Origin of the sequence: Sneathiella sp. (genome assembly GCF_002694385.1) — a bacterium.
In the GTDB taxonomy this organism is placed as follows: domain Bacteria; phylum Pseudomonadota; class Alphaproteobacteria; order Sneathiellales; family Sneathiellaceae; genus Sneathiella.
In genome coordinates this window covers 170000-220673 of sequence record NZ_NZMB01000018.1, presented here as the reverse complement: position 1 = coordinate 220673, position 50674 = coordinate 170000, and the positions used below count along the sequence as shown (strand labels likewise).

Below are 50674 nucleotides of genomic sequence, written 5' to 3'. Positions count from 1 at the left end.
TGGAAATGTATCTCAATGACGTGTTCACCGTGCCGGCCAGCCTTGCGGGCCTGCCCGGCCTGTCGCTGCCGGCGGGGCTGTCCGCTGAGGGGCTGCCGCTNGGCNTGCAAATNCTCGGCCGNCCGTTTGATGAGGAAACCGTGTTTCGTGTCAGCGGCGTNCTGGAAGANGCNGCCGCCTTTACCGCCACACCGTCCGACTGGTGGAGGGGATAANAATGGGTATGATTATNGAGGGCGCCACCGGNGANTGGGAGGTCNTNATCGGCCTTGAGGTNCATGCGCAGGTNACNACAAAATCGAAGCTGTTTTCNGGNTCNGCCGCNNCNTANGGCGCCGCGCCCAACAGCCAGGTNTCCTTCGTCGATGCGGCGATGCCGGGCATGCTGCCCGTGATCAACGNACATGGCGGTGGANCAGGCCGTGCGCACCGGNCTTGGCCTNAANGCNNAGATCAACAAATTCTCGGTCTTTGACCGCAAGAATTATTTCTANGCCGANCTGCCGCAGGGCTATCAGATCAGCCAGTTCCAGCAGCCCNTNGTCGGCNAGGGNNNGATCACCATNGACCTCAANGACGGNGAGAGTCGCGTGAGATNGGNATCACCCGCCTGCATCTGGAGCAGGATGCGGGCAAAAGCCTGCATGACCAGCANCCGAGCCAGACGTTNGTNGATCTCAANCGCTCCGGCGTGCCGCTGATGGAAATTGTCTCNGANCCCGACATGCGCTCNCCGGAGGAGGCGGCCGCCTATGTCAAGAAGCTGCGCAGCATCGTCCGCTATCTNGGNACNTGNGANGGCAATATGGAGGAAGGCTCCATGCGCGCCGATGTNAANGTCTCCGTCCGCCGNCCNGGCGANGNNTANGGCACGCGCTGCGAGATGAAGAATATCAACTCCATCCGCTTCATGCAGCAGGCGATCATNTATGAGGCCAACCGCCAGGTNGATATTCTGGANNCNGGCGGCACGGTCGATCAGGAAACNCGGCTCTATGATCCGGACAAGGGGGAGACNCGCTCCATGCGCTCGAAGGAAGAGGCGCATGACTATCGCTATTTCCCNGATCCGGACCTGTTGCCGCTGGAATTTGACGATGCGTTCATTGAGCGNATCCGGGCNGATCTGCCGGAACTGCCGGATGATAAAAAAGCCCGGTTTATCAATGATCTGGGACTTTCNGCCTATGATGCGGGCATTCTGGTNGGGGAAAAGGAAGTCGCCGATTATTTCGAGGCGGTGGCGGCNGGGCGCGACGCCAAGCTCGCCGCCAACTGGGTGATCGGGGAGCTGTTCGGCCAGCTCAANCGCACGGGCAAGTCGCTNGCCGACANTCCTGTCGATGCGAATGCCCTCGGTGAGTTGATCGACCTGATCAAGGATGGCAAGATCAATAACCGGATTGCAAAAGAAGTCTTTGAGGAGATGTTCGACACCGGTGAGAAGGCTGCCGATATTGTCGATAAAAAAGGCCTCACGCAGGTCTCCGATACCGGCGCGATTGAAGCGGCCATTGACGCCGTGATCGCCGCCAACCCGGACAAGGTTGCCGAATACCGCAGCGGCAAGGACAAGCTGTTCGGCTTCTTCATGGGTCAGGTGATGAAAGCGACGCAAGGCAAGGCCAACCCCGCCGTCGTCACCGAAATCCTCAAACCCAAGCTGGATGGCTGAGGTTTAATATTTTGCGATTAAGAACGCGGTGCGGCAGGGAATGTCGCATCGCGTTTTTTATGCACCGGATCGAAGGGCCATCCGCGTCTTACACATAGGACTGGACGGCCCAGATCAGCATCAGGGCGGGGAAGGTGAAGATATAGGCGGCCTCGCGGAGTTTGCTGCGTAGCGGCTGGCGGGATTTGGTCTGGCGTTCCGGCATCTTGATCTCCTGCAGAGTGGCGGGGCGGGGTTATCTCGCGCCTCTGATGCCGGTTTCTCGCATAGGCAGCATTGATCCGAATCAATACTTGCATATATCATCTTTTTGTTGTATAATGATTGGCAGTGGTCAGAGCAAAACGATCTCCAACCGGTAGGGGGCGTGGTCGGTGATCTGGATGACCTCCATATCATGATAGGTCGGGGTGGATTTGCGATAGGCAAGGCCCCATGCCGTCACGTCGATGCGGCAGATCAACCCATCATATTTCAAGGCAATCTGATAACCCGATGCGGGCCCGGTGCAGCGGCAGCGGTGATATTTGAACGGCGGCAGGATGGCGGGCGGCGGCGTGATCCATTCAAGGCCATCGGTTTCCAGCGCCTGATAGCGCAGGTCTTTTTTTTCGATTGTGCTGATCAGCGCGATGTGGGTTTCGAGGGGCATCCGTCTGTCCTTATGTTTTGACTGACTGACGCCCCTATGGCGGCGGCTGTGAGCGGCGGGGCGGCGATTTTTGTTCGGAATGGTCGGGCGATCTGCTACTCTCCCGCCATGCAATGGATTGACAGCGGCATCCTTCTCAGCCTCCGGAAACATGGGGAAAACAGCGTGATTATTCATGCCTTTACCCGTGATCACGGGCGCGCGGCCGGGCTCATTCGCGGCGGTGTCGGACGGCGGATGCGCGGCATTCTGCAACCGGGGAACGAGCTCCGGCTGACCTGGCGGGCGCGCACGGCGGAGCAGCTTGGCGCCTTCGCGGCGGAAGCCGAAATATCCCGCGCGGGCCTGTTGTTTGACGCGCCGGAAGCGCTCAGCGCGGCCAGTTCGGCGCTTGCCCTGCTGGATATCGCGCTGCCGGAACAGGAAGTCCATCGCCCGCTTTATGAGGCGACGCGGCTGCTGCTGGATGCGCTGGCGGAGGATCCGGATGTCTGGCCGCTGCTGGTCGCCCGCTGGGAGCTTGGGTTGCTGCAGGAAATCGGTTATGGCCTTGATCTCAGCCAATGCGCGGCGAGCGGGGCGACGACGGATCTCGCCTATGTCTCGCCGAAATCGGGACGGGCGGTGAGCCGCACGGCGGGGGCGCCTTATCATGATCGGCTGTTGCCGTTGCCGTCCTTCCTGATGGCAACGCGAGCGGACACGGAGGCGGCAGAGGTGACGGGGGCGGAGATTCTGGGCGGGCTGGCGCTCACCGGATATTTCCTGGGCAAATTCATGGCGGAGCATCACCCGAAGGCGCATCTGGCGGCGCGCGGGCGCATGATGGCGGTGCTGTCACGGAAATACGCCGCGACGGAGGCGACCTCCGGGACGGATTGAGACGATATGAGAGACGTTTAACGGCGCGCCGGAGACGGAGGACGGCGGCATGAAGACGCGGGCACAGGACAGAGAAGGAGAGAACACGACACAGGCTGAAGAATTGACGAGGCGCAGTGGCAAGCTGCGCAAGGATTAAAACGCCGAACAACGGGCCGATGCGCGACGGAACCGGGGTGATCGGCAGATGACATGGACGGCGGTATCAACGGGCGGCGAGAGTGGCAACGCATGATGTGATGGGGCGGATGATTTTTCCCCTCCCCAAAGGCGAATGTGATGGTATATAGGGGGCATGAGTGAGCATTCCCCCGTAACCCCCGGCGAGATCGTTCCCACCTCGCTGAAGGACGCCATCAGCGAGCGTTATCTCGCCTATGCGATGTCCACCATCATGGCCCGGTCGCTTCCCGATGTGCGCGACGGTCTGAAGCCGGTGCACCGGCGCCTTCTTTACGCCATGCGGCTGCTGAAACTGGATCCCAACTCCGGCTTCAAGAAATGCGCCCGTGTGGTCGGTGACGTAATCGGTAAATATCATCCCCATGGCGACCAGTCGGTCTATGACGCGCTCGTCCGCCTCGCGCAGGAATTTGCGCAGCGCTACACGCTGGTGGAGGGGCAGGGCAATTTCGGCAATATCGACGGCGATAACGCCGCCGCCATGCGATATACGGAGGCGCGCCTCACGGTGATCGCCGAGATGCTGCTCCGCGATATTGATCAGGATACGGTCGATTTCCGCCCGACCTATGACGGGGAGGATAAGGAACCGGTCGTGCTGCCATCGGCGTTTCCGAACCTGCTGGCCAATGGCTCCGCCGGGATTGCCGTGGGCATGGCGACCTCCATCCCGCCGCATAACGCGATCGAGCTTGCGAACGCGCTGCTGCATCTGCTGAAATTCCCGAATGCGGGCATCGACAAGCTGGTCGAGTTTATTCCGGGGCCGGATTTTCCGACCGGCGGCGAGTTGGTGGAGAAGCCGGAGAATATCCGTGAGGCGTATCTCACCGGGCGCGGCAGTTTCCGCCTTCGCGCCCGTTGGGAAGTGGAGGATCTGGGCCGCGGCACCTATCAGATTGTCGTCACGGAAATTCCCTATCAGGTGCAGAAAAGCAAGCTGATCGAGCGCATCGCCGAGCTGATCCAGACGCGCAAGCTGCCCTTCCTCGCCGATGTGCGCGACGAATCGGCGGAGGATATCCGCCTCGTCCTGGAACCGCGCAGCAAGAATGTCGAAGCGGAAATGCTGATGCAGGGGCTGTTCCGCCTCAGCGATCTGGAAAGCCGTTTCTCGCTCAATATGAATGTGCTGGACGCCAGCCAGACGCCGCGGGTGATGAGCCTGCGCGATGTGCTGCTCGCCTTCCTCGATCATCGTTTCGAGGTGCTGGTCCGTCGCTCGCAACATCGTCTCGGCAAGATCGAGGCGCGGCTCGAAGTGCTGGACGGCTATCTCATCGTCTATCTCAATCTGGACGAGGTGATCCGCATCATCCGCGAGGAGGATCACCCGCGCCAGCAGCTGATGGACACCTTCCATCTGACCGAGAATCAGGCCGAGGCGATCCTCAATATGCGCCTGCGCTCCCTGCGCCGGCTGGAGGAAATGGAACTCCGGAACGAGCATGACCGCCTGAGCGCGGAGAAGGCGGAGCTGGAAGCCCTGCTGGGGAGCGAGGACCTGCGCCGCGAGGCCATTGCGGGCGAAATCCGCGAGATGAAAAAGACCCTCACTGCCCTGCCGGAGATTGCCAATCGCCGGACCCGCATCGGCGAGGCGCAGGAGCTTCCCGATATCCCGCTGGAAGCGATGATCGAGAAGGAGCCGATCACCGTGATCTGTTCCGAAAAGGGCTGGATTCGGGNCCTCAAGGGCCATGTGGAGGAGAACGGATCGGAAAAATACAAGGACGGCGACCGCGGCCGCTTCTGGATTGCGGCGGAGACGACGGACAAGCTGGTGCTGTTTGCGACCAACGGGCGGTTCTACACCATCGGCTGCGACAAGCTGCCGCGCGGGCGCGGGCAGGGGGAGCCGGTCCGCCTGATGATCGATCTCGGTAATGATCAGGATATCGTCGCGCTGTTCGTGCACCGACCGGACCGCAAGCTGCTGATCGCGTCCAGCGACGGGCGCGGCTTTATCACCGATGAGAACAGCGTCATCGCCCAGACCCGCAACGGCAAGCAGGTGCTCAATGTCTCCGGTGATCATGAGGCCGCCTTCTGTATCGAGGCGGAGGGTGACAGCGTGGCGGTGATCGGCGATAACCGCCGTCTCAACTGCTTCGCGCTGGAGGAAATCGGCGAAATGGCGCGCGGGCGCGGCGTCACCCTGCAACGCTACAAGGATGGCGGCCTGGCCGATATCAAAACATTTAACCGCGAGGACGGGCTGAGTTGGAAATCGGGCGAACGCACCCGCACGGAAACCGACCTTACCGGCTGGTACACCAAACGGGGCAATGCCGGTCGGCTGCCGCCGCGCGGCTTTAATAAAAATAATAAATTCAGTTGAAGGGAGGAGGATTATGACATCTGTAAGGGGGGTTTATGACCACAGTATACAAAGCATTCTGCCAGACAGCGGATAAATTTCCAGACAACGCCTTTCTTTGCGCCCCGGCCTATGCGAAGCGGAGCTATCATCCCGATGGCATCGAATTCACTTATGCGGAGGCCGCCACTGAGATTGAGCGCATAAAAGCAATTTATGAAGCCTCCGGCTTCGGGCATGGCCACCGCATCGGCTTCCTTCTTGAAAACCGGCCGGAATATTTCTTTCACATGCTGGCGGCGAATGCCCTCGGCGTTTCCGTGGTGCCGATCAATCCCGACTATCTGCATGATGAAATGCTCTATCAGATGGACCATTCGGAGGCCGATCTGGTGGTGACGATCCGCGAACGCGCGGGCGATATGAAGGCGGTGGCGGCAGAATGCCAAAAGCCCCTGCCGGTGCGGATTTATGAGGAGTTCGGGGACCGCCTGCCGGATCCGGGACCGGCGCCGATGCCCGGCGCACCGGATCTGATGAGCGAGGTCAGCCTGCTTTATACCTCCGGCACGACCGGACGGCCCAAGGCCTGCATCCTCACCAATGACTATTATCTGACGGCCGGGCAGGCCTATATCGACTATGGCGGCGCGCTCGCCATTCACGAGGGGCGGGACCGCCTCTATAATCCGCTGCCGCTGTTTCACATGAATGCGGCGACGGNGTCCTTCATCTGCATGATGCTGTCGGGCGGCTGCCAGATTATCCCCGATCGCTTTCACCCGACGACCTGGTGGCAGGAAGTGGTGGAAACCCACGCGACCATCATACATTATCTTGGCGTTGTCCCGCCGATGCTGCTGAACCAGCCGAAAAATGAGTTTGAAAAGGCGCATTCGGTGCGCTTCGGCCTGGGCGCCGGGGTGGAGCCGGAGCTGCATGGCGTGTTCGAGGAACGCTACGGCTTTCCGCTGGTCGAGGTCTGGGGCATGTCGGAAACCGGCCGCCTGATCTGCAATAACTTCGAGCCGCGCCAGATCCATACCCGCGCCTTCGGCCGCCCGGCCAGCGATCTTGAAGTGCGTGTCGTCGATGAGCAGGACCGGGATGTCCCCGCCAATGCGGAGGGGGAAATGCTGATCCGCTGCATCGGCGATGATCCGCGCCGCGGTTTCTTCGCGGGTTACTTCAAGAATGAGGCGGCAACGGCGGAGGCCTGGAAAGGCGGCTGGTTCCATACCGGCGACACGGTGCGACAGGACGAGAGCGGCATGCTTTATTTCGTGGATCGCAAGAAAAACATCATCCGCCGGTCCGGTGAGAATATCGCCGCGGCCGAGGTGGAGGCCGTGTTGCAGGCCCATGATGATGTGGCGAAAATCGCGGTCATCGCCGTCCCGGATGAGCTGCGCGAAGAAGAGGTGATGGCCTGCATCGTCCTGATGGACGGGGCGGCGGCGTCAAAGGCGACGGCGGAAAAGCTGTTCGCCCATGCGCAAGAACGGCTCGCCTATTTCAAGACGCCGGGCTGGATCATTTTTCTGGACGATCTGCCGACGACCGGCACGCAGAAAATCCAGAAGACACGGATTTTCGGGGCCGATGTCGATCCGCGGGAACAGCCGGGCGCGCATGACTTCCGGAGCCTCAAGAAAAAATCAAAATAACACAAGCGGTTGCCGACTTTCCATCTTGAATACCAAACAGTTGTTTGGTAGGGTCGCCGACAGTGTTTATAAGCCCCTCCGGGCAGTATATGAAAGGAACCAATAATGGCCTCTAACAGGACTTCTTCCACACTGGTTGGCGCTTTGTGGTCCGTGGACGCGGAAACGTCCCGGCTGGAAAAAGCGTTCCGCGCAACCGTTCTCGCCCTTGTCGGCACCTTCCTTCTGGCGGTCTCCGCGCAGCTTGCCGTTCCCATGTGGCCGGTGCCGATGACCATGCAGACCTTCGCCGTCACGGTGATCGGCGCGGCCTATGGCTGGCGTCTCGGCGGTGCGACTGTCGCGCTCTATCTGGCGCAGGGCGCCATGGGCCTGCCGGTTTTCTCCGGCGGGGTTGCGACTGCCGCCCTCGTCGGTCCGACGGCCGGTTACATCTATGGCTTCGTTGCCGCGGCCGTCCTGGTTGGTTTCATGGTTGAAAAGGGCTGGGGCAAGACGATCCTGAAAAGCACCGTGGCCATGACGCTCGGCACCGCCGTGATGTTCGCAGGCGGGATCTCCTGGCTCTCCACCCTGATCGGGTTTGAGGCCGCTCTCGTTTCCGGTTTCTATCCCTTCATCGCCGGTGGCATCGTCAAGATCGCGCTCGCCGTTGCGGTTCTGCCGATGGCCTGGAAACTGGTTGAAAAGTTCCGCGGCTGACCTCGCGCGCAACTGAAATACCGGGGCGGGGGAGATATTCCTCCGCCCTTTTTTTATGGCTATCCGCCCGCGTTCAGCACGCCCGGCAGCCAGGTGGCGAGCGCCGGGAAGAGGGCGAGGATCAGCAGCATCAGCAGTTGCAGGGCGACAAAGGGCATGATCCCGCGATAGAGGATGGCCGACGTGATTCCGGCGGGGGCGACGCCCTTCAGATAGAACAGCGCGAAGCCGAAGGGCGGCGTTAAGAACGACGTCTGCAAATTCATCGCGATCATGATGCCGAGCCAGACCGGATGGATATCCATCAGCAGCAGCACCGGCGCGACGACGGGCACGACGACAAAGCAAATCTCCACGAAATCGAGGAAGAAGCCGAGCAGGAAAATCACCGCCATCACCACCAGCAGGGCGCCGATATGCCCGCCCGGCAGGTCGCTGAGAAAGCGATAGACCAGCTCATCACCGCCGAGGCCACGAAAGGCGAGGCTGAAGATGGTCGCGCCGATCAGGATGACGAACACCATCGCCGTCATCTCCATCGTCGAGACGCAGACGGCCCGCAAAATGCCGCTCCGGCCGAGGCGGTAAAGCGCGAGCGCGAGCCCGGTGATCGTTACGGCCAGCAGGACGAAGGAGAGCAGCGCGGCAGGGCCTGTCTCGCCGCTCGCCACGCTTCTAAGATCAGTAAAACGGGCGAGCAGGAGGAGCAGGAGGAGCGCCGCCACGGCGATGGGCAGCAGCGCGCCAAACCGGCCCTTTTCGCGCAGGGCGGCGAGCATCAACGCGCCCGCAGCCCCGACAGCGGCGGCCTCCCCCGGTGTTGCGATGCCCGTCAGGATGGAGCCGAGCACGGCGATGATCAGCGCGACCGGCGGCAGCAGCGCCCGCAGCAGGCCGGGCGGCATCGTCTGGTCTCCCTGTCCCATGCTCTCGCGGCGGATGGGCGGCGCGCGTTCGGGATGCCGCCAGGCAATGTAAATCTGATACAGGATATAGAGCCCGACCAGCAGCAGCCCCGGCAGCAGCGCGCCTGCGAAAAAATCCCCGACGGAGACGGGATCGGGCGCCCAGTTGCCCTTCTGCGACTGCGCGCTGATATGGGCGTTGGAAATCTGCTCGGCAAGGATGATCAGCACGATGGACGGCGGAATGATCTGGCCGAGGGTGCCGGAGGCGCAGATCGCCCCGCTCGCCAGCCGCGGATCATAGCCGGATTTCAGCATCACCGGCAGCGCCATGAGCCCCATGGTGACCACCGCCGCGCCGACCACCCCGGTCGAGGCGGCGAGCAGTGCGCCAACAAGAAAGACGGAAATGCCGAGCCCGCCATGCAGACGCCCGAACAGGCTGCCCATGGCCTCCAGCAATTCCTCCGCCACGCGGGATTTTTCCAGCATCAGCCCCATGAAAATGAACAGCGGCACGGCGACCATGGTCTCATTCCACATGGCGGTGCCGAAAATGCGCGACGGCACGGCGCCGAGCAGGGAGGGATCGAAGACGCCGAAAAACCAGCCCACCCCCGCCATGAACAGCCCGGCGCCCGCCAGGGTGAAGGCCACCGAATATCCGGCGAGCAGGCTCAGGATGGTGACGAGGAACAGGGCAATCGCCAGCATGTCGGGGAGGGTCATGGCCGCCCCCCCGTGATCAGGCGGTCAAGCGCCCGCAGCGCATTGGCAATGCCTTGCAGGATCATCAGGACCGGAAAGACGAGCAGCAGCGATTTCAGCAGAAACAGGAACGGCAGGCCCGTACTCTCCCGCGAGCCTTCCCAGATGGTCCAGGACCCGGCGACATAGGCCCAGCTCAACAGCAGGATCACGAGGCAGACCGGGATAAGAAGAAACAGAGTGCCGAGCAGATCGACAGCCGCCCGGCCGCGTTCCGTCAGCCGGTCATAGAGAATGTCGATGCGCACATGGCCATCCCGCCGGAGCGTGTCCGCCGCGCCGAGCATGAACAGCGCCGCAAAGCTGTAGATCACGCTTTCCTGCACCGCGATCAACCCGATGCCATAGACATAGCGGGCAATGACCAGCGCGAACTGGGCGAGAACCATGAACAGCGCCAGCCAGTAGACATATCGGCCGGTGCGCGCGCTCAGACGGTCGAGGTGATGGGCAAGGAAGAGGAGTGAGGGCACGGACTTTCTTTCAACAGGACAGCGCCGCGGCCACACGCCAGCCGCAGACGTAACCCGTCGATTTATAGGCGAGATTGCCCCTTTTCGCAATGTATAGGCAGGGCGAAAAAGCCGCTCCTCCGCCTTGAATCGGAAGTCCGCATCCGGCATTTGGAGCGATCAGGCCGCCCGATCCGCCCCTTCCCCCGGCTGCCGCGCAATCTTTTTTCTTCATGAAGGATGTATGAAAATGATATGTTTTCGATCAATAATTGCATCAGTAAAATATTATGTTTCAATGGGTTAGAGGATATATATCAGACTTAAATCTATCCATGATTGTTAACATGCGGAAATATTAATATTCATTTTTCGTCTTGTCATGATTTTCCCATGCTGCACAATGCCCGGGACAGGGAGATCCCGCAACCGTTCCTCAGATATCGTTGCCGGGCCAGACACATAAGAACAACAAGAAACCTGGATCGAAGCTGTTCGGATAAGAACGCGGGAATCCTGTTAAGGTTGCTAATGGAAGGGCGGAAAATCCGTCCGGTTGTTCAGTGGGAGGAACATTTTATGGAACGACGCAAGTTTTTGACGGGCGCTGCGCTCGCCGGAGCAGGGGTTGCAGCCGCACCCTTCGCGGCCCCGGCCATCGCGCAGGAGCGTAAGGAAATCACGGTGGTCTCGACCTGGGTGCGGGATTTCCCCGGCCTCGGGATTAGCGCCCAGCGACTCTGCAAGCGCATTACCGATCTCAGTGAAGGCCGTATCGTGGTGAATTATTTCGCCGCCGGTGAGCGGGTTGGCGCGTTTGACTCATTTGACGAAGTGGCCTCCGGCAACGCCGAAGCCTATATTGGCGCGGATTATTACTGGAAGGGCAAACATCCGGCGCTGGCCTATTTCACCTCCGTTCCCATGGGCATGACGACGCCCGAATGGAACGCCTGGATCAAATATGCGGGCGGTCAGGAGCTGTGGGATGAAGTCTCCGGCGGATTTGGCCTGAAGGCGCTGCCGTGCGGCGCAACGGGCACGCAGATGGGCGGCTGGTTCAACAAGGAAGTGAATTCCGCTGCTGATTTCAAGGGGCTGAAATTCCGTATGCCGGGCCTCGGCGGGGACGTTCTGGCCAAGCTTGGCGCGTCGGTTGTCTCGCTTCCGGGCGGGCAGATTTATGAAAATCTGGTCTCCGGCGCATTGGATGCCACCGAATGGGTGGGGCCGTATAACGACTATTTCCTCAAATTCTATGAAGCGGCGAAATACTACTACTATCCGGGCATGCATGAGCCGGGTGGCGGGCTGTCGTTTGGCATGAACAAATCCTGGTGGGAAAGCCTGTCCGCCTTTGAACAGCAGCTGATTACGGCCTGCTGCTATGAGGAGCTGGCGGCGCAGTTCGAAGAAGCCATGGCGCTGAACGGCATGTATCTGCAAAAGATGGTCAATGAAAACGGGGTGGTGCTGAAAGAATTCAGCGATGATGTCTATGACGCCTTCGCCGAAGCAGCGGTCGCCGTTTTCGAGGAAACCCGGGCCCATAGCGCACTGGCGGCGAAGGTGGATGACGCCTTCCAGAAAAGCCTCAGGGAAATCGGCGGGTATGAGAAGATTGCGGAAGTCGCCTTCTCGAACCAGCGAAACCGGGTTCTGGGAATCTAACCAGCACGCATTGCATAGGGGGGCGGGAGAAAATCCCGCTTCTTACCTCAGTGGGAGGCTCACATGGCCAATGGGAGTGAGGTCTATGCGGCTGGGCGCGGACTGCAATTGTCGGTCCGCGCCGTCGGCTGGTTTATGCTGGCCGCCGTTCCGATCTATTTTTTGAATAACTATCTGACCTTTGTCATGGGCTGGCCGGGGGTTGCGCCGGTCTTCGCCGGGATGTCGGAGGGTGCGGCGGACATGCGCGCCTGGGGACAGCTCGGCCTGTATCTGGCCGGGGGCCTTCTGGTCCTGTTATATGTGGCAAAGACGGCGGCGGCGCATCTACGGGATGACGCGGCGCGTATTTCCGCCTTCAATGCCTATCTCGTCCGCGCCGCCTTCTGGGCGGTGTTTCTGATTGGTATCATCGACACGTCGATTTCCTTTCTCCGGATCGAGGGGATTCTCCCCTATCTTGTGGGCGCCGGGCTCAGCGATGAGCTGGGCCGCGTGCATTTCCGCGGGCCCTATGTGCATATTCCGCTGATGTTCGTGGCGCTGATCATCGCCATAAAATCGAAAACCCTCGGGGTGCACTGGCTGGCCCTGCTGGTGGTGCTGGCCGAGTTGCTGATCGTCATCACACGCTTCATCTTTTCCTATGAACAGGCGTTTATGGGCGATCTGGTGCGCTTCTGGTATGCGGCGCTGTTCCTGTTCGCCAGCGCCTATACGCTGGTGGAGGAGGGGCATGTGCGCGTCGATGTGTTTTATGCCGGTTTCACCAATAAAACCAAGGGCTTTGTCAATGCCGTGGGGTCCCTGTTTATGGGCATCACCTTTTGCTGGACGATCATCTTCGTCGGGCTGGGCACGCCGACCTCCATCGTCTACAGCCCGGTTGCCAATTTTGAAATATCGCAGTCCGGCTTCGGCATGCAGGTCAAATATCTGATGGCGGCATTCCTGGTGGTTTTCGCCATCACCATGTTGATCCAGTTCGTCAGCTATCTGATGGAAGCGGTGGCCGATTATCTGGATCAGCCAGGTCACAAAGAACACGAAGCTTCACCTTCGGCAGGGTAACCGGTTATTATGGAACTTTTATTTCTCGCGCTTCTTATCTTGTTGATGGCTCTGGCTCTGGGGTCGGGTTTTCCGGTCGCCTTCGCGTTGCCGGGCTCGGCCATTGTATCGGTTGTGATTGCGGCGGCGGCCGGCTATTTCATCGACGGAAACCCCGATGCCTATTTTGCCCATGGCAGCCCCTGGCAGTGGCTGAGCGCCGGGGTGACGAACCTCCGCGGCGTCTATTGGGAGGTGGAACGCGATACGCTGATCGCCATCCCGCTGTTCATCTTCATGGGCATCATGCTGCAACGCTCGAAAATCGCCGAGGATCTGCTGGTCACCATGGCGCAGCTGTTCGGCCCGGTGCCGGGCGGCCTTGGCATTTCCGTCGTGTTTGTCGGCGCGCTGCTGGCGGCGACGACGGGGATTGTCGGGGCGACCGTGGTCGCCATGGGACTGATTTCCCTGCCGGCGATGCTGCGCAACAACTATTCGAAACAGCTCGCGACGGGGACGATTGCGGCCTCCGGCACCCTCGGCCAGATNATTCCGCCGTCCATCGTGCTGATCATCCTCGCCGATCAGCTTTCCAGCGCGGTNGATCAGGCCAGCACGGCGCGCAAGGCCCTGTANAAANCGGCNACNGGNGANATTNCNATGCCGTCGTCCTTCGATGTGGTGTCAACCAGCGCGGGCGANATGTTTCTGGGCGCGCTGGTNCCGGGNCTGGTGCTGGTCGGNCTNTATATGCTTTNTATNCTCGTCTATGCGCTGATCCGGCCGAAAGTGGCNCCGGCGGTGCATGGCGGCACGTTCGACCGCGCNTTCTTTGGCCGCCTNGCGCTCGCGCTGGTGCCGCCGCTGGCCCTGATCTTTATCGTGCTGGGGTCCATCCTCGGCGGGGTGGCGACGGTCAACCAGGCNGGGGCCATCGGCGCCGTCGGNGCGCTTCTGATGGCCAGNTACCGGCTGAAANCGGGTCATAAANCGGCNTATATTCCGGTGCTTCTCGCGCTNGTCAGCCTCGTGNTTATCNTNNTNGTGATGTATTTTTTCGANATCAATGTGAAGGCGGCGGGCAGCGGGGATGANNTCATCGGCATTACGCTNGGCGTGATTGCCAGCGCGGGGCTGATGATCGCCATCGGCTGGGCCTGCTGGCGCGCCTACCGGATNGGCAANACGCTGCAGGAGGTGATGATCGAGACGGCCAAGACCACCTCGCTNGTNTTNATCATCCTGCTGGGCGCGGCGATGCTGACGGCGGCCTTTCGCGCCTTNGGCGGCGAGGATCTGGTGCGTGATTTTCTGGGCGGNCTGCCNGGCGGCTTCTGGATNAAATTCGTCATNGTNATGGCGGTCATCTTCATCCTCGGCTTTTTCCTCGATTTCATTGAAATTGCCGTGGTCGTCGTNCCGATTGTNGCGCCGATCCTGCTGGCNGATCCNTCCGCCAATGTGACGGCGGTCTGGCTNGGCGTCATGATCGGGNTGAATATCCAGACGTCTTTCCTAACNCCGCCNTTNGGTTTCGCGCTTTTCTATCTGCGCGGNGTNGCNCCGGCGATTGTCAAGACGCTGGATATCTATAAGGGTGTCATNCCCTTTATTTCCTTGCAGATTNTGGCGCTGATGATTGTCGGTTTCTATCCGCAGCTCGTGAATTACCTGCCGAANCGCTCGTCCCTGCTGTCCGAGACNGCGCCGCCGCCGCGCAATCCGCGGCTTGATTACTGCGTTGACCAGTATATCCATNNCCGCTTCGTGAGNGAGGGGGCGTTGCTGAACAGCGTCNTTGCCGAGGCGCGGCAGCTTAANCTCGATTATNTGCCGCCGCGCCTCAAATCNGGGCTNGAGGACGGNTTTGAGGCGGCGGTGGCCGCGCCGGATCTGATGAGCCGGGCCTGGGCGGCGGAGGCGGTGATCAATGAGAAAATCGGCGCNTATCGNCCGGTGCAGANGCAGGTGCGCCGNCTTGAAGCGGAGATCNCNGCCNTTGATCTGGATATCCGCCAGCTCAAGACGGCGATCAGCCGCCTNCGCTCCGCCGANGACGCCGCNGCGCGGGAGCGGTTGCAGGCGCGGGTTGAGGCCGATGAAGCGGCGCGCGCCGANNTGGNCGNTAAAATTCCGGCGGACTGGAAGGCGGTGCANNCCGANTTCAGNAAATACCTGAAGGAGGAAAGCGCCCTGCGCANCCAGTTCCGCAGAGCCGCTGGCGATGGGTACAAGCCGGNCGCCGAACTGGTCGCGATTTTGCNGGCAAATNCCGATTATCAGGAGGCGGGGGCAGAGCTGAAGCGGATCGCCGACGCGTTNCCGACGGGCGANGTCGCCGCNCTGATCGCGGAGATTGAGGCGCTGTCCGGCCGTTTCAACGANATTCCGGGCGGATCGGATATCGCNTCNGGCCTNTCCNGNGTGCGGCGCAGCCTGCGGCAGGAGACGCCGGATATGGAGAAAGCGGTCGCGGANATGGCGGAGACCGTCNATGATTACNCTGCCGCCCTGGACTGGCGCAACCGGGCGGAGNCCAATCTGCTGCCGACGCTTGCCCGCTATGAAGAGGTTACCCGNGATACGCTTGGCCTGCGNGANCAGCGGCAGATGAATGAGGAACAGGCGCTCGATGTGGCCGCCTGNCAGGCGNCGCATCGCAATGTGTCGCATTACTTCTGATCAGGGNNTTTACTTGGCCGGTCTGTTAGTCAACTGGCAGGGNGGCGGGCAGCAATGTCCGCCGCCTTTTTTTCCAAATTCTGATNGNNNGNTCNCGNTTATCGGAGGCAGCGCGAGAGGCNNCAGNNNNATANAGAGTGAAGANGAGAGGAGCNGCTAATCGCGAAGCAGCAGCCAGCCGGTGCGCGTCAGAATTTCAGCCGGAGAATAGCGCTTTTTATANGCCATCTTNCGGCTCTCCTCAATCCAGTAGCCGAGATANACGTGNGCAAGGCCGCGCCGCTGCGCTTCCAGAATATGCCACAGGATGAGAAAGCTGCCCGGGCTGCGGTCCGCATCATCGGGATCGAAGAAGCTGTAGACGAGAGAGAAGCCATCTTCCATCACATCAATCAGGCACACGGCGAACAGGCTGCCGTCGGCTTTTCGGAATTCCGCCAGATTGGAGCGGACGGGGCTTTCCTCGACCATGGCGCGATAATCGCCGAAATCCATATCCACCATGCCGCCGTCGGAATGGCGGGACAGCAGATAGCGGTGAAACAGCTCATAATGTTCCGCTGTCGCCCGCGAGGGAAGGATGCGCCCGCTGATATCCGCATTTGTGCGAAGCACCCGGCGGAAGGACTTGCCGGGGCGAAATTCCCCTGCCCGCACACGGATGGGGATGCAGGCGCTGCATCCGTCACAGGCCGGACGATAGGCCAGGTCCTGGCTGCGGCGAAAACCGGCGAGGCTGAGGGTGTTATGCAGCCTGTCCGGATCTTCACCGGCGAGCAGCGTTACCACCTTGCGCTCCAGCCTGTTTTCAAGATAGGGGCAGGGCGCAGGCGGCGTTGAGAAGAAGAAGCGTGAGGGGATTTCCACTCGTTTCACCTGGCCGTTAATCCTGTTTGCTTTGCATTCCTTAAAGGTAACGCTAAACGCGGGTTTCGCAAATAGGGGGCGAAAATAATTTTCGCCAAGCTATCCCAAATCGAAATAAATCGGCGCCAAAAAGGAAAACAGCAACCACAACAGCAGGACAAGAGGGGTGCCCGCCTTCAGAAAATCCGTGAATTTATAATGTCCGGGCCCCATGACGAGAAGATTCGTCTGATAGCCGATGGGCGTGGCGAAGGAACAGTTGGCCGCGAAAATCACCGTATAGACAAAGATCATCGGGTCAATACCCAGCTCGCGAGCGATGCCGATGCCAATCGGGGTGAACAGGACCGCAGTCGCATTGTTACTGAGGATATTGGTGAAAATCGCGACCAGCAGGAAAAAGGCGGAGAGGATGACGGCGTTTGGCGCGCCTTCCATCAGGGCGAGCGTCCCTTGCGCCAGATAGGCGGCGCCGCCTGTCGCCTGCAACGCGGCGCCGAGCCCCAGGGACGCGCCGATCAGATAGATAATCTTCCGGTCAATGGCCCGCCCGGCCTGAAAAACATTGAGGCAGCCGCTCAGCACCATGGCGGCCGCGCCGCAGATGGCGGCAATCAGGATGGGCAGCAGATTGGTGGCGGCGAGCAGGACAACGGCGCCAAAGATGATGCGGGCACGCCAGGCAAGGCTGGTCGCCGGCAACTCGCGGGCCGACCATTCCAGCAGCAGGACGTCCGGATTGCTGCGCAGCCGCATGATATCGGGCCGCTTGCCAAGCAGCAGCAGCACGTCACCCGCTTCGAGGCGGATATCCGTCATGCGGCTGGTGCGGATCATGCGCGAGCGGCGCTGAATGCCGACAACGACGCAGCGCGTGCGGTAATGGAAGCTGATCTGGTAAAGCGCGCGGCCGATCATGCGCGAGGCGGGGGCGACGACCGCCTCGGCCAGCATCTGGTCCTGCGTCGATGTCAATTCCGCCCCCGCCTCCGCATCGGCGCCTTCGGTCTCCAGAAATCCCTGCAAAATCTGCGGGTTGTCGGCGACCGCCTCGGCGATGGATTTGCGCGTTCCGGCGAACACCACCTCATCGGCGGGACGCAGGGTGATGTTATCGAAGGGCGGCAGCAGGATATGCTCGCCGCGCTGGATAAAGCGGATGGTGATGTTGCGCAGGCTCGGGAACTGTCCGGCAACGGCCGCCTCGCCAACCAGCGGGCTGTCGGCGGCGACTTCCATCTGGACAATGAACTGCTTGCCCGACACATCCATCACCGAGCCTTTCAGGGAGGCGCGGTCGGGCAGGATGCGGGGGATCACCAATATGGCGAAGATCAGTCCGGCAAGGGCGAGGACGCTGCCGGGCAAGGTGAAGTCGAAGAAGGAAAGCGGCGCTTCGCCCGCCTGCACGGCGGCGCCGGAAACCAGCAGGTTGGTGGAGGAGCCGATCAGCGTCGTCATCCCGCCGAGAATGGAGACATAGCTGAGCGGGATCATCAGGCTGGACGCGGAGCGATGCAGCCGTTCGGCCAGCGCGGTCATCAGCGGGATGAAAATGACGACAACCGGCGTGTTGTTGAGAAAGGCGCTGATCACCATGACCGTTGCCAGAACAACGACGATGGCCAGCATCGGATGATGACGGCGCAGCGTCACCAGCAGGCGGATCGGCTGTTCCAGTGCGCCGGTGCGCACAATCCCCTGTCCGACCACCAGCAGGGCGAGAACGGTGATCAGCGCCGGATCGGCAATTCCGGCAAGGATTTTCGAGACAGGCAGCAGATTCTCGCCAGACGGCCCCTCGACCGGGAAGAGAAAGAAAAACAGCAGCAAGGCCGCAAGGATCAGAGTGGAAGAGATTTCGAGTTCGATCCGCTCATTCGCAAACAGCAGGATTGCCGCTATGATCAGGGCGAACACGGTCCAGATATGAAAAAGGGAGCCGGCAACTTCCATTGGTAACAAAAAAATCCTTGCTGTTTTAACCACTCGGAGTAAAAGCGTCGCGAGCGGCACTATACTGACTTCTCTATCATGAGCAAAGTCTGCGATCTTGCAAGCCCGATATTATTGCCCGATAGCCATAAACCATTGAAGAAAAACAGGATGCACAGTTCCTATTATGACGCCTCGGCCCGTGCCCGTGATGCATTTCCGCGCCTTGAGGGGGATATCCGGACCGATGTCTGCATTATCGGCGGCGGCTATACGGGGCTTTCGGCGGCGCTGGATCTGCGGGCGGCGGGCTTTTCCGTCACCCTGCTGGAGGCCGCGCGGATCGGCCACGGCGCCTCGGGCCGTAATGGCGGACAGATTGCGACCGGATACACCCCCGGTATGATCGAGACGGAGCGTCTGGTCGGGCGCGAGGAGGGCCGCCGCCTGTGGCAGTTCTCTATCGAGGCGAGCAATCTGCTGAAAGAACGAATCCAGGATTACGCGATTGACTGCGATTTGCGCCCCGGAGAGTTCTATGCCGCCATCAAACCGCGCCATCGCGACTGGCTGTTGCAGGAGCAGGCGCATTGCGAGCGCGTTTATGGCTATGAGCAGTATCGCTGGCTGGATACCGCCGCGTTTCGCGGGCAGGTGGCTTCCGAGCGGTTTTGCGGCGCGCTCTATGATGCGGCGGGCGGGCACCTGCATCCGCTTAACTATCTGCTGGGCCTTGGCCGCGCGGCGGCTTTGGCGGGGGTTGATATCTATGAGGGGTCAGAGGCGAAGGGTGTGGCGGAGGGGAGCACCCCCGTCGTGACCACTGCGGCGGGCCGCGTGACGGCGGATTTTGTGATCCTGGCGGGGAATGCCTATCTTGGCGATCTCAAGCCGCAGCTTGCCGCCCGCTTCATCCCCGTCGATGCCTATATCATCGCGACCGAACCACTCGGCGAAGCGCGCGCGCAGGCCTTGATGAAGACGGCGGCCTGCGTCTCCGACATGAATTATAATCTCGATTATTTCCGGATGTCCGCGGATAACCGGTTGCTCTATGGCGGGCGGGACAAGCTGATCGGTCGCGCCGCGCCGGAAGAGGCATTGCGCGGCAATATGCTGGCGACCTTTCCCGAACTGGCCGATGTGGCCGTTGATTATGTCTGGGGTGGCAAGGTGGCCATCACCCGCAACCTGTTGCCCGATGTCGGGCGGATCGGCAGCAATATCTATTATGCACAGGGCTATTCCGGGCAGGGGGTGCCGCTGTCGGCCATCGTCGGTCGTCTGCTGGCGGAGGCGGTACAGGGCCAGGCGGAGCGGTTTGATATTTTCGCCCGCATTCCGCACAAGCGCTTTCCGGGCGGCACGGCGCTGCGCCTGCCGCTATTGTCCCTCGCCCGGCTATATTATGAAATACGCGACGCCCTATGAACGCAGCGGAATGCGCCGCACCACGGTATCCAGCAGATAGTCATGCAGCAGGCGACCACGCGGGTTGAACAGCGAGACCAGCAGGATCAGCGATGATGTGACACCGACGGAGAGGTAAAACAGCACCGCATGGATAAACGCGACAAGATAGTCCGGTTTGTCGCCATTCATCCGCTCCATCCGCACATTCATGAAACGCATGCCGAGGGTGGCACTGCCCGGTCCCCCGACCAGCAGGGTATGGTAGCTGAGCGGGATCAGCGCCAGAATCAGGACGAGGAGGGGCGACAGCAGGCCGAAGCTGATCACCCCCAGCAGCGTTGCAACCACAGTCGCGATAAAGGTGATGATGGCAATGCAGACAACATCAATCGCATAGGCGAAAATCCGGCGCAGGCGGATTGCCTCAAAATCATCAGGATTGAAGCTGTCACTCGACATGCCTCTTGTCTTGCGACCACGGTCCAGCGGGGAAAGATCAACAAGGGGGCCGTTGGAGTTGTTCATACAGGATCACGCCTTTCACATCTCAACATTTGCTATCGCATTGGGATAATAGATGGTAGTTGTGGCCTATCATTGCAATAACAGGCCGTCTTTTGTGGGTTTCTGACGGCAAAACCGCCGGAAAAGATCATGCCGTTCTGCGTTGTTTCCTCCATCGCTCTGTCGTCCGGACGGCGCGCGGCATGAGCGCGGGAGCGGGGCGGCAAAAATCGCCGGTTTTCGCCGCACTGGCCATCCAGCTTGTGATTTTCATTCCTCTGTGGCTGCTGCGTCCGCTGGCCGGGGAGCTGCTCGGCTACATGCCGCCGCTCCTCTGGGTCGCGCTGGCGGGGGGACTGCTTGCGGGGATTGTTACCCGTGGCTTTGGCTTTTCCGCCCCCTGGGTCATCGGGCAGGTGGGGGCGCCGCCGCTTCTGGTGCTGGCGCTGGCGCTCGATATCCCGAGCTGGGTCTTTCCACTTGTCCTGCTGCTGCTGGTGCTGCTGTTCTGGAATGTGGCGGGAAACCGGGTGCCGCTGTTCCTCACCAACCGCCTGACATATCGGGCGATAGAGGAAGTGCTGCCGGACCGGCCTCTGCATTTCGTCGACCTGGGCAGCGGGCTTGGCGGAATTCTGCGCTATCTGGCGACACGACGGCCGGACGCGCGTTTTTCCGGGCTGGAGACGGCGCCGCTGCCCTTCGCTCTGTCCTGGCTGATGGGCAAATTTTCCGGGTCGGACAATCTTGAGATGCGCTACCGCGATATTTTCCGCGAAGATTTGTCGCAATATGACGTTGTTTACTGTTTCCTTTCCCCCGTGCCGATGCCTGCCCTTTTTGAGAAGGCGCGCGCCGAGATGAAGCCTGGCAGCCTGTTTATCAGCAACAGCTTCACCGTGCCCGATCATCAGCCGGACGAGGTGGTGGAGGTCATGGACCGGCGGCGGACAAAGCTTCTTGTCTGGCGGATGTAGGCCGGGCGGAGGATTTATTTCAGATTGGGCGGCAGCACCGGCGTCTCCCGCAGCAGGATGATGCTGATGCGGCGGTTACCAGGGTTCGACGGATCGTCGGTAATCAGCGGGTCGGTATCGGCAAGGCCGGTGACCCGCTCGATCCGTTCGGCATCCAGCCCCGCCTCGATGAGCGCCCGGCGGCTTGCATTGGCCCGGTCCGAAGACAGTTCCCAGTTGCTGTAGCCCGCAGTGCTGAAATTATCGCTGTCCGTATGACCGCTGATGGAAAGGCCGTTAGGCAGTTCCTTGATGGATTTGGCGATCATTTCGATCAGGGACCGGATGCGCGCGGTGATATTGGCGCTGCCGCTTTCGAACATACTTTCATTGAATTGATCAACGATCTGGATGCGCAGCCCGTCCGGTGTCATGTCGATGATAATATGGTCTTTGAGGCCCGACAGATTGGGATCTGTATTGATCGCCTGACGGATCTGTTCGCGCGCCTGTTCGAAGCTCGCTTCCTCGATCTGGCGAAGCCTTTCAAGCAGCTCTGCCTCTTCCATTTCGCGGGTTTTCCGGGCGTCGGCACTTTCATTCTTGCGGCCGCTGTCTGGCGGCGCGATGCTTGACACGGCGGAGGGAACGCCGAGATTGGAGATTTGCGCGCCATCCGTTTGCAGGCTGCGCCCGCCCAGCATTCCGTCGGCGCCGGACTGGTTGAGGCTGGCGGTGGTGGGCGCGAAATAATCGGCGAGACCTTCCTTCTGTTCCGTCGTGGTCACATTGAGCAGCCAGAGCAGCAGGAAAAACGCCATCATCGCCGTCACAAAATCGGCATAGGCCACTTTCCAGGCGCCGCCATGATGACCATGGCCGCCTTTCTTGACCTTTTTGACGATGATCGGGGCGATCTCATCCGCCATGGATCATCCTTTCGCTTTGCTGTTTGCCCGGTATATCATCAGACGGTCGGCGCCTCGGCGCAGGCTTCCTCCACCTCGATGAAGGACGGCCGTTCGTGATTATAAAGGGTCTTGCGGGCGAATTCGACGGAGACGGCAGGCGCATAGCCCTGCAGATGGGCGAGCAGCCCCAGCTTCATGCATTCGAAATATTTGGTGTCCGCATCGGCGAACTGTTCCAGGCTGCGGCCCATGGGGGAAAAGACGCCATAGGCGACAAAAATGCCGAAGAAGGTGCCGACCAGCGCGGCGGCGATCAGCCCGCCCAGAATTTCCGGGGGCTCGGCGATGGAGCCCATGGTGACAATCACGCCCAAAACCGCGGCGACAATACCGAAAGCGGGCAACGCCTCCCCAAGGGAGGTGACAGAGGCGGAGATGGCGTGTCCCTCGTTATGGTGGGTTTCGATGTCCTGATCCATCAGGGCTTCCAGCTCATGGGGGTTTTCACTCCCCATAGTCATCAGCCGCAGATAGTCGCAGATGAAATCCACCGCATGGTGATTTTTGATAAAGCTCGGAAAATGCTGGAACAGTTCGCTTTCATGAGGATTTTCAATATGCGGCTCCAGGGCGATCATGCCCTTTGTCTTGGACAGCTTGAAAATCGCATACATCAGAGTCAGCAGTTCGGTATAGGATTGTTTATTATAGGGCGTGCCCTTGATCAGCTTGCCGAAAGATTTGAGATATCCAAGGATAACCCATTTCGGGTTGGCCTGCAGGTATGCGCCCGCCGCAGCGCCCAGAATGATCAGGAATTCAAGCGGCTGAAAAAGGACAGCGAAGCTGCCGTGCGGGGCGTAGCCACCGGCAACGGAGCCGAATGTCACGACGATACCAATAATCCAAAACATTCTTTATCCAGATGTCCCCAAATCGAGCGAAACGGAATTGAGCGCCGATTGTGCCGCGAAAATGGTTAATAAAGCGTGTGGAATTTTAGGAACATTTTAAAGACTGCCTTGCGGGATGATCGGCGCAAGGTGGCGTTGCGGGCGGGTCAAGAAAAAGGGTGATTTTGCCGTGCTGATATGGGAAAGTGCCCGCAATTGAGAGAACCGATGCGTTTTGGTGGGCCGCATCCGCAGGACAGGTATCACGAACAGATGAGCTTTGACGTCAGAGAATTCAGAAATGCGATGGGATGCTTCGCCACAGGGATCACCGTCGTCACGTCACGCAGTGCCAGCGACGAACCGCTTGGGGTGACGGTCAACTCCTTCAGCTCTGTCTCCCTCGATCCGCCGCTGATTTTGTTCAGCCTCGCCCATGTCGGCGGGCATTGCCAGGAATTTCTGGCGAGCGGATATTTCGCCGTCAATATCCTCACCCCCGATCAGCGGCCTCTGTCGGACCGATTTTCCATGCCGCGGGATAATCGCTTTGAAGGCATTGCGCATGACATCGGCGAAAATGGCAGTCCGGTTTTTCAGGACAGCCTTGCCGTATTTGAATGCGAGACCTTCGCGGTGCATGAGGCCGGAGATCATGCCGTCTTTATCTGCCGGGTGACGAAAGTTCATCTCGGCGAGGAGGAGAATGCGCTACTCTTTCACCGGGGACAATATCACAAGCTTTAGGGGCGGGAGAGGCGCGCGCATCGCGCATCGCACATCGCGACAGAAGAGAGCCAACAGGAGGTGGAAAATGGCGGAAAAGGCAGCATTTATCGGACTTGGCGTCATGGGGTATCCCATGGCAGGGTTCCTGCAAAAGGCGGGCTATGCGACGACCGTTTATAACCGCACTGCCGCCAAGGCGCAAAAATGGGCGGCGGAATATGGCGGTTCCTCTGCCGACACTCCGGCCAAAGCGGCGGCAGGGGCCGATTTCGTCATGGTCTGTGTCGGCAATGACGATGACCTTCGCAGCGTCGTGCTCGGCGATGACGGCATTCTCGCGACGATGAAACCGGGTTCGATTTTCGTCGACCACACGACAGCCTCTTCGGATGTTGCGCGGGAGCTGGGCGCAATCGCAAAGGAAAAAGGCATCGGCTTTGTCGATGCGCCAGTCTCCGGCGGACAGGCGGGCGCGGAAAACGGTGTGCTCACCGTCATGTGCGGCGGGGCGGAGGCCGATTTCGAGCGCGCGAAAACACCGATTGATGCCTATGCCCGCGCCTGTATGCGGATGGGCGATGTGGGCGCGGGGCAGCTTACCAAGATGGTCAACCAGATCTGTATCGCCGGTGTGGTGCAGGGGCTTTCCGAAGGTATTCATTTTGCCGAAAAGGCGGGTCTCGATGCGGAAAAGGTGATCGAGGTGATTTCCAAGGGCGCGGCGCAGAGCTGGCAGATGGAAAACCGCTACAAAACCATGATCGCGGGCGAATTCAATTATGGCTTCGCGGTGGATTGGATGCGCAAGGATCTCGGCATTTGCCTCAAGACCGGCGATCAGATCGGCGCGAGCCTGCCGAACACCGCGCTTGTCGACCAATATTATGGCGATGTGCAGAATATGGGCGGCAATCGCTGGGACACGTCGAGCCTGATTGAGCGCTTACGCAAGCTGGCGAAATAGCCGTTATGCTGTCTCCTCTGCCGGGCCTGTAGGTGTGGCGAGGGAGAGGGACCAGTAAAGCGGCGCCGTCTTGTCTGCCGAGTTGGCGATGCCAATGCCGACATCGGTGAAATCCGCATTCAGGATATTGGCGCGGTGCGGCGGGCTGTTCATCCAGAGGGTTACGACGCCTGCCGCATCCGATGCGCCGAAAGCGACATTCTCGGCCGCGCTTGTGAATTCATATCCGGCGGCGCGGATCCGCTGATCAAAGGTTGATCCGTTCTCTCCCTCGTGAGAAAGCAGTCCGCGTCGCGCCATAAAATCGGCATGGGCCCCGGCGGCCTGCATCAGCCGGGTATCGAGGGATAGTGGTGTGCATCCCGCCTCTGCGCGCGCCTTGTTGAGCTGGTCAAGAACGTCGGATATCATTTTCGGCCTCCCTTCAGGGCCGTTGTCGATGCTTTTATCTCTGATACAGGACGTTCGGGCGACGGCGTTGTGAGAAAATCATCCTGATGGGCTAGTGCTTGATCGGCGGGCGCAATTCTGCAATCCTCAATCTGGGACGGGGCGCGCATAATTCATAATCCACTCTTCAGGGAGACCGCCATGCCTTCGCAACATCAGACTGCCATTGTCACCGGCGCGAGCCGGGGGATCGGCCGCGCCATTGCGCTGAAAGCCGCCGCCGCGGGATATCATATCTGCGTCAACTATGCCCGCAATGAGGCCGCCGCCGCCGATGTGGTGGCGGCGATAGAGCGGGCGGGCGGACATGCCCGCGCCGTGCAGGCGGATGTCAGCCGGGAGGCCGATATCCTGCGTCTTTTCGAGGCGGCGGACCGGGAGCTGCCGCCGCTGGGCGCGCTGATCAATAATGCGGGGATTGTCGCGCCGCCCGCCCGTGTTGACCAGATGGATCATGCGCGGCTGGAGCGGATGTTCACGACCAATATCACGGGCCCTTTTCTTTGTGCGCGGGAGGCGGTGAAGCGTCTTTCCACCAAATATGGCGGCGCGGGCGGGGTGATTGTCAATCTGTCCTCCGTCGCGGCGAAGCTCGGTAGTGCGAATGAATATGTGGATTACGCGGCGTCGAAGGCGGCCATTGATACCCTGACGAAAGGCCTGGCGATGGAGGTAGCGGAGGAAGGAATTCGCGTCAACGCCGTCCGTCCCGGGGTCATTCGCACGGAAATCCACGCCAGCGGCGGGCAGCCGGACCGCGTTGACCGTGTGAAAGCCATGGTGCCGATGCGCCGCGGCGGCGAGGCGGAGGAGGTGGCCGATGTCGTCCTCTGGCTGATGTCGCCGCAGTCGAGCTATGTCACCGGATCATTGATTGATGTTTCCGGCGGGCGGTAGCGAACCCATATCGCATACGCTCAACCCTATAGTTTTTTCGCGGCCTCCACCGCAAAATAGGTGAGCACGCCGTCGCAGCCCGCCCGCTTGAAACCAAGTAGGCTTTCCATCACCACCTTGTCGCGGTCGAGCCAGCCATTGTCGGCGGCGGCGGCGAGCATGGCATATTCGCCGCTGACCTGATAGGCGAAGGTGGGCACGCCAAACTCATCCTTCACCCGGCGGCAGATATCGAGATAGGGCATGCCCGGTTTCACCATCACCATGTCGGCGCCTTCGGCGAGATCGAGGGCCACCTCGCGCAGTGCTTCGTCCGTGTTGGCGGGGTTCATCTGATAGGTGCGCTTGTCACCGCTGCCGAGATTGCCGGTGGAGCCGACGGCGTCGCGGAACGGCCCGAAAAAGCCAGACGCGTATTTCGCCGCATAGGACATGATCTGGGTATGGATATGACCTTCTTTTTCCAGCGCATCGCGGATCACGCCAATACGGCCATCCATCATGTCGGAGGGGGCAATGATGTCACAGCCCGCGCTTACCTGATTGAGGGTCTGCCCGATGAGCACCTCCAACGTTGGATCATTGACCACATAGCCGTTTTCCACCAGCCCGTCCTGCCCGTGGGTGGTAAAGGGGTCGAGCGCGACATCACACAGCACGCCCATTTCCGGCACCGCGTCCTTGATCGCCCGGATGGCCTTGCAGATGATATTATCTGCATTCAGCGCCTCCCGCCCGTCCTCGGTTTTAAGATGCTGTTCCACCGCCGGGAACAGGGCAATCACCGGAATGCCGAGAGCGAACGCTTCCCGCGCCGCTTTGGCCAGCAGATCGGGGCTGAGCCGCCTCACGCCCGGCATGGAGGGGATCGGCACGGCATGATCCTTGCCCTCATGCACAAAGACCGGCCAGATCAGATCATCGGGGGTAAGCTGATTCTCCGCCACCAGTCGGCGGGACCAGTCGGTCCGGCGCACGCGGCGCATCCGGGTGCGGGGAAATTGCGGCACAAAGCTTGTCATAAGCGGTTTTCCTAGGGCTTTCCTATCCAAGATCGTATGGGGCGGCATACTATCCTCATGCCGGTCGGGCTGCAATTTTTTATACCTAACGACTGTTTGGTAGACATTGACAGCCTGTCGGCAAGGTCGTATCAACATGCTATAACAGATCAGGGACCGTAATATATCAGGGGATTCCGATGGATTTCAATCTGACCGAAGACCAGCAGGCATTTCGCGACATGGCACGGAACTTCGCCTCCGAAGTCTTTGCCCCCAATGCGGAGAAATGGGACGAGGAGAAGCATTTCCCCGTTGATGAGTTGCGGCAGGCGGCAGAGCTCGGCTTCGCGGGTATCTATGTGGGGGAAGAGCATGGCGGCTCGGCTCTCACCCGTCTGGATGCGGCGATCATTTTTGAAGAACTGGCCGCGGGCTGCACCTCGACGGCGGCCTTTATCTCCATCCATAACATGGCGAGCTGGATGATCGACCGTTTCGGCTCCGACGCGGTGCGGGCGAAATTCCTGCCAAAGCTCACGACGATGCAGCATTTCGCGAGCTACTGCCTGACGGAACCGGGGGCGGGCTCTGACGCGGCCTCGCTCCGCACCAAGGCGGTGCGCGACGGCGATCATTATGTCATCAATGGCGGCAAGGCGTTTATTTCCGGGGGCGGCAAATCGGATGTTTATGTCACCATGGTGCGTACCGGCGATGACGGTCCGCGCGGGGTGAGCTGCATCGCCATTCCGAAGGAGACGGAAGGGCTTTCCTTCGGCGCGCAGGAACGCAAGATGGGCTGGAACTCCCAGCCGACAGCGCAGGTGCTGTTCGATGATTGCCGCGTGCCGGTTGAAAATCTCATCGGTAACGAGGGCGACGGATTCAAGATTGCCATGATGGGGCTGGATGGCGGGCGGCTGAATATCGGCGCCTGTTCCCTCGGTGCGGCACGGGCGTGTCTTGAACTGACACAGGATTATGTGGCGGATCGCAAGCAGTTCGGTCAGCCCATTGGCGAGTTTCAGGCGCTGCAATTCAAGCTTGCCGATATGGCGACGGAATTGGCGGCGGCGCGGCTGATGATCCGTCAGGCGGCGGCGAAGCTGGATGCCAAGGATCCGGAGGCGACACTTTACTGCGCCATGGCAAAAAGGTTCGCGACCGATGTCGGCTTCAATGTCTGTAACGAGGCGTTGCAGCTTCATGGCGGTTACGGGTATCTGCGCGATTTCCCGCTGGAACGCTTTGTCCGCGATACCCGCGTGCACCAGATTCTGGAAGGCACCAATGAAATCATGCGCGTTGTTATTGCGCGCAAGCTTAAAGAAGGCCAGGGAAGAGGGTAGTGATGAGTATGGAAGGAGAAATCCTGTTCGAACGGGCGGGCGAGATCGGGCTTGTCACCCTCAACCGGCCGAAGGCGCTGAATGCGCTGACCCATGAAATGTGTCTCGCCTTCGATGCCAGGCTGAAAGAGTGGGAGACGGATGCGACGGTCCGCGCCGTGCTGGTGCGTGCGGCGGGGGAGAAGGCCTTTTGCGCGGGCGGGGATATCGTCAAGCTTTATAACGAAGGCCGGGCGGGCAGCGATTATCCGCTGAGTTTCTATCGTGACGAATATTACCTCAATACCCGGATCAAACACTTCCCGAAACCCTATATCGCCCTGATCGACGGGATCGTCATGGGCGGCGGCGTCGGCGTGTCGGTGCATGGCAGCCACCGCATCGCGACGGAGCGGACGCTGTTCGCCATGCCGGAAACGGGGATCGGTCTCTTCCCCGATGTGGGCGGGTCTTATTTTCTGCCGCGGCTTGAGGGGCAGCTCGGGATGTATCTCGGGCTGACCGGCGCGCGGCTGAAAGCAGGCGATTCGGTCTTTGCCGGTATAGCGCAGGTCCTTGTGGAAGCGGACCGGCTGGCGGCATTGACCGATAGTCTGACGTCGCACCGCTTTGGCGAGGATGCGGCGGCGGAGATTGACGCGATCATCCGCGATCATGCCGCCCCCGCGCCGGAGATGCCGCTCGCCGCCCATCGCGCCCTGATCGACCGGCATTTTGCAAAAGATACCGTGGAGGAAATCGTCAAAAGCCTGCAATCGGATGCGGATGAGTTCGCGCAGAAAACGGCGGCGACGTTGCTCACGAAATCACCTACCAGCCTCAAACTCACCTATCAGCAGCTTCGCCGCGGCGCGGCGCTCGATTTCAACAACTGCATGCGGATGGAGTTTCGCATGGTCAGCCGCATTGTAAAGGGCGTCGATTTCTACGAGGGCACCCGCGCCACCGTCATCGACAAGGACCAGTCCCCCAACTGGAACCCGCCCACGCTGGAGCAGGTGAGCGCGGCGGATGTTGAGGCCTATTTCGCGCCGCTTGAAAAAGAGCTGTACTGACACGGCACTGGAAATCCCGCGCCTTACCAGAGCGGTGTTTCCAGCCCTTCCAATATGAGAAATTCGCCGGTTGCCGCCCTCTCGCGGGCGGCCTTCGCCTTGGCGTATTCCGGGCTTTTGTAAAACGCCCGCGCCGCCGCCATATCGGGAAATTCCAGCAGCACGACGCGGCGTGTCTCCGCGTCTCCTTCCACCGTTTCCATGGCCCCGCCGCGCGTCAGATATTTGCCGCCATATTTTTTGATGGCGATCGGGGCGAGGGATTTATAGACTTCATACTGGTCGGGATCGGTGACGCGGATCCGGGCGATGATGTAGGCAGGCATAACGGCTCCTTTGCCAGACGTGAACGATAATAACAATAGGGAGAACCCGCATGGGATACAAGAATCTGACAGTCACGCGTGATCACCGTATCGTTACGGTCCGCATCGATCGCGGCATCGACTTCAATCCGCTTTCTGTGGAAACCATGCAGGAGCTGACCGACGTCGCCCGCAGTTTTGAGGGCGACACGGAGATAAGTGCCATCATCCTGACCGGCAATGGTAAAAACTTCACCGTCGGCTTCGATCTGAAAGACCCGGCGGTGAAGGCGCGGGGCGAGGCGGGCATTATGGAGCGGCGGGAGATGCTCGCCGTCGGGCCGAAGATGAGCCGCGCGTGGGAGGAACTCGCCCCCATGACCCTCGTCGCCATTGATGGCTACTGCATCGGCGGCGGCGTCGCGCTCTCGGTCGCCTGCGATATGCGCATCGCCTCAAAGGACGCCGTCTTCTGGGTGCCGGAAATCCGCAACGGCATGAATATGAGCTGGCAGTCGATCCCGCGGATGGTCAATCTGATGGGCCCGGCGCGCACCAAGCAGCTCTGCATCGTCGCCGACAAGATCAGCGCGGAGCGGGCGGAACGCTGGGGCCTCATCGAGGAACTGGCCGAGCCCGGCAAGGCCTATGATCTCGCCCTCGACTATGCCCGCAAGATTGCGGCCCAGCCGCCACTCCCCGTCCGCATGATCAAACAGGGCGCGAGCGTCGCGGCGAACGCCCTCAACCATGCCGTGAGCTATATGGACCTCGACCAATACGCCGTCACCCTTTCAAGCGAAGACTACGCCGAGGGCATCAATGCCTTTATGGAAAAACGGGAGCCTGAGTTTAGGGGGCGGTAGTATTTAAGCTCTTGTCGTCTATACATATATTGCAAAACAAAGTTCCATAATTGGTTCTGCTTATGAATCCTTTTGAAATATGGCATTCGTGGCCCCAGTCGCTAATTTTGTCCGCAGCTTCGGTAAACATCTTATGCTCCAAAAGAGGCTGGTATACTGTTTGATTTATCATTTTTACTCCGTCATAAGTTGTCAACAAACCAAACCTGCATAAATTGTCGACATATATTGGAGCCATTCCCGATTTTATTTCTAATGATTTAATATTAACTAAGGAGTAGTTTTTCATATATATGTCATAATGTGGCTGATTTTTTTGTTTCGAAACGATGTCAATTTTGGGAAGTACTTTTACTGAATTGAAATGCTGCATAATTTTGGCTTCATCAGATGTTATCTGTTTAAGTATTTCAACAAATGATGGGTGGGCACTGTGTGCAGTAGACTTATCCATTGCATTTGCTAAAAGATTACCAAACATTTCTCGCAGTTCTTCCTCTTTTGCTGAATATCGCAGTGCATCAAGAAGTGGGCCTGCAACATTAATTTTTGGAGTAATAATATCTTCTTCGGGTATATTTTGGAGCTTTTTTGCCACTTCTTTAGTCAAGAAAACCTCGATCTGCTCGTAGCCCCAAACTACCGCCTTAAGAGGAGCAAGTGCTAAATTTACCGACTTACCGATTGTCTCTAAACTTTTGCCAAGCTCCCTAGCTCCGGGTTGTATTGCATCTTGATATACTGGAACTGCTTTTGCTATCGCGGCTACTGCTTCCGTCGCATCTTTTATTTTAGAGGGTTTGGTTTCGTTATCATCCATAGCATAACCTTTTGGATAAACGCTTGTCCTTAAGAAATATCTTACTAGATGTTGGTCTTGAGTACCAGCATAGGAGAAAAATGCGGTTAATTTTATCACCTTGAAAGTGTGATTTTATTGTAAAGGTTTATTTGAAATGTTATATTTCCAATCATTTTCCTTTATTCTCAATGACCTCATGCCGTAAAATCACTCTCTCCAAATGCTAAGAAATCCCAGCGTGACGGTTGTCTGCCGCCCCGCCGGGTTTGGTCGCTAACTAACTTATCAAGAAAACTCCCCATGTCGGCCGATGCCTTTGACAAAGGTTCCGGCGCCGGACTGGAAGGCGTCGCGGAAGGCGAATTTCGCCCCTTCGATCTCGCGGTCGATGGCTTCTTCCTCCGGGTAGTCCCATTGCTCGATGGCTGACTTGCGGTCGCACAGCAGGGCCGATTGCGGGAAGGCGGCGAGCTGCTCCGCGAGTGTGAGGGCGGCGGCGAGTGCCTCGCCCGTCTCCGCCAGCCGGTCGGCGAGGCCGATATGATAGGCCTCCTCCGCCTTGACGGGGCGGCCGGTCATCAGCATGTCGAGCGCGCGGCTCTCCCCAATAATGCGCGGCAGGCGGACGGTCGCGCCGTTCGGCATCGGTCCGCCAAAGCGGCGGCAGAACACGCCGAACACCGCGCTTTTGCTGGCAACGCGCATGTCGCACCAGACGGCGAGGGCGAGGCCCGCGGCGACCGCATGCCCTTCCACCGCTGCAATTACGGGTTTTGAGAGGCGGCGTCGCGTCGCGCCTTTATCCTTCCCCGCCCAGCTATAGCCGATGGCGCTGCCGCTGGAAATTTCCTCAAGATCGGCGCCCGCCGAGAAATAGCCGCCCGCGCCGGTCAGGATGGCGACGCGGGATGTCGCGTCCTGCTCGAACGCCAAAAAGGCATCATGCAGGGCCTTCACCATTTCCACGGTGCAGGCATTGCGCTGCGCCGGGCGGTCGATGGTCACGATGGTGACGGCGCCCCTGTTTTCAACTTTGATTTTTCCATCTGCGTAGCTTTTCATCGGTCCACCTGTTGTTTTTGTTGTTTGACGGAATATATGGCGATCTTGCCAATTTATCGGCTGTCTATCCAGCTTATTTATGTGCAGCGGGCACTCTATCCCCCCACATCATTCTCTTGTATAAAGCGCGGATGACCCTGCGACATAAAATATATATTGCCCTGTTTGCCGCGCTGATGATCTTTGTGGTGATCCCCTTTGCGGGGATTTACATTATCCAGCGGGCCATCGTTTTTCCTATCCCCGAGCATGCCGGTCCGGCGGAACCGGGAGGCGGCTTTGCGCCTGTTGTTGTCGAGACCCCGGACGGGGAGCGGCTGAATATGCTCTACCATCCGGAAGGAGCGGCGGCAGCCAGTATCCTCGTCTTTCATGGCAGCGCCGAAATCGCGGCCGATCAGCTTGACCGCGGGCGAACCCTCGCCGCGGCGGGCTATGGCGTGCTGATCGCGGAATATCGCGGCTATGGCGGCAGTTCGGGCAGCCCGAGCGAAGAAGGGGTGATCACGGACGGCATCGCTGCCTATGATTTCCTGGCGGCGAAGGCGGGCGGGCCGATCGGCCTCCTCGCCCATTCGATGGGGGCGGCCATCGCTGTGCCTGTCGCTGCGGCGCGCGATCCGTTTGCGGTGGTGCTGGAATCGCCCTTCCTCTCTCTTCTTGAGGTGACGCGTTATCGCGTCGGCTGGGTGCCGTTTGATTTCATGATGAAATATCCTTTCCATTCCGACCGGCGCATCAGCGCGGTCAAGGCGCCGATCCTGATCATCCATGGCAGTGAGGATAAGGTGGTGCCCTTCCGGCAGGGGGAAAAGCTCGCCACCCTCGCCCCGAAGGGGACGGCGTTTATCAAGATCGACGAGGCCGGGCATAATGATCTCGGGCAGTATGGCGACATGAAGATGGTGAGAACCTTTTTCCACAAGAAAAACGCCGCCCGAACGGTATCGGACGGCGATAGCTGATTATCTTCTACTACCGCAACGATCTGCGGGCGGCGGGGCAGGGTTACTGCTTGTCGTAGATATCGCGGAGTTTGCGCATGCCTTTCAGCCAGCGGTCATAGTCGCTGGTCTTGCGGCGCATATATTCGAGCACCTGCGGATGCGGCAGGATAAGAAATTCTTCCTTGTCCATCGTCTCAACCACACAATCGGCGAGCTGTTCCGGCTCCATCACCCCGTCAACGGACGCGACGCCATCAATATTGTTCGCTGTCATGGCCGTCCGCACCGATTGCGGGCAGAGGACAGAAACGCGAATGCCCTTGTCGCTGTAGCGGATATGCAGGGTTTCGGCGAAGGCGATGGCGGCATGCTTGGTGGTGGAATAGGTGGAGCTGTTGATCTGGGTCAGCAGCCCGGCGGCAGAGGCGGTGTTGACGAGATAGCCGCCACCATTGGCGAGCATCTTGTCAACCACGGCGCGGGCGGCATAGACATGGGCCATCACATGGATATCCCAGTTCTGCTGCCAGATATCGTCCGGCGTTTCCTCGAAACCGTAGCGGGCAATCCCGGCGTTGGAGACGAAAATATCAATCGGGCCATAGGCCGCTTCGGCCTTTGCCACCAGATTCTGGATATCCGACTCTTTTGCGACATTGCAGGGAACGGCGAGGCCGCCCACTGACTTAGCCACCTCGTTGAGCGGACCTTCCTGCAGGTCGGCGACGGTGATGGATTTCGCGCCTTCCTGATGAAAGCGGAGCGCCAGCGCCTTGCCGATGCCGCTCGCCCCGCCCGTAATCACAATATTCTTGCCCGCAATCTTCATTTTATCCTCCCGCGGCGTGGCGCCGTCTCGATTTTTGTTATTGATGTGCAGGCGATTGTGGCGTGTCTTCAGGCCCCCGTAAAGGCCTGAATGCCGGTCTGGGCGCGGCCAAGGATCAGCGCATGCACGTCATGGGTGCCTTCATATGTATTGACGGCCTCCAGATTCATGACATGGCGGATGACGTGATATTCGTCGGAAATACCGTTGCCGCCATGCATATCGCGTGCCGTCCGGGCAATATCGAGGGCCTTGCCGCAGCTATTGCGTTTGATGAGAGAAATCATTTCCGGCGCGGCGTTCCCCTGATCGCGCAGGTGGCCGACGCGGAGGCAGGCCTGCAGTCCGAGCGTAATTTCCGTCTGCATATCGGCGAGCTTTTTCTGGATGAGCTGGTTGGCGGCGAGGGGGCGGCCGAACTGCTTACGCTCCAGCGTGTAGTTGAGCGCGGCCTGCCAGCAGAATTCTGCGGCGCCAAGCGCCCCCCAGGCAATACCGAAACGGGCACTGTTCAGGCAGCCGAACGGGCCGCTTAAGCCCTGCACATTCGGCAGCAGATTTTCTTCCGGCACGAATACATTGTCCATGACGATCTCACCGGTGATGGAGGCGCGCAGGCTGAACTTTCCTTCAATCTTCGGCGCGCTGAGGCCTTCCATGCCCTTTTCAAGGATGAAGCCGCGGATCACGCCGTCGTCGGTCTTGGCCCAGACGACGAAGACATCGGCGACGGGGGAGTTAGTGATCCACATCTTGGCGCCGCTGACACGATATCCCCCATCTACAGAGCGGGCGCGGGTCACCATACTGCCGGGGTCGGAGCCGTGATCGGGCTCGGTCAGGCCGAAGCAGCCGATCCATTCGCCGGTCGCCAGCTTGGGCAGGTATTTCTGGCGCTGATCTTCCGATCCATAAGTATAGATGGGATGCATGACAAGGCTGGACTGCACACTCATCATGGAGCGATAGCCGCTGTCCACCCGCTCCACCTCCCGCGCGACAAGGCCGTAGGACACATAGCCGAGCCCGGCGCAGCCATAGCCTTCAATCGTGGTGCCAAGCAGGCCGAGTGCGCCCATTTCGGTGAATATTTCCCGATCAAAGGTTTCATGACGATTGGCTTCCAGAACGCGGGACATCAGCTTTTCCTGGCAATATTCCCGCGCCGTTTCACTCACCAGACGTTCTTCTTCCGTCAGCTGATCATTGAGCAGAAAGGGATCGACGGGATTAAAGGCGGGTCTGGAAGCGGCGCTGCTCATCTTATTCTCCGGTTAGATATCTGTTTGCACGGCAAAGAGGTAATTCAAGTCCGTCTGTTTAACCGCTTTACGAGACGACATCAATATGCTTCATGGTGCTGTCGCCATAATATGGTATGTTCTATGCCAGTTTTATGCGGGCCGGAGAGGCGAATGACGGCGGATCGGGATATGGAAGGCTATATTATCGAATATCAGGCGCACGGGGTTTCGGTAAAGGTGTCGCTGTTCGATCCGGCGACGATGACGGAGGTGTCAATCGTTGGCGCGGCCAGCGCTTCGCGGGCGGAACTGGAGCGGGCGGTCATCGCCAGGCTTGCTTATGTGCTGAAACGGGAGGCGGGGGAGACTGCGGACGCCGATGAGAAACGCGGGCAGACGGCGCAAAAAAAACCCGGCATCATAGTCTAGCCGGGATCATACAGGCGATTGGACAGGGAGGGCCTGTGTCTGGAAGTCGGGGATGGCCAGAACGGCGTTCAGGCGCTTTTTCTTTTGCGGCCCAATCCGAATTCCTTGGCAAACTGCGATCTGCGTTTTGCATAGGCCGGGGCGACCATCGGATAATCGGGCGGTAGATTCCATTTCGCCCGGTATTCTTCCGGCGTCATATCATAGTTGGAGCGCAGATAGCGTTTCAGCATTTTAAGCTGCTTGCCGTCTTCCAGGCACACTAGGTAATCATTCTGAACCGACCGCTTGATCGGGACAGCGGGCTTCGGTTCCGATGGCTGGTCCGTCACTGCTTCCGTTTCCAGAGAAGCGAGAGAGCTGTAGACAGCCTTGATGACATCAACGATTTCCGAGTTTTCGATCTGGTTGTTACTGACATAGGCCGCAGTGATGTCCGCAGTCATGCGCAGCAACTCCTCACGTTCTGTGAGGGGTGAGGGACCTCCCTCCTTTAAGAAGTTCTGTGTCATTTTTATATTTCGTTCGCTTTTGGGTTGTTTAGGTGCCAATCGGCGTGAATACATGCAACGATTGACTGTATATGTCAATACATTGGCTTCCGAATTACATAAAATTTTCTTAAAAACTACATTCCTGATACTTAACAGAAACTTATCCGATTCCAATCATTAGTCTTCATTGTCAGAATAGATCAATATAATTTCTATTATATTCATCGGGCTTGCGAAAAACCGGACATAAAACCCGCCAATGGCACCGGAGTGTCAGTATTATTGCAAATTATGGCGCTATTTTGTCGTGGTGCTGCGATAATATATGACAAAAAAACTACTGAATAGAAAACGGTTCCGGGATAACTGGTTATCCGTAAATGGATGTCTCTCTATTTTCTCCGGAAACGGCGGCTAATCTAAGGTGCTTCTGCCTTTAGTTCAACCGTTCCTTTGCATTTTATCTGTTTTTTTTCAAGTAATCGCGCACAAATGCCTTCTGTTTGTCCATATAGGGAGGCGGACGGAAATTGCCAGCCTCCGGATTGTGAAAAAAACCGATACGGGCGCCGGGTTTTTCTATGCACCCTGAACGTCCTGTGCTATCCATCCGGCGCGGATTTCGCTGGCCTGAAAATGAGTGGCCTTCTGGGGCAGGCGCGCTGTCGGCAACGAAGCGCGGGAGGCAATTGATGCGGGTGCCGGGCGGGGATGCCGGCGGGCGGACCGGGACACGGATGATTGGCGACGCCGGCCTGCCGTTTGAGGCAGGGCGGTCCTATAAGGAGTGCGACAGATGACGAAGCAGACTGCTGAAACTGTAAAATTCTTCAAAGCGGATATTGAGCGGGACGACCCGGATGTTTTCAAGGCGATCGGGCTGGAACTGGGCCGTCAGCGCGACCAGATCGAGCTGATCGCCTCGGAAAATATCGTCAGCCCGGCGGTGATGGCCGCGCAGGGCTCGGTACTCACCAACAAATATGCCGAAGGCTATCCGGGACGTCGTTACTATGGCGGCTGTGAATTTGTCGATATTGTCGAGGAGCTGGCGATTTCCCGGGCGAAAGAACTGTTTGGTTGCGACTTCGCCAATGTCCAGCCCAATTCCGGTTCGCAGGCCAATCAAGGCGCTTTCATGGCGCTAATCAAGCCGGGCGACACCATTCTCGGCCTGTCGCTCGCCGCCGGGGGGCACCTGACCCATGGCGCGGCGCCGAACCAGTCGGGCAAATGGTTTAACGCCATTCATTACGGCGTTGACAAGACAACCCACCAGATCGACTTTGATCAGGTCCGCGCCCTTGCGAAAGAGCATCGTCCGCAGATGATCATCGCAGGTGGGTCCGCCTACCCGCGGCATCTGGACTTTGCGACCTTCCGTCAGATTGCTGATGAAGTCGGTGCGTATCTGATGGTCGATATGGCGCATTTCGCCGGCCTTGTCGCCGCCGGCGTACATCCGAGCCCGTTCCCCCATGCACATATCGTCACCACCACCACCCACAAGACGCTGCGCGGGCCCCGCGGCGGGATGATCCTCACCAATGACGAGGCAATTGCCAAGAAAGTCAATTCAGCCATTTTCCCGGGTATGCAGGGCGGCCCGCTGATGCATGTTATCGCGGGCAAGGCGGTTGCCTTTGGCGAAGCGCTGACCCCAGCCTTCAAGGCTTATTCCGCATCGGTTGTTGAAAATGCAAAGACGCTGGCGGCGACGCTGGTCGGCCACGGCCTCGATATCGTGTCCGGCGGTACAGACACTCATGTGATGCTGGTTGATCTCCGGCCCAAGAAGCTGACCGGCAACATCGCCGAACGGGCGCTCGAGAATGCTCATATCACCTGCAACAAGAACGGTATTCCGTTCGATCCGGAAAAGCCGATGGTGACATCTGGTGTGCGCCTTGGCACCCCGGCGGCGACAACGCGCGGCTTTGGCGTTGCTGAATTTACGAAAGTCGGCGATCTGATTGCCGAAGTGCTTGACGGACTGGCCGCAAATCCGGAGGATAACGGGGCTGTCGAGGCACGGGTTCGTGAAGAGGTGAAGGCGCTGTGTGACGCTTTCCCGATCTATCCGGGCCTCTAGGTCGGCCATGCCGGACGGTACAGCGGTTTTGACAAGCGAATAAGGAGCGATCGGAATGCGTTGTCCATTTTGCAGTAGTGAAGAAACGCAAGTTAAGGACAGCCGTCCGACAGAGGATAATACGGCCATTCGCAGGCGGCGCGCCTGTGCCACCTGCGGGGCCCGCTTCACCACGTTCGAGCGGGTGCAGCTTCGTGAGCTGACTGTCGTCAAGAAAGATGGCCAGCGCACCCCGTTCGAGCGGGAGAAGCTGGAACGGTCCATCAGCATCGCGACACGTAAACGCCCCGTTGATCCGGACCGGATCGACCGCATGATCAACGGCATCGTTCGTCAGCTTGAAAGCAGCGGTGACCAGGAAGTGCCATCGGAACGCATCGGCGAGCTGGTGATGGAAGGGCTGGCGGCGCTCGACAGTGTGTCTTATGTACGCTTCGCCTCCGTCTATAAGGATTTCCGCGAAGCGAAGGATTTTGAAGAATTTATCGGCGAGCTATCCGGCAACGTTTCAAGCTGAACGCGGCGTCTGAAAGCCTGAATCATTATGAATCCTGAAGAAAAATCACGTGACGAACGACATATGCGAAATGCGCTTCGCCTGGCGGGGCGCGGGCTGGGCCGGGTCGCGCCCAATCCGGCGGTCGGTTGCGTTATTGTCAAGGCTGGTCAGGTTATCGGCCGGGGCTGGACACAGGATGGCGGCCGTCCCCATGCGGAGACGGTGGCCCTGCAAAGGGCGGGGGAGGAGGCACGTGGCGCCACGGCCTATGTCACGCTGGAGCCCTGTGCGCATCACGGGAAAACACCCCCCTGCGCAGAGGCGTTGATCAAGGCCGGTCTGGCGCGTGTGGTGATTGCGTTGCGTGATCCGGATGAACGGGTCAATGGCCTTGGCATCGAGATGCTGCAAAAGGCAGGTGTCCGGGTTACGGAAAGTATCTGCGCGGAAGCGGCAGCGGAGCTGAACGCTGGTTTCATCATGACACGGCGGCAGGGTCGGCCGCTGGTCACGCTGAAAATGGCAACCAGCCTGGATGGACGCATCGCAACGGCCAGCGGCGACAGCAAATGGATCACCTCTCCGGCAGCGCGCCGTTTCGGGCATCTCCTGCGGGCGCAGAATGATGCCATCATGGTCGGGGTGAATACGGTGCTTGTGGACAATCCCGAATTAACCTGTCGTATTGATGGCCTCACGCAGCATTCACCGGTGCGTATCGTTGCGGATTCGCGACTTAGACTGCCACTCACCTCGAAGCTGGTGGCGAGTGCGGGAGAGACGCCGCTCTGGATTATCACAGTGCCGGACAATGACCGTGACCGCCTGAAGGCGCTGGAAGATATCGGCGTCACTATTATTGAAGTGACAGCCAATGCCTCGGGCTTGCCGGAAATGACGGAGGCGCTTTCCGCTCTGGCCGAACGGGGAATGACGCGAATACTTGTCGAGGGAGGTTCCCATCTTCAGGCAAGCTTGATAAAAGAGGGATTGGCGGATCGGCTGGAATGGTTTCGGGCAAGTTCGATCATTGGCGGTGACGGTATCCCGGCGCTGCAATCCATCGGGCTTGAACGGATCAGCGACGCGCCGGAACTTGACCTGATCGGGGAACGCCGGTTGGGAAGAGATTTGTTGGAAAGTTATTTTCTTCGGAATTGAGCATTATGTTTACAGGCATTATCACCGATGTCGGGCGGGTGCGCGCCATCGAAAAAGCAGGCGATACCCGGATCGAGATCGAGACTGTTTATGATCTGGAGACTGTCGATATCGGCGCCTCTATTGCCTGTTCGGGGCCTTGCCTTACGGTAATTGAGAAAGGGGAGGGCTGGTTCGCCGTCGAAGCGTCCGATGAAACCCTGTCCTGCACCAATGTCGGCGATTGGATCGTCGGAACGACTGTCAATCTGGAGCGGGCGTTAAAGGTTGGTGACGAGCTTGGCGGCCATATGGTCAGCGGCCATGTGGATACCGTGGTCAATCTCCTGATGCAGGAGCAGATTGGCGATTCCACCAAGCTGGTTTTCTCCCTGCCGCCGAAATATGCGCCGTTTGTCGCGGCCAAGGGTTCAGTCGCGCTGGACGGGGTTTCCTTAACCGTCAACGAGGCGACGGACGATCACTTCACCGTCAATATCATCCCCCATACGCAGGATCATACCACTTTCGGCGGTTTTACCATCGGCCGCCGCGTCAATATGGAAATAGATGTGCTGGCGCGTTACGTCGCGCGCATGACTGAGGTAAATAACAAAAAATGAGCTATAAGGAATACCTCGCCTCGGCAGAGGAAATTATTGAAGACGCCCGTAACGGCAAGATGTTCGTGCTGGTCGATGCGGAAGACCGCGAGAATGAGGGCGATCTTGTCATTCCGGCCCAGTTCGCAACGCCGGATGCCATCAACTTCATGGCCAAGCATGGCCGCGGGTTGATCTGCCTGTCCATGACGGAGGCGCGGGTCAATACCCTGGGTCTGCCCTTGATGGCGCAGGATAACGCGTCCCGCCTGACCACCAACTTCACGGTCTCGATCGAGGCGAGGGAAGGCGTCACCACCGGCATTTCGGCGGCGGATCGCGCCCATACGATTGCCGTCGCGGTTGATCCGACCAAGGGCGCCGTCGATATTGTCTCGCCGGGGCATGTGTTTCCGCTTGTGGCGCGCGAAGGCGGGGTACTGCGCCGCGCTGGCCATACGGAGGCGGCGGTTGATATCTCCCGCCTTGCCGGCCTTAACCCGGCGGGGGTGATCTGCGAGATCATGAATGACGACGGCACCATGGCCCGGCTGCCCGATCTGGTGAAGTTCGCCCAGTTCCATGGCCTCAAAGTCGGCACGATCGCCGATCTGATCGCTTATCGCCGCCGTCATGACAGCCTGATTACGCGCGAGGTGGAAGCGGATATCAGCAGTAAATATGGCGGCGATTGGCGGATGATTGTCTTCTCCAACAAGCCCGAATATGCGGAGCATGTGGCGCTGGTGAAGGGCAATGTTTCCGGTGAGGAGCCGGTGATGGTGCGGATGCATGCGCTCAATCTGCTCGGCGATGTGCTGGGCGAGGTCGATGAAAGCCCCGATATCCTGCATGACGCCATGGCGCAGATTGATGAAGCGGGTCAGGGTGTCGTTGTCCTCATACGTGAGCCGCGTCCGATGGCCATGTCCGATCGGGTGCGCCGCAAGCTCGGCAAGCCGCTGAAAGAACCGCAGGAGCTGCGCGACTATGGCATCGGCGCGCAGATTCTTCTGGATCTCGGGGTCCGCAATATGATCCTGCTTTCCAATAACAAACGCACCGTGGTGGGGCTGGACGGCTATGGCCTGACCATTGCCGAAACCCGGGCCATCACCAAAAAGGGTTGATCCATGAACAGCGATATCCATGTGCTGGTCGTTGAGGCGGATTTCTACCGCGATATTTCCGATGCGTTGCTGGACGGAGCGAAAGAGGCGCTGGACGCTGCCGGGGCCAGTTACGATGTGATACAGGTGCCGGGTTGTCTCGAAATTCCGGCGGCCATTCGCTTCGCCATCAAATCGATGGAGTTTACGGGCGGACGGCGGCGGTATGATGCCTATGTCGCGCTCGGCTGCGTGATCCGCGGCGAAACCTCCCATTACGATACGGTGTCGGAGGAAAGCGCCCGTGCGCTGATGGATATTTCCACCGATTATTGCGTTGCTCTTGGAAACGGGATCATCACCTGCGAGAATGAGGCGCAAGCCTGGGCGCGGGCCCGCAAGGGTGAGAAGAACAAGGGCGGCGGGGCGGCGGTGGCGGCGCTTCAGATGCTGAGACTCAAAGCAAAATTCGGAATGTACCCGCGATGAATGCGCGTAGCGAAAAACGGGGCGACAAGCACAGCCGCCGCACACTGGCCCGGCTCAATGCAGTGCAGGCGCTGTATCAGCTTGAGCATGATCCGCGTCCCGCCGAAGAGGTGGTGGAGGAATTCCTGCTGCATCGCGTCGGGGCGGAGTTGGACGGCGACCAGTTCAAAGACAGTGATAAGCCGCTGTTTCGCGATATCGTCATACATACGCGGGAACGGCAGGCGGAAATTGACGCGCTGATTGCCGACCGGCTGGAAAAGGATCGGACGACGGACCGGCTGGAGGTTGTACTGCTGTGCCTGCTGCGCGCCGCGACATATGAGTTTCTCGCTCGTATCGACAGTCCGGCGAAGGTCCTGATCAAGGAATATATCGGCATCGCCCGGAGTTTCTTCACGGGCAAGGAACCGGCGCTGGTCAACGGGGTTCTCGACAAGATCGCGAAAGAGCTGCGCCCCGGCGAATTCGGGTGAGATGATGGCGGGACCGGGCGATACGGGCCGCGAGGATATGGGCGAATTCGCCCTGATCGAGACGCTGTTCAAACCGCTTGCCGCTGCCACTCCCGCCGCCCTTGGCCTTGGCGATGATGCGGCGGTCCTGACGCCCCGTCCGGGCCGGGATCTTGTCTTCACCAAGGATGCCATGGTCGAAGGGGTGCATTTTCTGAGCAATGATGATCCCGCCGATGTGGCTCGCAAGCTGCTCAGGGTCAACCTGTCCGATCTTGCCGCGATGGGAGCGGTTCCGGTCGGTTATCTGCTCGCGACCTTTTGGCCGGAGGGAATCGCCCGCGGCTGGATAGAGGGCTTTGTCGCCGGTCTGGCCACCGATCAGGCGGAATTTGATATCGGGCTGCTGGGCGGTGATACGGTGCGCACGCCGGGTCCGCTGTGCCTTTCGCTCACTGCTGTTGGCGAGGTGGATAGTGGTCGGGCGCTTCGCCGCAACGGGGCGGAGGCGGGGGATCTGATCGCGGTTTCGGGCAGTATCGGCGATGCGGCGCTGGGGCTGATGATCTTGCAGGGCGGAAAGCTTCCTGACCTTTCGGCGGCGGCACGCGACTATCTGATCGCCCGCTATCATTTACCAAAGCCGCGTCTTGCGCTGGGGCAACAGATAACCGGTTTTGCCCACGCCTGTCTTGATATCTCTGACGGGCTGATCGCCGATATCGGCCATATTGCAGATCAATCTTCCCTGGCCGCAATTATTGACTGGCAGACGGTCCCCTTTTCCGAAGCGGCGCGTGAAGCTCTTGCGGCGGATGAAGGGCTGTTCTCGGCATTGCTGACCGGCGGGGATGATTATGAGTTGGCCTTTACTTTCCCGCGCGCCAAGGCGGAGGCGCTGGCTGCGATCTCCGGCAAGGCGGGGGTGCCGCTGGCCATTGTCGGGGAAATGACGGGCGGCAGCGGTGTCACGGTACGCGGACCGGATGGTCATGAACTGCCATTGGCGACCGCCGGGTGGCGACATTTTTAGGATGCGGCGCCATCTGCATATTAGCTATGCATATGTGTGGGTTGTTTTTTCGTCACATTCTTGACATATTCCACGAAAATTTCGTGTATAACGGGAGACATATATGCTGGCGATGCAATATTCGGTTCGCTTGCCGCAGGAATTCGACGAAACCCAGATCCGCAAGCATGTGGCGATACGCAGCCCGTTGTTTAACGGCTTTCCGGGGCTAAGGCATAAATTCTACCTGTATGATTCTGAAGAAAAAGTCTATGCCCCCTTTTATATCTGGGAAAATGCGCAGTATGCGCAGGAGTTTCTGCTCGATAATCTGTTCAATGGGGTTTCGCAGAAATTTGGCCGCCCGCGTGTTCGTAGCTGGCAGGTTGTGGCGTTTGACTATGGCAACCTGAAGGAAGATCCGGGATATATGCGCAGCGCCATTGACAAGGTGTCCGCCCGGCAGTCGGTGGGTACGCAGATGGACCGGGAAAAGGCGCGTCACGACAAGTTACTTAATGCGGCGGGTCTTTATGCGCATATGGTGCTGCTCGATCCCGACCGCTGGGAAGTCGGGCATTTCAGCCTCTGGGGCAGCCGGACACAGGCAAGCCCCGTCAATGCCGACTGCATTGATGAATATACGGTCCTGAAAAGCTATCGCCATCTTGAAGGGGCCGCTTGAGGGCGCTGGTTTTCTCAATTTAATCCGTAACAACAGGAAATATCGGCATGATGGATCGCCGGACCAAGATAAGCATTCTTTTGATGTCCGGCTGCCAGGCGCTGCTCAACAGCACCACGGCCATCATGATTTCCTCGGCGGCGCTGGTGGCGTTGATTCTGCTGGGGCCGGACAAGTCACTGGCGACGCTGCCGGTGACGGCGGTGGTGACGGGGACGGCCCTTGCCACGCTTCCGGCCTCGCTTTTCATGCGGCGGGTTGGTCGGCAGTCTGGCTTTATCTTTGGTGCCGGGCTCGGTATTTTCGGCGCCGCCATCTGTAGCTATGCGGTTTGGGTCGGCAATTTCTGGATTTTCACGATTGGCGCCATGTTTGTCGGTATGTACACGGCATTCGGCAATTATTACCGTTTTGCGGCCGTTGATGTCGCCGGACAGGCCAATCGGTCCAAAGCGGTTTCCTATGTGATGGCGGGCGGGCTGATCGCCGGGTTTCTCGGTCCGCAGATCGCGAGCCATAGCCGCGAGCTGTTCGTGCCCTTCCTTTATCTCGGTACCTATCTTTCGGTGATCTTGCTCGGGTTTCTCGCCATTTTGCTGATCAGCCTTGTGCGTATTCCGAAGATGAAGGCGGCTGTCTCGGACGAGCCGCAGCGTCCGATGCTGGAGATTATCCGCCAGCCGACCTTCATTATCGCCGCGCTCAGCGCCATGATCGGTTATGGCGCCATGAACCTGATCATGACGGCGACGCCGCTTGCGATGGTTGGCTGCGGTCATGATGCGTCCGATTCATTCAATGTCATCAGCTGGCATGTGGTGGCCATGTTCGGGCCGAGTTTCTTTACCGGTTCGCTGATCGCACGTTTTGGCGAATATCGCATCATCATTACCGGCGCGCTGCTCGGAATTGTCTGTGTCGCCATTTCCCTTCTGGGACTGGAACTGGTCAATTTCTACACTGCCCTGATCCTGCTCGGGGTGTCCTGGAATTTCATGTTCATCGGCGGTACGACGCTGGTGACCACCACCTATCGCCCGTCGGAAGCCGCCAAGGTCCAGGGGATGAATGATTTTCTCGTCTTCGGCACGGTGGCGACGGCATCGCTGCTCAGCGGTCAACTGCAAGAGCGCTTTGGCTGGGAAATGGTGAATTACTTCGCCCTGCCGATGTTCGCGCTGGTGATCCTGATGGCACTGCTTAACATGCGCGGCGGCAGACGGCAGATTGCGGCGGCGGAATAAGGCATGAAAAAGGCGGGCCTTCGCATGGACAGGCCCGCCGAATTTGTGCTGGCAGACGGTTGTGGTCAGCCCTTGCTGATAAGAGACTTGCGGATGATTTCCGCTGCTTCCTCGGCATCACCCCAACGCTTGATACGGACCCATTTGTCGGTTTCCAGATCTTTGTAATGTTCGAAGAAATGCGAAATCTGGTCGAGTAGAATGCCGCGCAGATCGGTATAGTTATTGATGTTGGAATAGTAGGGGTGCAGCGCATCAACGGGCACGCTCAGAATCTTTTCATCCTGACCGGCTTCGTCCTCCATGATCAGGACGCCGACCGGGCGGGCGCGAATGATGGCGCCCGGCATGACCGGGATCGGCCCGGCAACCAGTACATCGACCGGATCGCCGTCATCGGCGAGGGTCTGCGGAATGAAGCCGTAGTTGCACGGATAGAACATGGCCGTATGCAGAAAACGGTCGACGAACATCGCGCCGCTATCCTTGTCCACTTCATATTTAACGGGCACGCCACCAATCGGAATTTCGATGATCACATTCACGTCCCACGGGACATTTTTGCCAGCCGGGATTTTTGAAACATCCATTGCTTTGTTGTCTCCTGAAAATTCTGGCGTTGCGATACCATGTTCCACAAATTTTTGCACCTGCTAATCGAAAAAAAATGTTGAAATATAATATACTAAATTAGTTGGATACTATATTCTGCCGCCTGCGGGCTTATCCGGCATCCGGCTTTCCGACCGATATTAAGGGGGTAAGAACAGACCGGTCCGGGATGCCCCAAAGGCCTATAATAAAAAAGGGCCATGCGCGTCATGGCGGGTTCGTAACAATCAGGGGGTTTTAGAATAATGTCAGTAGTAATTTGGATTCCGATCATTTGCGGGCTGATTGCGCTCGGCTATGGTGCCTATGCGGCGCGCGCAGTGATCTCGCATGATGCGGGCACGCAGAAGATGCAGGACATTGCCGCCGCCATTCAGGAAGGGGCATCTGCCTATCTGAACCGGCAGTATCTGACCATCGGTCTTGTCGGGGTCGTGATTTTTGTCCTTCTCTTCTTTCTCATGGATCTGAATGTGGCCATCGGCTTTGCCATTGGCGCCGTTCTTTCTGGCGCGGCGGGCTTTATCGGGATGAATGTGTCGGTGCGCGCCAATGTGCGGACGGCGGCGGCGGCGGCGAAAAGCCTGAAAGAAGGCCTTAGTGTTTCTTTCATGGCAGGCGCCGTTACCGGGCTTCTGGTGGTTGGTCTCGCCCTGCTTGCGGTGGCGGGCTACTATGGGTATCTGCTGGCCTCCGGCGTGACGGGGCGCGGCATCGTTGACAGTCTTGTGGCTCTCAGCCTGGGTGCATCGCTGATCTCCATCTTCGCCCGTCTGGGCGGTGGCATCTTCACCAAGGGCGCCGATGTGGGCGCCGATCTGGTTGGCAAGGTCGAGGCGGGTATCCCCGAAGATGACCCCCGCAACCCGGCTGTGATTGCCGACAACGTGGGGGACAATGTCGGCGACTGCGCCGGTATGGCCGCCGATTTGTTCGAAACCTATGCCGTGACGGTTGTGGCCACCATGGTTCTGGCGTCCATCTATTTCACGGGCGATGCGGCGATGATGGCCTATCCGCTGATGATTGGCGGGGTGTGCATTATCACTTCCATCATCGGCACCTTCTTTGTCAAGCTGGGGGCGAGCAACAATATCATGGGCGCGCTCTACAAGGGCTTTATCGTCACGACGGTTCTGTCCGCCCTTGCGCTCTGGCCGATTACCCAGTTCACCGTGGGGATGAACACTGTCTATAACATCGGCGCTACTCAGTTTACGGGATGGAGCCTGTTTTTCTGCGGTATTGTCGGGTTGGTGGTGACCGGGCTTTTGATCTGGATTACCGAATATTATACCTCGACAGAATATCGCCCCGTGCGCAGCATTGCGGCCGCGTCCGAAACCGGGCATGGCACCAATGTGATCCAGGGCCTCGCCGTGTCGATGGAGGCAACGGCAGTTCCCGCGATCATCATCGTGGCCGGGATCATCGTTTCCTATAACCTCGCGGCGCTGTTCGGCATTGCCATTGCGGTGACGACCATGCTGGCGCTGGCCGGAATGATCGTTGCACTCGACGCTTACGGGCCCGTCACCGATAACGCCGGCGGTATCGCCGAAATGGCGGAGATGGACGATGAGGTGCGCAAGACCACCGATGCGCTCGATGCCGTTGGCAATACCACCAAGGCGGTGACCAAGGGTTATGCCATCGGCTCCGCCGGTCTCGGCGCGCTGGTGCTGTTCGCTGCGTATACGGAGGATCTGACTTACTTCATTGCCAACGCAACGGCGGATCAGTTCAGCTTCTTCCAGGGCGTGACCCTCGATTTCAGTCTGAAAAATCCGTACATCGTGGTCGGGCTGATCCTGGGCGGGCTGCTGCCCTATCTGTTCGGGGCCATGGGCATGATGGCGGTCGGTCGCGCGGCGGGTTCCGTCGTGCGCGAAGTGCGGCGCCAGTTCAAGGAAATCCCCGGCATCATGGAAGGCACGGGCAAGCCCGATTATGGCCGCGCGGTGGATATGCTGACGCGGGCCGCGATCAAGGAGATGATCATTCCGTCCCTCCTGCCGCTGCTGGCGCCCATCGTGGTGTTCTTTGTCATGATGTTCATTGCCGACAAATCGGCGGCCTTCGCGACAGTGGGGGCCATGCTGCTCGGTGTGATCATCACGGGGCTGTTCGTTGCCGTCTCCATGACGGCGGGCGGCGGTGCCTGGGATAACGCCAAGAAGTATATCGAGGATGGCCATCATGGCGGCAAGGGCACGGATGCCCATGCGGCGGCGGTCACCGGCGATACCGTCGGCGATCCTTACAAGGATACAGCGGGTCCCGCTGTCAATCCGATGATCAAGATCACCAACATCATCGCACTGCTGTTGCTGGCCTCTCTGGCCCATTAAGCAGCAGAGCAGAGCGGATAAAACGACCCCCGGCTTTTGGGCCGGGGGTTTTTACTTCTGAATATATGCTGACGCGGGAAGGCGGCTTTGCTTGAGCCTGCCCGATGTGAGAGAGCAGCGCTACTACTGGCCCTCGCCGCCCTGGTTGAAGCGGCCGAGGTTGCCGAAAAGCTGCTCCAGAAGGCCGAGCTTGCGGCCGCCGGTCGGAGTTTCCCGCTCGACAATCTGGACTTCCTCTCCGGCCGTGAGATCAAGACCTTCAAGCTCTGATACCACATCATTGAGATCGAACTTGACGACGAGAATCTCCCGCTCCGTCACTTCCTTTGCAAAGAAGGCGAGATGTTCTGTTTTGCTGCTGATGTAATACCAGGAATCGCCTTCAGTTTGAAAGGTGGTGATGGCGGAGGGTGAGCCCATGATCTCCTGTACCATATCCTTGGTGGTGACGCCCGCCTGAAGCTGCGCCACCTGTTCCGCATCAAAATGATAGCCCTGATCGGACTTGATGGGTTCGCAGGCCGCGAGGGCAAGCCCGAGGGCGGCAATGCAGAATCCTGTCGTCAGTTTCCCTGTGTTCATGGATCGGCGCGGCTTTCGGTTGACTATCTACCCGGTAATGCGTAATTCAGGCATATAAATGGCCTGACGCTTGGGAAATGTCAAATTTTCTGATAAATGCAGGCAGATTTTGAACACCGCCCGGATATGCGCCGCAAGGGCAGGGGAGTCGTATGATCCTTTCAAGACTGTTTCGCCGTCATTCGTTGGAAAAACCGGCGGCCGCGCTTTATGGCGATATCGTGCGCCGCGCGCGAACGCCGGTCTTTTATGAGCAGGCGGGCGTGCCCGATACGGTCGATGGCCGGTTCGAAATGATCACGCTGCATGCCTTTCTTGTCATGCGCCACCTTCGCCGGGGCGGAGAGCAGGCGCAGAAACTTTCTCAGACGTTGTTTGATCAGATGTTCGCCGATATGGATCAGAGCCTGCGCGAAATCGGAATTGGCGATCTCAGTGTCGGCAAGCATATCAAGAAGATGGCCAAAGCCTTCTATGGCCGGGTGGCGGCATATGACGCGGCGCTGGATGGCGGGGCGGAGCCGCTGGAAGATGCGCTGCGGCGCAATCACTACGGCACGGCGGAGGAAGTGCCGGATGCGGCTGTCAGGCTGTTGGCCGATTATGTGCGGTCGGCGGATGCATATATGACGGCCGTCGGTGCTGCGCCGCTGCTGGCCGGGCGGGCTGATTTCGGCCCGGTACCGGAGGAGTGAGGCGCACAATCTGATGATCCGAAGGATGGAAAAGGCCGCTTCCGCTGCGGGATTTTAGCCGGGCGACAAAAACATTGACCGCAGACGGCGAAACCAGTATTTTCGCGCCTTCGAATCGCCTGCCCGCCGGATCGCTCCTGCGGGCCAAACGGGTGCGGGTTTTGAAAGGAATTGTCGCAATGCAGGAGACCGGCGGAGATTTCGCGCGGTGGATTAATGTCGAACGTCTGGGGAGAGAGCCCATGACTTTCGATGTCGTTGCGACAGAATCGGAAAACGCGGCGCTGGCTAAGTCCCTTGATATTGAAGGGGTTTCTGATGTCCATGCGCGCGGATCGCTGTCCCGGCGCGGCGCCAGCGGGCAGATCGAGCTGACGGGACGTTTGACGGCAACGGCGACCCAGGCCTGTGTGGTGACGTTAGAACCGGTCTCGCAGGCGATTGACGTGGAATTTACGGTGTTCTACACCTTCGACCCCGGTGACCTCGTGATCGAGGAGGCGGAAAAAGTCGTTGGCATGGAAGAGCCGGATTTGCCGGAGCTGATTGTGGGCAGTCGCCTGAATCTGGCGGATATGATAACGGAACAG

General features: G+C 59.0%; 48 protein-coding genes and 2 pseudogenes (1 of these 50 only partly in view). 32 read left to right on the top strand and 18 right to left on the bottom strand.

Annotation, left to right across the window (positions count from 1 at the left end; all coding sequences use genetic code 11):
• A partial coding sequence (locus CMN55_RS13095) for an amidase family protein (protein ID WP_293950256.1) occupies positions 1-215 on the top strand: 215 nt, incomplete at its 5' end.
• Positions 216-217: 2 nt separating this feature from the next.
• Positions 218-1675, top strand: a pseudogene (gatB, locus tag CMN55_RS13090) (Asp-tRNA(Asn)/Glu-tRNA(Gln) amidotransferase subunit GatB).
• 334 nt (positions 1676-2009) lie between these two features.
• Here gatB and CMN55_RS13085 read toward each other — a convergent pair.
• Positions 2010-2327: a hypothetical protein gene (locus CMN55_RS13085; protein ID WP_293950255.1), complete on the bottom strand. Its 318-nt coding sequence runs from the start codon at positions 2325-2327 to the stop codon at positions 2010-2012.
• A gap of 36 nt (positions 2328-2363) precedes the next feature.
• On the opposite strand from CMN55_RS13085, the gene recO reads away from it, so the two are divergent.
• From recO to CMN55_RS13065, 4 genes are all read left to right on the top strand, one after another.
• Positions 2364-3209 (top strand): DNA repair protein RecO, encoded by an 846-nt coding sequence (gene recO, locus CMN55_RS13080; protein WP_293950254.1) that lies wholly within the window; start codon positions 2364-2366, stop codon positions 3207-3209.
• A gap of 295 nt (positions 3210-3504) precedes the next feature.
• A complete protein-coding gene (gene parC, locus CMN55_RS13075) occupies positions 3505-5733 on the top strand; it encodes a DNA topoisomerase IV subunit A (RefSeq protein WP_293950253.1) in 2229 nt (742 codons plus the stop codon).
• 35 nt (positions 5734-5768) lie between these two features.
• On the top strand, positions 5769-7379 hold the full coding sequence (locus tag CMN55_RS13070) for an AMP-binding protein (RefSeq protein ID WP_293950252.1): 1611 nt from the start codon (positions 5769-5771) through the stop codon (positions 7377-7379).
• A gap of 105 nt (positions 7380-7484) precedes the next feature.
• Positions 7485-8081, top strand: a complete 597-nt coding sequence (locus tag CMN55_RS13065) for a biotin transporter BioY (protein ID WP_293950251.1) — start codon at positions 7485-7487, stop codon at positions 8079-8081.
• Between the two features lie 59 nt (positions 8082-8140).
• On the opposite strand, the gene CMN55_RS13060 is transcribed toward CMN55_RS13065, so the two are convergent.
• Together CMN55_RS13060 and CMN55_RS13055 are read right to left on the bottom strand one after the other, a co-directional pair.
• The gene (locus CMN55_RS13060) at positions 8141-9715 is read right to left on the bottom strand and encodes a TRAP transporter large permease (RefSeq protein WP_293950250.1); all 1575 of its coding nucleotides are present in this window, start codon (positions 9713-9715) and stop codon (positions 8141-8143) included.
• Positions 9712-10227: a TRAP transporter small permease subunit gene (locus tag CMN55_RS13055; protein WP_293950249.1), complete on the bottom strand. Its 516-nt coding sequence runs from the start codon at positions 10225-10227 to the stop codon at positions 9712-9714. Before CMN55_RS13055 ends, CMN55_RS13060 begins: the two co-directional genes overlap by 4 nt.
• A gap of 558 nt (positions 10228-10785) precedes the next feature.
• On the opposite strand from CMN55_RS13055, the gene CMN55_RS13050 reads away from it, so the two are divergent.
• The 3 genes and pseudogenes from CMN55_RS13050 to CMN55_RS13040 all read left to right on the top strand — a co-directional run bounded on the left by CMN55_RS13050 (position 10786) and on the right by CMN55_RS13040 (position 15612).
• The gene (locus CMN55_RS13050) at positions 10786-11877 is read left to right on the top strand and encodes a TRAP transporter substrate-binding protein (RefSeq protein WP_293950248.1); all 1092 of its coding nucleotides are present in this window, start codon (positions 10786-10788) and stop codon (positions 11875-11877) included.
• Between the two features lie 63 nt (positions 11878-11940).
• The gene (locus CMN55_RS13045; protein WP_293950247.1) at positions 11941-12948 is read left to right on the top strand and encodes a TRAP transporter small permease subunit; all 1008 of its coding nucleotides are present in this window, start codon (positions 11941-11943) and stop codon (positions 12946-12948) included.
• 9 nt (positions 12949-12957) lie between these two features.
• Positions 12958-15612: pseudogene (locus tag CMN55_RS13040) on the top strand (TRAP transporter large permease).
• A gap of 156 nt (positions 15613-15768) precedes the next feature.
• On the opposite strand, the gene CMN55_RS13035 reads toward CMN55_RS13040, so the two are convergent.
• Entirely contained in the window at positions 15769-16488 is a 720-nt protein-coding gene (locus CMN55_RS13035) for an arginyltransferase (RefSeq protein ID WP_293950246.1), read from the bottom strand.
• A gap of 90 nt (positions 16489-16578) precedes the next feature.
• Entirely contained in the window at positions 16579-18435 is a 1857-nt protein-coding gene (locus tag CMN55_RS13030) for an SLC13 family permease (protein WP_293950245.1), read from the bottom strand.
• 150 nt (positions 18436-18585) lie between these two features.
• Between CMN55_RS13030 and CMN55_RS13025 the strand changes: the two genes are divergently transcribed.
• Positions 18586-19845, top strand: coding sequence for an NAD(P)/FAD-dependent oxidoreductase (locus CMN55_RS13025; RefSeq protein ID WP_293950244.1), 1260 nt, complete (start codon positions 18586-18588; stop codon positions 19843-19845).
• On the opposite strand, the gene CMN55_RS13020 is transcribed toward CMN55_RS13025, so the two are convergent.
• Positions 19840-20352, bottom strand: a complete 513-nt coding sequence (locus CMN55_RS13020; RefSeq protein ID WP_293950243.1) for an RDD family protein — start codon at positions 20350-20352, stop codon at positions 19840-19842. The genes CMN55_RS13025 and CMN55_RS13020 overlap by 6 nt on opposite strands.
• Positions 20353-20534: 182 nt before the next feature.
• Here CMN55_RS13020 and CMN55_RS13015 point away from each other — a divergent pair, with 182 nt between their 5' ends.
• Positions 20535-21308, top strand: coding sequence for a class I SAM-dependent methyltransferase (locus tag CMN55_RS13015; RefSeq protein WP_293950242.1), 774 nt, complete (start codon positions 20535-20537; stop codon positions 21306-21308).
• A 14-nt stretch (positions 21309-21322) separates the two neighbouring features.
• Here the strand turns inward: CMN55_RS13015 and motB are convergent, their stop codons facing one another.
• The gene (motB, locus tag CMN55_RS13010) at positions 21323-22216 is read right to left on the bottom strand and encodes a flagellar motor protein MotB (protein WP_293950241.1); all 894 of its coding nucleotides are present in this window, start codon (positions 22214-22216) and stop codon (positions 21323-21325) included.
• Between the two features lie 38 nt (positions 22217-22254).
• A complete protein-coding gene (motA, locus tag CMN55_RS13005) occupies positions 22255-23112 on the bottom strand; it encodes a flagellar motor stator protein MotA (protein WP_293950240.1) in 858 nt (285 codons plus the stop codon).
• A 252-nt stretch (positions 23113-23364) separates the two neighbouring features.
• On the opposite strand from motA, the gene CMN55_RS13000 reads away from it, so the two are divergent.
• The gene (locus CMN55_RS13000) at positions 23365-23838 is read left to right on the top strand and encodes a flavin reductase family protein (RefSeq protein ID WP_293950239.1); all 474 of its coding nucleotides are present in this window, start codon (positions 23365-23367) and stop codon (positions 23836-23838) included.
• The gene (locus CMN55_RS12995) at positions 23798-24784 is read left to right on the top strand and encodes an NAD(P)-dependent oxidoreductase (RefSeq protein ID WP_366932055.1); all 987 of its coding nucleotides are present in this window, start codon (positions 23798-23800) and stop codon (positions 24782-24784) included. The genes CMN55_RS13000 and CMN55_RS12995 overlap by 41 nt, the downstream gene beginning before the upstream one ends.
• A 3-nt stretch (positions 24785-24787) precedes the next feature.
• Here the strand turns inward: CMN55_RS12995 and CMN55_RS12990 are convergent, their stop codons facing one another.
• Positions 24788-25195, bottom strand: coding sequence for a CAP domain-containing protein (locus CMN55_RS12990; RefSeq protein WP_293950237.1), 408 nt, complete (start codon positions 25193-25195; stop codon positions 24788-24790).
• Positions 25196-25375: 180 nt separating this feature from the next.
• Here CMN55_RS12990 and CMN55_RS12985 point away from each other — a divergent pair, with 180 nt between their 5' ends.
• Positions 25376-26131, top strand: a complete 756-nt coding sequence (locus CMN55_RS12985) for an SDR family oxidoreductase (protein WP_293950236.1) — start codon at positions 25376-25378, stop codon at positions 26129-26131.
• 26 nt (positions 26132-26157) lie between these two features.
• On the opposite strand, the gene hemB is transcribed toward CMN55_RS12985, so the two are convergent.
• On the bottom strand, positions 26158-27153 hold the full coding sequence (hemB, locus tag CMN55_RS12980; RefSeq protein WP_293950235.1) for a porphobilinogen synthase: 996 nt from the start codon (positions 27151-27153) through the stop codon (positions 26158-26160).
• Positions 27154-27332: 179 nt separating this feature from the next.
• Here hemB and CMN55_RS12975 point away from each other — a divergent pair, with 179 nt between their 5' ends.
• Together CMN55_RS12975 and CMN55_RS12970 are read left to right on the top strand one after the other, a co-directional pair.
• Positions 27333-28484 (top strand): isobutyryl-CoA dehydrogenase, encoded by a 1152-nt coding sequence (locus tag CMN55_RS12975; RefSeq protein ID WP_293950234.1) that lies wholly within the window; start codon positions 27333-27335, stop codon positions 28482-28484.
• 2 nt (positions 28485-28486) lie between these two features.
• Positions 28487-29539, top strand: coding sequence for an enoyl-CoA hydratase/isomerase family protein (locus CMN55_RS12970; protein WP_293950233.1), 1053 nt, complete (start codon positions 28487-28489; stop codon positions 29537-29539).
• A 23-nt stretch (positions 29540-29562) separates the two neighbouring features.
• On the opposite strand, the gene CMN55_RS12965 is transcribed toward CMN55_RS12970, so the two are convergent.
• Positions 29563-29865 carry a DUF1330 domain-containing protein gene (locus CMN55_RS12965; RefSeq protein WP_293950232.1) on the bottom strand — a complete coding sequence of 101 codons (303 nt, stop codon included), beginning with the start codon at positions 29863-29865 and terminating at the stop codon, positions 29563-29565.
• Positions 29866-29915: 50 nt separating this feature from the next.
• On the opposite strand from CMN55_RS12965, the gene CMN55_RS12960 reads away from it, so the two are divergent.
• Positions 29916-30710 (top strand): enoyl-CoA hydratase/isomerase family protein, encoded by a 795-nt coding sequence (locus CMN55_RS12960; protein ID WP_293950231.1) that lies wholly within the window; start codon positions 29916-29918, stop codon positions 30708-30710.
• On the opposite strand, the gene CMN55_RS12955 is transcribed toward CMN55_RS12960, so the two are convergent.
• Positions 30697-31530, bottom strand: a complete 834-nt coding sequence (locus CMN55_RS12955; RefSeq protein ID WP_293950230.1) for a DUF4393 domain-containing protein — start codon at positions 31528-31530, stop codon at positions 30697-30699. The two genes, CMN55_RS12960 and CMN55_RS12955, sit on opposite strands and share 14 nt — an antisense overlap.
• Before the next feature lie 267 nt (positions 31531-31797).
• Positions 31798-32574 (bottom strand): crotonase/enoyl-CoA hydratase family protein, encoded by a 777-nt coding sequence (locus CMN55_RS12950; protein WP_293950229.1) that lies wholly within the window; start codon positions 32572-32574, stop codon positions 31798-31800.
• A 131-nt stretch (positions 32575-32705) separates the two neighbouring features.
• On the opposite strand from CMN55_RS12950, the gene CMN55_RS12945 reads away from it, so the two are divergent.
• Positions 32706-33539: an alpha/beta hydrolase gene (locus CMN55_RS12945; protein WP_293950228.1), complete on the top strand. Its 834-nt coding sequence runs from the start codon at positions 32706-32708 to the stop codon at positions 33537-33539.
• Positions 33540-33582: 43 nt separating this feature from the next.
• Here CMN55_RS12945 and CMN55_RS12940 read toward each other — a convergent pair whose 3' ends face one another.
• Both CMN55_RS12940 and CMN55_RS12935 read right to left on the bottom strand, forming a co-directional pair.
• Positions 33583-34350, bottom strand: a complete 768-nt coding sequence (locus CMN55_RS12940; protein WP_293950227.1) for an SDR family oxidoreductase — start codon at positions 34348-34350, stop codon at positions 33583-33585.
• Positions 34351-34418: 68 nt separating this feature from the next.
• Positions 34419-35612 (bottom strand): acyl-CoA dehydrogenase, encoded by a 1194-nt coding sequence (locus CMN55_RS12935; RefSeq protein ID WP_293950226.1) that lies wholly within the window; start codon positions 35610-35612, stop codon positions 34419-34421.
• Positions 35613-35765: 153 nt separating this feature from the next.
• On the opposite strand from CMN55_RS12935, the gene CMN55_RS12930 reads away from it, so the two are divergent.
• Positions 35766-36023 (top strand): DUF6898 family protein, encoded by a 258-nt coding sequence (locus CMN55_RS12930; protein WP_293950225.1) that lies wholly within the window; start codon positions 35766-35768, stop codon positions 36021-36023.
• Between the two features lie 68 nt (positions 36024-36091).
• Here the strand turns inward: CMN55_RS12930 and CMN55_RS12925 are convergent, their stop codons facing one another.
• Complete coding sequence (locus CMN55_RS12925; protein ID WP_293950224.1) at positions 36092-36469, bottom strand: Ros/MucR family transcriptional regulator; 378 nt, start codon at positions 36467-36469, stop codon at positions 36092-36094.
• A gap of 844 nt (positions 36470-37313) precedes the next feature.
• On the opposite strand from CMN55_RS12925, the gene glyA reads away from it, so the two are divergent.
• From glyA to CMN55_RS12875, 10 genes are all read left to right on the top strand, one after another.
• Complete coding sequence (gene glyA / locus CMN55_RS12920; RefSeq protein WP_293950223.1) at positions 37314-38609, top strand: serine hydroxymethyltransferase; 1296 nt, start codon at positions 37314-37316, stop codon at positions 38607-38609.
• 55 nt (positions 38610-38664) lie between these two features.
• Positions 38665-39126 carry a transcriptional regulator NrdR gene (gene nrdR, locus CMN55_RS12915; RefSeq protein WP_293950222.1) on the top strand — a complete coding sequence of 154 codons (462 nt, stop codon included), beginning with the start codon at positions 38665-38667 and terminating at the stop codon, positions 39124-39126.
• 27 nt (positions 39127-39153) lie between these two features.
• Positions 39154-40269 carry a bifunctional diaminohydroxyphosphoribosylaminopyrimidine deaminase/5-amino-6-(5-phosphoribosylamino)uracil reductase RibD gene (gene ribD, locus CMN55_RS12910; RefSeq protein ID WP_293950221.1) on the top strand — a complete coding sequence of 372 codons (1116 nt, stop codon included), beginning with the start codon at positions 39154-39156 and terminating at the stop codon, positions 40267-40269.
• Between the two features lie 5 nt (positions 40270-40274).
• Entirely contained in the window at positions 40275-40871 is a 597-nt protein-coding gene (locus tag CMN55_RS12905; protein ID WP_293950220.1) for a riboflavin synthase, read from the top strand.
• Positions 40868-41980: a 3,4-dihydroxy-2-butanone-4-phosphate synthase gene (gene ribB / locus CMN55_RS12900; RefSeq protein WP_293950219.1), complete on the top strand. Its 1113-nt coding sequence runs from the start codon at positions 40868-40870 to the stop codon at positions 41978-41980. The genes CMN55_RS12905 and ribB overlap by 4 nt, the downstream gene beginning before the upstream one ends.
• Before the next feature lie 3 nt (positions 41981-41983).
• Entirely contained in the window at positions 41984-42448 is a 465-nt protein-coding gene (locus tag CMN55_RS12895; protein ID WP_293950218.1) for a 6,7-dimethyl-8-ribityllumazine synthase, read from the top strand.
• On the top strand, positions 42445-42924 hold the full coding sequence (gene nusB / locus CMN55_RS12890; protein ID WP_293950217.1) for a transcription antitermination factor NusB: 480 nt from the start codon (positions 42445-42447) through the stop codon (positions 42922-42924). The genes CMN55_RS12895 and nusB overlap by 4 nt, the downstream gene beginning before the upstream one ends.
• A gap of 1 nt (position 42925) precedes the next feature.
• Positions 42926-43936: a thiamine-phosphate kinase gene (thiL, locus tag CMN55_RS12885; protein WP_293950216.1), complete on the top strand. Its 1011-nt coding sequence runs from the start codon at positions 42926-42928 to the stop codon at positions 43934-43936.
• Between the two features lie 103 nt (positions 43937-44039).
• Positions 44040-44600 (top strand): DUF4865 family protein, encoded by a 561-nt coding sequence (locus CMN55_RS12880; protein WP_293950215.1) that lies wholly within the window; start codon positions 44040-44042, stop codon positions 44598-44600.
• Positions 44601-44647: 47 nt separating this feature from the next.
• Positions 44648-45844 carry an MFS transporter gene (locus CMN55_RS12875; RefSeq protein WP_293950214.1) on the top strand — a complete coding sequence of 399 codons (1197 nt, stop codon included), beginning with the start codon at positions 44648-44650 and terminating at the stop codon, positions 45842-45844.
• Between the two features lie 65 nt (positions 45845-45909).
• Here CMN55_RS12875 and ppa read toward each other — a convergent pair whose 3' ends face one another.
• Entirely contained in the window at positions 45910-46434 is a 525-nt protein-coding gene (gene ppa, locus CMN55_RS12870; RefSeq protein WP_293950213.1) for an inorganic diphosphatase, read from the bottom strand.
• Positions 46435-46701: 267 nt separating this feature from the next.
• Between ppa and CMN55_RS12865 the strand changes: the two genes are divergently transcribed.
• Positions 46702-48807, top strand: a complete 2106-nt coding sequence (locus CMN55_RS12865) for a sodium-translocating pyrophosphatase (protein WP_293950212.1) — start codon at positions 46702-46704, stop codon at positions 48805-48807.
• 123 nt (positions 48808-48930) lie between these two features.
• Here CMN55_RS12865 and CMN55_RS12860 read toward each other — a convergent pair whose 3' ends face one another.
• Positions 48931-49389, bottom strand: coding sequence for an outer membrane protein assembly factor BamE (locus tag CMN55_RS12860; RefSeq protein ID WP_293950211.1), 459 nt, complete (start codon positions 49387-49389; stop codon positions 48931-48933).
• Between the two features lie 152 nt (positions 49390-49541).
• Here CMN55_RS12860 and CMN55_RS12855 point away from each other — a divergent pair, with 152 nt between their 5' ends.
• Both CMN55_RS12855 and CMN55_RS12850 read left to right on the top strand, forming a co-directional pair.
• Positions 49542-50084 carry a ubiquinol-cytochrome C chaperone family protein gene (locus CMN55_RS12855; protein ID WP_293950210.1) on the top strand — a complete coding sequence of 181 codons (543 nt, stop codon included), beginning with the start codon at positions 49542-49544 and terminating at the stop codon, positions 50082-50084.
• 242 nt (positions 50085-50326) lie between these two features.
• Positions 50327-50674, top strand: the 5' portion of a protein-coding gene (locus tag CMN55_RS12850) for a YceD family protein (protein ID WP_293950209.1). Its footprint extends 144 nt past the window's final position; the window shows 348 of its 492 coding nt (coding positions 1-348); it begins with the start codon at positions 50327-50329; its stop codon lies beyond the right edge, outside the window.

What these genes read in the sequence shown, in the direction of transcription:
- nusB (WP_293950217.1), top strand. Translation starts at nt 42,445, where the DNA reads ATGAATGCGCGTAGCGAAAAACGGGGCGACAAGCACAGCCGCCGCACA.
- CMN55_RS12895 (WP_293950218.1), top strand. Translation starts at nt 41,984, where the DNA reads ATGAACAGCGATATCCATGTGCTGGTCGTTGAGGCGGATTTCTACCGC.
- CMN55_RS12965 (WP_293950232.1), bottom strand. Translation starts at nt 29,865, where the DNA reads ATGCCTGCCTACATCATCGCCCGGATCCGCGTCACCGATCCCGACCAG.
- motA (WP_293950240.1), bottom strand. Translation starts at nt 23,112, where the DNA reads ATGTTTTGGATTATTGGTATCGTCGTGACATTCGGCTCCGTTGCCGGT.
- nrdR (WP_293950222.1), top strand. Translation starts at nt 38,665, where the DNA reads ATGCGTTGTCCATTTTGCAGTAGTGAAGAAACGCAAGTTAAGGACAGC.
- glyA (WP_293950223.1), top strand. Translation starts at nt 37,314, where the DNA reads ATGACGAAGCAGACTGCTGAAACTGTAAAATTCTTCAAAGCGGATATT.
- ribD (WP_293950221.1), top strand. Translation starts at nt 39,154, where the DNA reads ATGAATCCTGAAGAAAAATCACGTGACGAACGACATATGCGAAATGCG.
- CMN55_RS12995 (WP_366932055.1), top strand. Translation starts at nt 23,798, where the DNA reads ATGCGCTACTCTTTCACCGGGGACAATATCACAAGCTTTAGGGGCGGG.
- CMN55_RS13000 (WP_293950239.1), top strand. Translation starts at nt 23,365, where the DNA reads ATGAGCTTTGACGTCAGAGAATTCAGAAATGCGATGGGATGCTTCGCC.
- CMN55_RS13065 (WP_293950251.1), top strand. Translation starts at nt 7,485, where the DNA reads ATGGCCTCTAACAGGACTTCTTCCACACTGGTTGGCGCTTTGTGGTCC.
- hemB (WP_293950235.1), bottom strand. Translation starts at nt 27,153, where the DNA reads ATGACAAGCTTTGTGCCGCAATTTCCCCGCACCCGGATGCGCCGCGTG.
- CMN55_RS12875 (WP_293950214.1), top strand. Translation starts at nt 44,648, where the DNA reads ATGATGGATCGCCGGACCAAGATAAGCATTCTTTTGATGTCCGGCTGC.
- motB (WP_293950241.1), bottom strand. Translation starts at nt 22,216, where the DNA reads ATGGCGGATGAGATCGCCCCGATCATCGTCAAAAAGGTCAAGAAAGGC.
- CMN55_RS12945 (WP_293950228.1), top strand. Translation starts at nt 32,706, where the DNA reads ATGACCCTGCGACATAAAATATATATTGCCCTGTTTGCCGCGCTGATG.
- CMN55_RS12905 (WP_293950220.1), top strand. Translation starts at nt 40,275, where the DNA reads ATGTTTACAGGCATTATCACCGATGTCGGGCGGGTGCGCGCCATCGAA.
- CMN55_RS12930 (WP_293950225.1), top strand. Translation starts at nt 35,766, where the DNA reads ATGACGGCGGATCGGGATATGGAAGGCTATATTATCGAATATCAGGCG.
- CMN55_RS13015 (WP_293950242.1), top strand. Translation starts at nt 20,535, where the DNA reads ATGAGCGCGGGAGCGGGGCGGCAAAAATCGCCGGTTTTCGCCGCACTG.
- CMN55_RS13085 (WP_293950255.1), bottom strand. Translation starts at nt 2,327, where the DNA reads ATGCCCCTCGAAACCCACATCGCGCTGATCAGCACAATCGAAAAAAAA.
- CMN55_RS13020 (WP_293950243.1), bottom strand. Translation starts at nt 20,352, where the DNA reads ATGAACAACTCCAACGGCCCCCTTGTTGATCTTTCCCCGCTGGACCGT.
- CMN55_RS12935 (WP_293950226.1), bottom strand. Translation starts at nt 35,612, where the DNA reads ATGAGCAGCGCCGCTTCCAGACCCGCCTTTAATCCCGTCGATCCCTTT.
- CMN55_RS13025 (WP_293950244.1), top strand. Translation starts at nt 18,586, where the DNA reads ATGCACAGTTCCTATTATGACGCCTCGGCCCGTGCCCGTGATGCATTT.
- CMN55_RS12975 (WP_293950234.1), top strand. Translation starts at nt 27,333, where the DNA reads ATGGATTTCAATCTGACCGAAGACCAGCAGGCATTTCGCGACATGGCA.
- CMN55_RS12955 (WP_293950230.1), bottom strand. Translation starts at nt 31,530, where the DNA reads ATGGATGATAACGAAACCAAACCCTCTAAAATAAAAGATGCGACGGAA.
- CMN55_RS12960 (WP_293950231.1), top strand. Translation starts at nt 29,916, where the DNA reads ATGGGATACAAGAATCTGACAGTCACGCGTGATCACCGTATCGTTACG.
- ppa (WP_293950213.1), bottom strand. Translation starts at nt 46,434, where the DNA reads ATGGATGTTTCAAAAATCCCGGCTGGCAAAAATGTCCCGTGGGACGTG.
- CMN55_RS13060 (WP_293950250.1), bottom strand. Translation starts at nt 9,715, where the DNA reads ATGACCCTCCCCGACATGCTGGCGATTGCCCTGTTCCTCGTCACCATC.
- CMN55_RS12940 (WP_293950227.1), bottom strand. Translation starts at nt 34,350, where the DNA reads ATGAAGATTGCGGGCAAGAATATTGTGATTACGGGCGGGGCGAGCGGC.
- CMN55_RS12990 (WP_293950237.1), bottom strand. Translation starts at nt 25,195, where the DNA reads ATGATATCCGACGTTCTTGACCAGCTCAACAAGGCGCGCGCAGAGGCG.
- CMN55_RS13030 (WP_293950245.1), bottom strand. Translation starts at nt 18,435, where the DNA reads ATGGAAGTTGCCGGCTCCCTTTTTCATATCTGGACCGTGTTCGCCCTG.
- CMN55_RS12880 (WP_293950215.1), top strand. Translation starts at nt 44,040, where the DNA reads ATGCTGGCGATGCAATATTCGGTTCGCTTGCCGCAGGAATTCGACGAA.
- CMN55_RS13050 (WP_293950248.1), top strand. Translation starts at nt 10,786, where the DNA reads ATGGAACGACGCAAGTTTTTGACGGGCGCTGCGCTCGCCGGAGCAGGG.
- CMN55_RS13045 (WP_293950247.1), top strand. Translation starts at nt 11,941, where the DNA reads ATGGCCAATGGGAGTGAGGTCTATGCGGCTGGGCGCGGACTGCAATTG.
- CMN55_RS12970 (WP_293950233.1), top strand. Translation starts at nt 28,487, where the DNA reads ATGAGTATGGAAGGAGAAATCCTGTTCGAACGGGCGGGCGAGATCGGG.
- CMN55_RS12855 (WP_293950210.1), top strand. Translation starts at nt 49,542, where the DNA reads ATGATCCTTTCAAGACTGTTTCGCCGTCATTCGTTGGAAAAACCGGCG.
- thiL (WP_293950216.1), top strand. Translation starts at nt 42,926, where the DNA reads ATGATGGCGGGACCGGGCGATACGGGCCGCGAGGATATGGGCGAATTC.
- recO (WP_293950254.1), top strand. Translation starts at nt 2,364, where the DNA reads ATGGCGGCGGCTGTGAGCGGCGGGGCGGCGATTTTTGTTCGGAATGGT.
- ribB (WP_293950219.1), top strand. Translation starts at nt 40,868, where the DNA reads ATGAGCTATAAGGAATACCTCGCCTCGGCAGAGGAAATTATTGAAGAC.
- CMN55_RS12860 (WP_293950211.1), bottom strand. Translation starts at nt 49,389, where the DNA reads ATGAACACAGGGAAACTGACGACAGGATTCTGCATTGCCGCCCTCGGG.
- CMN55_RS12925 (WP_293950224.1), bottom strand. Translation starts at nt 36,469, where the DNA reads ATGACTGCGGACATCACTGCGGCCTATGTCAGTAACAACCAGATCGAA.
- CMN55_RS12950 (WP_293950229.1), bottom strand. Translation starts at nt 32,574, where the DNA reads ATGAAAAGCTACGCAGATGGAAAAATCAAAGTTGAAAACAGGGGCGCC.
- CMN55_RS12865 (WP_293950212.1), top strand. Translation starts at nt 46,702, where the DNA reads ATGTCAGTAGTAATTTGGATTCCGATCATTTGCGGGCTGATTGCGCTC.
- CMN55_RS12985 (WP_293950236.1), top strand. Translation starts at nt 25,376, where the DNA reads ATGCCTTCGCAACATCAGACTGCCATTGTCACCGGCGCGAGCCGGGGG.